This is a genomic window from Klebsiella sp. 2-CIP_Kleb., from assembly GCF_050378715.1.
GTDB classification, from domain to species: domain Bacteria; phylum Pseudomonadota; class Gammaproteobacteria; order Enterobacterales; family Enterobacteriaceae; genus Klebsiella; species Klebsiella quasipneumoniae.
Genome location: NZ_JBNRLG010000001.1, coordinates 334,849 through 391,931, shown reverse-complemented (window position 1 = coordinate 391,931; position 57,083 = coordinate 334,849). Strand labels below are relative to the sequence as shown.

Sequence of the window (57,083 nt, the reverse complement as noted above, 5' to 3'; positions counted from 1 at the left end):
CCAGATAAGCCAAACCGCTGAGGAAAAACGGCTCACGCCAGGCGGTCCAGTCCTGCGCCGGGTGGCGCATCAGCCAGAAGGCGACGATCGGCAGCAGGAGCAGGGCGCCGAGCAGCGAGCTGACGGCGACAAAGCCATTCGCCGGGATGCGGCGGTCCTTCAGACGTAACAGCGAACAATAGAGCGCCCAGCTCAGCGCCGAACCCATCGCCCACAAATCGCCGACGGAAAAGGTATGCAGCGAGGCGGCATGCAGCGGATCCCCCTGGAATAAGAGGATCATCACCCCAAGAGTGCTGAAGACCACCCCCAGCCAGTTGCGGGCCGATACCGGGTCGCGAAAATCAGCCGGTTAATCAGCAGCACCATGCTCGGCGTGGCGGACATATAGATGGCGGCGTTGAGGGCGGAGGTAGTTTGCAGACCGATATAGAGCGTGAGCGGGAAACTGACCTGACCGCACAGGGTGAGCACCAGCACCGCCGGGGCGTTTTCCTGCAGCAGGTGACGACTGTCGGCAATTTGCCGGCGGTAGAGCAGGCCCAGCAGCAGCGCCGTCAGCGCCCAGCGCGCTTCGGTCATCAGGATTGGATCCACGCCCTGAACCAGCACGTGACCGACAACGTAATTCCCCCCCCAGAACAGGGCGGCCAGCGTCAGTAACAGATAGGGCATAGTGATTCCTTGTGTCGTTTGTCACTGTACTGGATGGTAACGTTATTATTTTTATAATATCAATAATATTTTAGTGGTTTTTGTTTATTTGGTTTAAATTCTCTAAAAAAAACAGCGTGTTATCAATATGAATGAAATTTACGTTGCCGCATTGTGAGCGGTACTATACCGTATAGTCGCCATGCATTTCACAGGGATAAATTCATGCGTAATACCGACAATGGGGTCATTGGTCGTGACCAAACCGCGGTGATGGCCAGGCTGGCGCTGGATGAGTTAATTGACCAGCTTCTGCACAGTAACGCGCTGTCGCTGAAGTTGACGGCCAATCCGCAGGTCGCCGACAGAGCCTGGCATCTGACTGAGAATACCTGCATCCGCGCCTTCTCCGCTGACGACCCGCAGGCCAAAAAGCGCGCGCACCATGCGCTGTTCATCCTCTATCAGTCCTGGCTTGCCGACCCGCTCTCGCCGGCGGCTGCCAATCAGTTTCATCCGCTGCTCTCCGGGATCCGAAATTACATTGAGTCTGAGTGGCTGCGGGCGGAAAGCAAACGTTTCCACCGCCAGAGACCGGTGCTCAATGCCGGCAATATCGTCGACGAACTGCGCGCTCTATGCCAGCAGCACCCGGCGTCTCATCATCCGCTGTTCGATTTCCTTGCCAGCGAGGCCTCCGCCGCGCAGATCGACTATTTCTTCAAAAGCGACAGCGCGCTGAATCTGCTTTTCTTCGATCTGGTGGCGATGGGGCTGGTGGGCTCGTTGCCGGAAACCCGCGCCGAGATTGCGCAGAATCTGTGGGATGAGATAGGTCAGGGCAGCACTGAGATCACCCACGTCAATCTGTATAAGGATTTACTGAAGCGGCGGAATATCGCCTTACCGGACAATCATTTCGCCCATCTGTACGAGTGGCAGGGGCTGGCCGGGTATAACGCCTTTATGGTCGGCGGCGTAAATCGTCAGCATTACTACAAATCACTGGGGGTGATGGCGATGACCGAACTGCTCGACCCGCCGCAGTATGAAAAACTGGTGGCGGGCTGTCGGCGGATTGGGCTTTCCGATCGCGACGTGCATTACTATGCCGAACATATCACGGTCGATATCGGCCATGCGGACGGTTGGCTGAACAATGTGATTGTGCCGATTGGCAAAAAACATCCGGCGGCGATGGAGGAGGTCTACTTTGGCGCCGCGCTGCGCCTGCAAACCTGCAACGATTACTATGATGGCCTGCTGGCGGCGCTGCAGTCGCTGGACGGCAGCGCATCATCTCACAGCGTACCGCCTTCTGAGTAAATAAGCGCTTTGGCCGCGCTCCAGGCGGTCGTCCCCGGCGGGATCTCCCGGCATTCGGCGGATTCGGCCTGCTGGGCGGCGATGGCGCCATCGATGAGCATCACCATCATCATCGCGACCCGTTCGGCAGGCTCTGGTTTTAATACCAGAGTCAGGATATCGCGGAAAAACTGCCACAGGCGCGACTTGAACCGGGAGCACTGCTCCCGGATCGCCGGCGATGACGCGCCATATTCGAACAGCGCGCGGGTGAACATGCAGCCGTGGAACGTTTCGCAGGTCAACCAGCACTGATAGTAGTCGAACACGGCGAACAACTTCTCCCGCGCGGTGGCTTTATCCGCGGTGATCTGCGTGAGATCCTGCATAAACTCGCTCTCTTTTTGCCGGAGGATAGCCAGAATGAGCGCCTCTTTATCGGCATAGTAGCGGTAGAAGGTCATTTTGGAGATGCCGGCATGCTCAGCAATCCGCTCAATGCTGGGGGACTGATATCCTTCGCGATTAAACAGCGCGCTGGCGTGGCGGAGAATGTCCGCTTGTTTTGGCTTCATGCGTTTTCCTGTCGACTGGTTCGCTGTCACAACGGCCGGAGACACGGCCGTCCTGCGACAGCGGTGCATTATGCCGGATATTGCCGCCAGGCGGGGAAAAAGTAAATCAGCCGCACCTTAGCGGCGCCGGTGTGTCTGTATAAGGTTACAAGGATGAAGAAGAACATTGCCTTTTTTGACTTCGATGGCACGATCACCCACGAAGATACGTTTACCCCTTTTATTTATCAGTCCCTCAATGCGAAAGCCATTCGTCAGGGCAAATTGCGGCTGTTGCCGTATATTCTCGCCTGGAAAATGGGCTGGCTTTCCGCCTCTGCCATCCGGCAAAAAGTATTTCATTATGCTTTTGCCGGGAAATCGCAACCTGAGATCCTGCAGCGCGGGAACGATCATAGCCAGGTATTTATTCCCCATACACTGCGGGAGAACGCGATGCAGCGCATAGCCTGGCATCAGGCGCGAGGGGACACCGTGGTGGTGGTTTCAGCCTCGCTGGATGTCTATCTTCGACCGTGGTGCCAGCAGCATAATCTTGAGCTGCTGTGCAGCGAAGTGGAATTTCAAAACGGGGCAGCGACCGGAAAGTATCAGGGGGGAGACTGCAGCGGCCTGGCCAAAAAGGCGCGTATCCTGGCGAACTACTCCCTGGCCGATTACGAGGAGATCTTCGCCTACGGCGATACGCCGGAAGATTTCGCCATGCTGGCGCTGGCCACCACTCAAATCTATCGCTGGGATGAGGCTCCGCCATGAGCCTGGCAGCGCCAGGCTGCGCAGGTTAAGATGACGCGCTATTGCCCGGCTCACCAGGAAGAAGAGAAGAGATGTTGCTACCCCTGACCACGCCCCGGCTGCTGCTGCGCCGGTTCAGAACGGAAGATCTGCCGTCTTTCAGCCATTATCGCAACCTGCCGGAAGTGGCCCGCTTTCAGAGCTGGAGCCATTACGGGATGGCAGAGGCGACAGCCTTCTATGAACAACAGCGTTCGCTGGCCTTTGCTGAGGATGAAAGCTGGTTCCAGCTTGCCGTAGCGATCCAGGCCAACGGTGCGCTGGCGGGAGATGTGGGGATCCATTTTTTCGATCGGGGCAGACAGGCCGAGCTTGGGATGACCTTTTCCCCGGCATATCAGCATCAGGGGTATGCCCGGGAAGCCATGAGGGCGGTGATAGCCTTACTCTTTGAGCAGTTAGCCCATCACCGGCTAATAGCGGTGGTAGACACTCGCAATACCGGGGCGATCAAACTTCTGGAAGGGCTGGGCTTTCGTCGCGAGGCGCATTACCGGCAGAATATCTTTTTTAAAGGCGAGTGGGGCGATGAGTATCTGTACGCGCTGCTGCGCAGCGAATATCAGTGAAGTGACGGCATGGCCGTCACTTCTGTCCGGCCGGGCGATCAGCTATGTTGGCGGATAAAGCGCGCGCGCCACGGTTTTAGCACCCACAGCGCGAGGGCGGCGGTGATAAAATCCAGACCAATGGCGCAGCTGAAAACCACATGCCAGCCGTGGGTGTACTGATAGAGCAGCGCCGCCAGCGGGCCGCCGAAGATTGACCCGATGCCCTGCGAAATATACAGCCAGCCATAGTTGCTGGCGGCATGTTCGCTGCCAAAGGTATCAGTGAGCGTCGACGGGAAGAGCGAGAAGATCTCCCCCCAGCCAAAGAACACCACCCCGGAGAGCAGGACAAACAGCAGCGGATCTTCCCGGCACGCCAGCCAGAGCGTCATCGCCACTCCCTCCAGCGCAAAGGCGATAAACATGGTTTGCTCGCGGCCGAAGCGGTCGGAAATAAAACCAAACAGCGGCCGGGTTAAGCCGTTGGTGAAGCGGTCTATCGTTAACGCCAGCGGCAGCGCCGCCATGCCAAACACCACCGCCTGGCTAATGCCGAAGTCCTCGGCGAACACCGCCATCTGCGAGGTGACCATCAGCCCGGAAGTCGACATCATTGCCATCATGGCAAACATCAGCCAGAACAGCGGCTGGCGCAGCATTTCCCGGGAGGTAAACGATCTGCTGCTCTGCGCCACCGTCTGGCTGACGGGCAGGGAGACAGCAGGCGGCGGCAGCTTCAGCCCCTGACTGGCGAGGAAGCCGACGAGGGCGAAAAGGATCCCGAAAGTTGTCAGCGTGTGTTCAAGGCCGTTAGTGGTCAGCGACAGGGAGATGGGGAAAGTGGTTATGATCGCCCCCATCCCGTAGCCCGCCGCCACCGCGCCGGCGGCAAAACCCCGCTGCCTTGGGAACCATTTAACCATCAGGCCGACAACGCCGATATAGACGATCCCGGTCCCGAGGCCGCCCATGCAGCCATAAACCAGCCACAGCGTCGCCAGGCCCTTCACCTGCGCAGAAAGCACCCAGCTCATTCCGGCCATCACCGTGCCGATAGCGATCAGCCGCCGTGGGCCAAATTTTTCCACTAACCGCCCCTGAAAGGGCGAAAAGAAGGTCTGGAGGATGATCAGCAGCGAGAAGGTGACCTGCAGCTCGGGCAGACCGACGCCCAGCCTGGCGGCCAGGGGTTTCGTCAGCAACGTCCAGACATATTGCGGGCTGGAGATGGCGGCCATACAGATCAAGCCCAGCACCAGCTGGCGCCATTTGTCATATTTCGGGGTAACCAACGGTTCGCTGAGTGTCGTCATGTTGTTCTCCGTTTTCAGTTAACAGACTTCCGTGAAACGCATTCACCCTGGATGCCTCACGGAAAGGGGAAGGTGGCGACCGCAGAGTGACGACGTGTTGTGGCCATACGGCATACGATCTTGTCCACATCGCGGTATACAAGCGCACAGCATTAAACGTGCCACCTAAAATAATCATTTATATTCAAGATATTAATGTTATGAGGTGGGATCTGAAGGGATGCGGCATGGTGAGCAAGCGGCACTGAGGCGGTGCAAATGCGTGATTGCGGTGCGCGGGGAAACACGCCGATATGCGGGAAGGCATGCTTATCTTTCCTGCACCAAAGCCATGCAATGCCCCACTTTTACTCCCCATTTTTGGGAGGCGATGCGCCGGTTGGCGGTAAATCACCGATGAAACGGCTATTTGGCTCCTGGCATGGCGCTTGCAAGAACATCGGCAGAAAGCAGCGCAACAGACAATTCAGATCACACAATAGCTGGCTAGGGTTCCGGTTCACCGCGGTGAACGTCTGGTCCGAGAGCTGGCGACCTCGGCGAGGTTACACGGCGGGATAAAAGCCCGGGAGACAGCAGCACCGTTGGGTGTCGCGCTGCTCCGTTTCTCGTGCTAACCAGAGGTCCACCATGAAAACATCGCCGCTCCTCCGCTCACTCGTCCTGTCGCTGACGCTGCTGACCAGCGTCCCGTCCTTTGCCGCCGTCAAAAAAGAGTTCAACGTCTGCTGGACCATCTACGCCGGCTGGATGCCCTGGGGCGCCATCAGCAATGAAAAGATCATTGATAAATGGGCCAGCAAATACGGCATCAAAATCAATATCGTTCAGCTCAACGATTACATCGAATCCATCAACCAGTACACCGCCGGGCAGTTTGACGGCTGCACGATGACCAACATGGACGCGTTGACGATCCCGGCGGCGGGCGGTGTCGACAGTACGGCGCTGATCACCGGCAGCTACTCCGACGGTAACGACGGGGTGGTCCTCAAAGGGGCGGATAAAAAGCTCAGCGACCTGAAAGGAATGTCGGTGTATCTCCCGGAGCTGTCGGTATCCCACTATCTGCTGGTGCGCGGCCTGGAAAAAGCCGGGCTGCAGGAAAAAGACGTCAAGGTGGTGAATACCTCCGATGCCGATATCGTCTCGGCCTTCGGCACCAGCGGCGTGCGGGCGGCGGTGGCCTGGAATCCACAGCTGTCGGTTATCAAAAAGACCCCGCAAACCAGCGAAGTGTTTAGCTCCTCGCAGGTGCCCGGCGAGCTTATTGACATGATGGTGGTGAATACCCAGACCCTGAAAGATAACCCCGCGCTGGGCAAAGCCCTGACCGGCGCCTGGTTTGAAATGATGGCCAAAATGAAGGCCGGGGATAGCCAGGCGTTGAGCGCCATGGCCGCCGACGCCGGTACCGATCTTGCCGGCTATCAGGCGCAGCTGAAAACCACCCATCTGTTCTGGACGCCTGCCGACACCCTGGCGTTTATCTCCTCGCAGGATCTGGCGAAAACCATGCAGCGAGTGGCGCAGTTCTCGTTCGATAAAGGCCTGCTGGGTGAAGGGGCGCAGAGCGCGGACTTTATCGGCATGACCTTTCCGGGAAATGTCACCCTCGGCGATGCCGCCAACCGCAAACTGCGCTTTGACGACAGCTACCTGAAGCTGGCCGCCGCGGGCCAGCTCTAATGATTGCCGCCGGGAGACCACGCCATGCGCCACATTAACCGTTATCCCCAAAAGGGGATGCGCCTGACGCTGATGCTGCTGCCTTTTGTCGTGCTGATCGCCGCCTGGTTTATGGGATCGGCGGTGCGGCTGGAAGCCAATCCGCAGGACAAGTTGCTGCCAGGCCTGTCGCAGATGGTGGCAGCCATTGACCGGATGGCGTTCACCCCGGACAAACGCAGCGGCGAGTATCTGCTGTGGGCCGATACGCTGATCAGCCTGAGCCGTCTGCTGACGGGCCTGGCCGTCTCGTCGCTGATCGGCCTCGTCATCGGCATCGCCGCCGGCGTCTTCCCGATGTACCGCGCGGCGCTGTCGCCGCTGCTGACGGTGGTGTCAATGATCCCGCCGCTGGCGATCCTGCCGGTGCTGTTTATCGTCTTTGGCCTGGATGAGCTGTCGAAAGTGATGCTGATCGTCATCGGTATTACGCCGATGCTGGCGCGCGACCTGGAGCAGCGGGCGCAGGAGATCCCGGCGGAGCTGTTTATTAAGGCGCAGACCCTCGGCGCCAATAGCTGGACCCTGGTGCTGCGGGTGGTGCTTCCCCAGCTGCTGTCGCGGCTGATCACCTCCCTGCGCCTGCTGCTGGGCTCGGCATGGCTGTTCCTCATCTCCGCCGAGGCCATCTCCGCCACCGCCGGGCTGGGGTACCGCATTTTCCTGGTGCGGCGCTATATGGCGATGGACGTGATTATTCCCTATGTCATCTGGATCACTTTGCTGGCATGGCTGATGGATCTGGCGCTGCGCCAGCTGCACAAGGCCTGTTTCCCGTGGGCGGAAGGAGGTCGGGGATGAGTTTCATCGACATCAAAAACATCTGGCAGGAGTACGGCGACCACGTGGTGCTGGAGCGCATCAATCTGCAGGTGAAAGAGGGCGAGTTTTGCTCGATGGTCGGCGCGTCCGGCTGTGGTAAATCGACCTTTCTGCGCCTGCTGCTCGGTCAGGAAAAACCGACCCGTGGTGCCATCCTGCTCGACGGCCAGCCGCTGGCGGCGGAGCCGGACCGCAGTCGTGGTGTGGTCTTCCAGCGCTATTCGGTGTTTCCGCATCTCAACGTGCTGGATAACGTCGCCATCGGTCTGGAGCTGCCGGCGTCCCCGCTGCTGGGGCGCCTGTTTGGCGGCAGAAAGCGCGAGGCCCGGCAACAGGCCCAGCGGATGCTGGAGAAAGTGGGCCTGGGACACGCCCTGGATAAATACCCGGCGCAGCTCTCGGGCGGGATGCAGCAGCGGCTGGCCATTGCCCAGGCGTTCGTGATGCAGCCGCGGGTGCTGCTGCTGGACGAGCCCTTCGGCGCGCTGGATCCCGGCATTCGCAAGGATATGCATGCGCTGCTGCTCCAGCTGTGGAGCGAAACGCGCATGACGGTGTTTATGGTCACCCACGACCTGGCGGAAGGCTTCAACCTCGGCACGAGGCTGCTGGTGTTCGACAAAGTGCGCATCGACCCGCAGGCGCCCAACGCCTGGGGAGCGCGTATTACCTACGACATCCCGCTCAATGAAGCGCGGATGGCGCAGCTGGCCGCCGGTAGCGACACCAACGTTTACGCATTAAGGAGATAAATTGATGACTGAACTGCTTCACTCCACCCCCAGCCTGCGCGAAGAGCAGCTTCCCGGCGGGGCGCACACCTCGCTGATTTTGCGCAAAGGGCAGATCCTGCGCCTGACCGATATCGACGGCGGGGCGAACGTCAGCATGATGATGCTCAACCCCCATGAGAAAAGTGAGCGCCTGAACCTGCCGGATACCCTCAAGGGGCAGCATACCGCGCGTCTGACCGCCGGGCACTGTTTCTACTCCGATATGGGCCGGGTGCTCGCCGGGATCGTCGCCGACAGCTGCGGCTGGCACGATCCGTTCGGCGGGGTCCTTAACGCCGAAGAGACGCACGACAAATATGGCGCCGGACGCTACCAGGAATTACGCAATGGCTTCTACCGCAACGGCGTCGATAACCTGCTGGTGGAGATGGGGAAATGGGATCTCGGTCTGGAAGATCTGCTGATGGTGGTCAACTTCTTCAGCAAAGTCACCGTCGATGACGAGGGGCGCTTTCACTTTGTCTCCGGCAACAGCCGCGCCGGGGATTACGTGGAACTGTATGCCCCGATGGACGTCCTGCTGGTGCTCACCGCGCTGCCGCATCCCCAGGATCCGGCCACCGAGTATGCCCCCCGTCCGGTGCAGCTGAGCTGGTATCAGGCCGACGATGAAGACGCAGCCACCCAGGCGCTCCTGACCCGCGATGAGAACCAGCGCGCGTTCCGCAATACCCAACTTTTTGCCCTGTAAGGAGGCGTTTATGACCCTTATCACCAGTAACCGACGCCCGGAAGAGGCCGTCTATCGCCATGTGATCCCCGCTGGGGAGCCGTGGCTGTTTGAGGTAAAAAAAGGGCAAACCCTGCGCCTGCTCGATCTCGAAGGCAACCAGGCGATTGATACCCTGTTTTACAACGCCGACAACCCGCGCGAGCGCTACGATGCGCAGCGCACGCTGCGCCGCCAGGGTAACGCCTACCTGACCGCCGGCAGCGTGCTCTATTCCAATCTTGGTCATCCGCTGATGACCATCGTGGCCGATACCTGCGGGCGGCACGATACCCTCGGCGGCGCCTGCGCCCAGGAGAGCAACACCGTGCGCTACGCTCTCGACAAGCGCTATATGCACAGCTGCCGGGACAATTTTCTCTGCGCCTGTCTGCACGATGGCCGTCTGCATAAACGCGATATCGGCGCCAACATTAACTTCTTTATGAACGTGCCGGTGACGCCGGAGGGTGGTCTGACCTTCGAGGATGGCATCTCGGCGGCGGGAAAATACGTGGAACTGCGCGCGGAGTGTAACGCCATGGTGCTGATCTCCAACTGCCCGCAGCTCAACAATCCCTGCAACGGCTGGAACCCGACCCCCGCCGAGGTGCTGGTATGGAACTGACCCGCTGGCAGCGCTGGCGTTTGCTGGCCTTTCGGCTGTTCGCCGTTCGCGCCGACCGCCTGAACCACACGCCGACGCGCCACCTTTAAGCGCCGGCTCTCCCGGGGACGACCTCAGGGGAAGACGAATTATTGCGGGACGACCCGCTTCGCTGTGAGTTCCGCTTATGTTTGATACCTTACTGATTGCTAACCGCGGGGCGATTGCCTGCCGCATTCTGCGCACCCTGCGCGCCATGCAGGTGAAGGGCGTCGCCGTTTACGCCGAAGCCGACCTGAGCAGTCTGCACGTCCGCGAAGCGGATGAGGCGCTCAGCCTTGGCGAGGGGCCGGCAGCGCAAACCTATCTGATGGTAGAGAAGATCATTGCCGCCGCGCTGCAGAGCGGCGCCCGCGCTATCCATCCCGGTTACGGCTTTCTGTCGGAAAACGCCGCCTTCGCCGAAGCCTGTGAGGCGGCGGGACTGGCGTTTGTTGGCCCGACTCCGCAACAGCTGCGAACCTTCGGCCTGAAGCATACCGCCCGCGCCCTGGCGAAGGCGGAGGGCGTTCCGCTGCTGGAAGGCAGCGAACTGCTGGCCGACAGTGAGGAAGCCTGCCGGGCGGCTGAGGCGGTGGGCTACCCGGTGATGCTCAAGAGCACGGCGGGCGGCGGAGGGATTGGCATGCGCGTCTGCCGCGACGCCCGCGAACTGAGCGAGGCGTTTGCCACGGTACAGCGGTTGGGGCAAAACAACTTCAGCGACGCCGGGGTGTTTCTCGAAAAATATATCGAACGCGCCCGCCATCTGGAGGTGCAAATCTTCGGCGACGGGAAGGGGGAAGTTATCGCCCTCGGCGTGCGCGACTGCTCGCTGCAGCGACGTAACCAGAAAGTGATTGAAGAGACCCCGGCGCCAAATCTGCCGGACGGGATGGCGCAGGCGCTGTGTAGCGCGGCCATTGCCCTTGGAAAAGCAGTGAACTACCGCAGCGCCGGGACGGTGGAGTTTGTCTACGACAGCGCGGCGCAGCGTTTCTATTTCCTCGAGGTCAATACCCGACTGCAGGTGGAGCACGGCGTGACGGAGCAGGTGTGGGCCGTGGACCTGGTGCACTGGATGATCGCCCTGGCGGCAGGGGATTTACCGCCGCTGAGCGAGCTGGCCGCCGGGCTACAGCCCCGGGGCCATGCTATTCAGGCGCGAATTTACGCCGAAGATCCTGGCCGCCAGTTTCAGCCTTCTCCCGGACTGTTAACCGACGTCTGGTTTCCACCGGCGGACGGCGCCACCCTGCGCATCGATCGCTGGGTGGAGGCCGGGTGTGAGGTGCCGCCGTTTTTCGACCCGCTGTTGGCGAAAGCTATCGTCTGGCGCCCCAGCCGCGATGAGGCGATCGCCGGCCTGGCGCAGGCTCTGGCAGAGACCCGCCTGTACGGCGTCGAAACCAACCGCCAGTACCTGCAGCAGATCCTCAGCTTTGCGCCGTTTACTGCCGGAGAACCCTGGACTCGCTGTCTGGAGCAGTTGCGCTACCGGGCCGATACCGTGGAGGTTCTGAGCGCCGGCACCCAGACCAGCGTCCAGGACTACCCGGGACGTCTGGGGTACTGGGCGGTGGGTGTACCGCCCTCGGGACCGATGGATGACCGGGCGCTGCGCCTGGGCAACCGTCTGCTGGGCAATGCCGAGGGCGACGCTGCGCTGGAGATCACCCTTAGCGGACCCACCCTGAAATTTAATACCGCCGTACAGGCGGTGGTCTGCGGCGCGCCGCTGGCCGTAACGCTCGACGGCGTCGACCAGGAGATGGACTGCGTATTCACTATTCCGGCGGGTGCGACCCTCAGGCTGGGGGCGATAAGCGGGCCAGGGGTCAGAAGCTATCTCTGCCTGCGCGGCGGCATTCAGGTGCCGGATTATTTGGGCAGTAAAAGCACCTTTACCCTCGGTCAGTTTGGCGGCCACGGCGGACGGGCGCTGCGCGCCGGCGACGTGCTGCATCTTGCACCTCCGGCTGAGACCACGGAAAGCGCGGCGCTTCCTGCAGGGTTGCGCACCGAGCTTGCGGCAGTGCGAACGCTGCGGGTGATCTATGGTCCCCACGGCGCGCCGGAGTTCTTTGCCCCGGCGTATATGGCGACCTTTTTTGCCACCGACTGGGAGGTGCATTTTAACTCCAGCCGCACCGGCGTGCGCCTGATCGGGCCCAAGCCGGTCTGGGCCCGCGACAGCGGCGGCGAAGCCGGGCTGCATCCGTCGAATATTCATGACAACCCCTATGCCGTGGGGGCCGTGGATTTTACCGGCGATATGCCGGTGATCCTCGGGCCGGACGGCCCAAGCCTCGGGGGCTTCGTCTGCCCGGTGACGGTGATCGAAGCCGATCTCTGGCAACTGGGCCAGCTTAAGGCGGGGGATAAAGTGCGCTTTGTGGCGGTGGACGTCCCCACCGCCCGGCGACTGGCGGCAGGCCGTCGCGCGGAGCTGGCGACCCTGCAGGCGCAGGACGTTGCCTGGCAGCCTGTGCCGCTTACCTCGCCGGTGGTGATGACCTGCGGCGACGCTGACAAACGCCTGGTGGCGCGCCTCTCCGGCGATACCCATCTGCTGCTGGAGGCCGGTGAGGCGGAGCTGGATCTGGTGCTGCGCTTTCGCATCCATGCCCTGATGCAGGCCCTTGAGGAGCAAGCCCGGGAAGGGATCATTGATATCACGCCGGGGATCCGCTCCCTGCAGCTGCATTACCAGCCGGAAACGCTGGCGCTGGAGACCCTGCTGGCGTGGGTCCGCGAGGAGTGGGCCACGGTCTGCATGAGCGACGATCTGCAGGTGCCTACACGGGTGGTGCATCTCCCGCTCTCCTGGGACGATCCCGCCTGCCGCAAGGCGATCGACAAATATATGACCACCGTCCGCCCGGACGCCCCCTGGTGCCCAAGCAACCTCGAGTTTATTCGCCGGATAAACGATCTCCCGGATGAGCAGGCGGTGTGGCAAACGGTGTTTGACGCCAGCTATCTGGTGATGGGGCTCGGCGATGTCTATCTCGGCGCACCGGTGGCTACCCCCCTTGATCCGCGCCATCGGCTGGTCACCACCAAATACAACCCGGCGCGAACCTGGACGGCGGAAAACTCGGTGGGCATCGGCGGGGCGTATCTGTGCGTCTACGGCATGGAGGGCCCGGGCGGCTATCAGTTTGTCGGCCGCACCCTGCAGATGTGGAGTCGCTATCACGAGGTGGCTGATTTTGCTGGCAAGCCCTGGCTGCTGCGCTTTTTCGACCAGTTGCGTTTCTATCCGGTCTCGGCGGAGGAACTGCTGGAGATTCGCCGCGATTTCCCGCTCGGACGATACCCGCTGCGCATTGAGCACAGCACGCTACGGCTGGCGGAGTACCAGCAGTTTCTCGCTCGCGAGGCGCAGAGCATTAGCGCATTTCGCAACCATCAGCAGCGGGCGTTTAACGCCGAGCGCAAGCGCTGGATCGCCAGCGGCCAGGCCCATTTCGACAGTCAGGAGGGCGCGTCAGAAGAGGCGGGCGAGGCGCCGCTGCAGCCGGGGGAGCAGGGGGTGGAAAGCCCGGTATCCGGTAATCTGTGGCAGGTACAGACCGCGGCCGGCAGCCAGGTACGTGCCGGCGATGTGCTGGTGGTGCTTGAGTCGATGAAAATGGAGATCCCGCTGTTGGCGCCGTGCGATGGCAGGGTTCAGCAGGTCAATGTGCAGCCAGGCAGCGCGGTGCGTGCCGGGCAGCGGGTGGCAGTGATTATTGAGGAGAAGGCATGATGCAGCAGACGTTTGATTTACGCCTGACGACCCTGGCGGCGAACTATCGTAACGGCAACACCACCCCGCGCGCCCTGCTGGCGGCGATCCGCCAGCGGGCGGAAGCGCTGAATCCCGAGTTTAATCTGTTTATTCATCTCCTGAGCGAAGCGGAGCAGGCGCCGTTTCTGGCGGCGCTGGAAGGCCATTCGCCAGAAACGCTTCCGCTGTACGGCGTGCCGTTCGCGATCAAAGACAATATTGACCTTGCGGAGATCGTCACGACCGCTGCCTGCCCGGCGTTTGCATACCGGCCGACGCAAAGCGCGACCATTGTCGCGCAGCTGATTGCGCTGGGAGCCGTGCCGGTGGGCAAAACCAATCTCGACCAGTTTGCCACCGGCCTGAACGGAACCCGTTCGCCGTACGGACGTTGCCGCAATGCGTACCACCCGGCTTACCCCTCCGGTGGCTCCAGCGCCGGCTCCGCGCTGGCGGTAGCCCTGGGTGTCGCCAGCTTCGCGCTGGGGACCGACACCGCCGGCAGCGGTCGCGTTCCGGCCGGGCTGAATAACCTGGTGGGGCTGAAAGCGACGAAAGGGGTGATCTCCACCGCCGGGGTCGTCCCTGCCTGTCGCACGCTGGACTGTGTGACCTTTTTCAGCGCTACCGCCGACGAGGCCAGCCAACTGCTGGCGCTGGTTGCCCGGACCGATCCGCAGGATAGCTACAGCCGCCGCAATCCTCAGTGGAACAGCCGGCAGGCTTTTGGCAGGCCGTCCGCCGGGTTTCGCTTTGGCGTCCCGCGGGAGCTTAACTTCCTCGGTTGCCGCGCCAGCGAAGCGCTGTTCGCCCAGGCCGTGCAGCGGCTGACGGCGCTCGGCGGCGTGCCGGTAGCGATCGATTTCGCGCCATTTCTGGCCGCCGCCCGACTGCTGTATGACGGACCGTGGGTTGCTGAACGCTATGCGGTGGCCGGACCGCTGATTGAGCAGCAGCTGGATGCCGTGCTGCCGGTGATTCGCGACGTGCTGGCGAAAGCGCCTGCTATCGACGCGACGGCGACCTTTAAGGCGATGTATCAGCTGCAGGGGTATAAAGCGCAGTGCGATGCCATTCTCGAGACGCTGGACTGCGTGCTGACGCCAACCGTTCCGCGCCCGGTAACGCTCGACGAGCTGGCGGCGGAGCCGATCGCCCGCAACGCCGATCTGGGCTACTACACCAACTTTATGAACCTGCTGGACTATGCGGCGGTGAGTGTGCCGTGCGGGTTTATGCCTGACGGATTGCCCTCCGGCGTCACGCTGTTTGGCCGGGCGTTTACCGATCAGTATTTGCTGAGCCTGGCCGACGCCTTCCAGCGCGCGGAGCGGCTGCCGCTGGCAGGCGGCGCGCGGCTGGAGAGCCCGCCGCCTGCGCATTCCGCAGGCCATGACCGGATGGCACTGGCGGTATGCGGTGCGCATCTGGCCGGTCTGCCCTTAAACGGTCAATTGCTGGCGCGGGGCGGTCGGTTGCTGCAGGCGACCCACAGCGCGCCGCGCTATCGGTTGTATGTCCTTCCGGATGGCAAGCGCCCGGCGATGGTGCGTGACGAGCCAGAGGGGGACGCGATAGCCGTGGAAGTCTGGGAGATCCCCAGCGCCGAGGTGGGGTCGCTGCTGGCCGCCATCCCCGCGCCGCTGGGGCTGGGACAGATTGAGCTGGCCGACGGCCGCTGGGTGACAGGCTTTATTTGCGAAGCCGGAGGGCTGGGCGCGGCCACAGAGATCACCGCCTGGGGCGGCTGGCGTCAGTGGCTGGCCAGGTAAACGGAACATCCTCTGCGGTAGCGCCGCAGAGGGAACCCTCGCTTATAACGGGCTGTTCTCATCGAGCAGGGTGACGCTCCAGACGCGGGCGTGCGTGTCATCGATGCGATAGTAGCTTTTCACGCTTGCCGTACCGCCGATGGCGTAGCCCACCAGAGCGACAATGTTGAGCTGATGCCCTTGCTTATCGGTAAACGCATAATACTCATCCAGCACATAACCGCTGGCGCTGGCCGCTGATTCCAGACGATCGTCCCTGGCTTTCAGGTCCGGGGTATAGTCGGCGATGGTTTTCCCCACATAGTTTTTGGCGACGTCCTGCTTTTCGTCATCGCTGACGATAAACGCCGCGCTGGCAGGAAAGTGCTGAACCACCTCAGCCAGGGTTGGTTTCGGCGCGGCAGAGGGGAATAACGTATGATCGATGGTGTAGGCCTGTAGCCAGCAGGAGAATAACGCCGCTTCCGCCGCACGGCCATCCGGGTCGGAAAGCCCGGGCAGCGCATCGACGGTCTCTCCCGCTTTACGCAGCGCAATGAAATCGGCACAGGAAGAGACCCGTGCCTGATTCTGATCGCTCAACACCAGCGTCAGGGGAGACTGGTTAATCTCAAGCTCGCCCGCCGCCAGCACCGGCGTGCTCAACAATAACGTCACCGCCATACCGATAAAATATTTCATCACATAGCCTCCATGAATATCGTCGTATCCTGATCCGAGGTGACAGGGAAAGCAAGCGATGGATGACGTTTCTTCCGCACGTCCGGGCGATGGCTCCCGGACGCCTGGCGACGGCCGGGGAGGGTTACTGATGGTGTGGGGCTGAGTGGCAAACATGCCGCCAGTCAGCAGGATCGCGCCTTCTCCACGCGCGGCCATCCGCGGAGAGACCGCTTTGATGGCGGCATACCCGGGTATTTATCGACACGGTATGCCAACAGCTGGCGTCATCCCCGCTGTGGCAGGACGAGTTGAAGCGATAAGCAGGGGTTGCCGATGGCGCGGGGAAGCACAAGGCTTCGAAGTAGTACGGAACAATAAATTAATCTTCGGCCAGATAATGCCCCTGCTGACTTTCTTCGTGCAGTAAGAAGGTTCAAATCTCTCGAGTTAATAAAGAATAACAAATACTAAATTGATATTAACGTTTATCAAAAAAGCCATTAATATCGCCAGCATGGAGGAATTATGAATTTAATTGATAACGTTAAGAGTGAAGAGCTACAGAATATTCGTTTTGTTTTAACTGATATGGATGAAACGCTGACTTATAAAGGCAGGCTGCAGGCCAGAACCTATCAGAGTCTGGAAATGCTACAACATGCGGGCATTAAGGTGATTCCGGTAACGGCGGCCTCTGCCGGCTGGGCCGATCAGATGGCGAGAATGTGGCCTGTTGATGGAGTCATCGCTGAAAATGGAGGATTATTTCTTACCAGAAATACCATCGAACATGGCATTAACAGGTACTTCTGGCATGAAGACAAATATCTTCTCAATCGAGAAAAAATCAGCCACATCCTTCTCAAGATTCGCCAGAAATACCCCTGGGTTGAAGTGTCTGACGATCGGGATTTTCGCCTGACGAGTATTGCTTTCAAACTTCCCAAAAATCATGAGCAGACCAGACAGCTCATTGACGAATTAGCGGAAAATAATTGCTGCTATACCATTAATAATCTATGGGTACTGGGGTGGTTAGGGGAGTATGACAAACTCGTCATGAGCAGAAAGGTGTTAAAGCATTTTTACGCACTGGAAGAATCAGATGAACAGGCATCGGTTTTCTACAGTGGTGATTCGCTCAATGACGCCCCCATGTTCAGCTACTACAGCAAAACGTTGGGAATGAACACGATCAACGACATAGCGCAAGTTATACCATCATTGCCGCGCTGGATAAGTCAATTTCCAGGTGGTGAAGGGTTTGTTGATGGTGCGAACAGAATTTTAAATGCCAAAAGGGCAAGCATCAGTTAAGTTGCCTTCTCCGCTCTGGCAGATGGCAACCGGATCCATTGGTAGCAACAGGTCCGGTTGTTGTATGCGTTGGATAGAGAGCCTCATAGGGGACTTGCCGTTATCCAGGCGGAACGCCATCCACGTTGAATGGCTCATCATTCTTGTTGCAAAAATGTGAACGCTTCAGTAGCCTTGTCTCTCTTTCGGAGACAGGAAATGCTCGTCACGGATTCACTTCTTGCTTACACCCTCGCTGCCACACTGCTTACCCTGACGCCAGGTCTGGATACTGCTCTTATCCTGCGCACGGCGACCGCTGAAGGTGGACGCAAAGCCTTGCATGCCGCGTTAGGCATTGATCTCGGATGCTTTATCTGGGGCGCCGTGGTGGCCTTTGGGTTAGGGACGCTTCTGGCGGTTTCTGAACTGGCTTACACCTTGTTGAAATGGTGCGGCGCGGGCTACCTTTGTTGGCTGGGCATCCAATTGCTTCTGCACCCGCGCCAGCAATTTAACACCACCCTGGCAGAATCCACTACCACCAGTAACTGGTTTCTGCGTGGGATGCTGGGGAATGTGCTTAATCCCAAAATGGGCGTTTTCTACGTTTCGTTTTTACCTCAGTTTATCCCCGCCGGACATTCACCTGTCAGCTGGACCTTTCTGCTGGTCGCTATCCATGTATTAATTGGTACGCTGTGGTCGTTAACGCTGATTACCGCCACTCGCTATGCCGCGGGCATCCTGAAAAAACCGGCCGTGGTGAAATGGATGGACCGGACGACCGGCTGCCTGTTTCTGATATTCGCCGCGAAGCTGGCGATGAGCCGGCGGTAACCATGCAGGGGCTCGCGCCCCTGTGTCAGTTGCCTTCTCAGCGCATTGGTATCACTGGCTAACTTTTATAAAGCCATTTGGCCAGTCGTTATTTTTTGTCAGTTTATTGAGCAGAAGCATTAGCTCATAATCGTTGCGTAAGTTAAATTTACTCATGACCATATATTTATGCGCATAGACCGTTTTCTCACTGATCATAAGCTCATCGGCAATTTGCGTTACCGACATCCCCTCATATAAACAGATCATGATGCGGATTTGCTGCGGTGACAATTTGGTCGGCTGACAGTCAAAACATGACGCGGGTGACTGTCGATAATTTGTCTGCTGCAGCCGGTGCCAGGCCGTATGTACTGCTCTACGTAACTGTCTCACGGAATGCCGGCGAGAGATAAAGATAATATCCTGAAAGCAAGAGGGGAGCGCAGAGGCTCGCATATCATCATCAACAAAACCAATCACAATGCCTTTTTTTCGCTTCTGTAGTTCAGGGCAGCAAATAAAACATTCGCCTGGACATAATGCCAGCACAATGACGTCTGCTAGCTGAACGCTTTCTGACGTAAAGTTAAAATTGAAATCAACTGTAGTATTGTGTTGGGAAAAGAAATCACTAAAAAAAAAGGTCAGGCCACATTGGAAGAGGGTATCCGACTCTTTTATTACAATATTAACCATTTACCATACCGAAACATATTTATTAAGCGCTCCTGCATTCGGGTAATCATAGACGCAGCACATTATTTCACCCTGTTAGCTTCCTGAAGGGGATGATGACTAACGCGCCTATGACCCTCTATAGCCAGCGCCCCATCAGTTGTATTGCATTGTTAAAACGACGACGGCGCGAATGGAACCTGGTGTCGGCCTTCCCGCCACGGAGGTCACCATGGCTTTCATCGGTATCGTCGCCGTTCTGTCTTCAGCTATATTTTGCGTGATGCTGGATCCGCTGCCCATCAACAGACCCGTTGTGGCATCAGACATCGCAATGGCCACGCGGGTTGCCGTGCCGCTGTTTTGGTAATAATTCACGCCCGCTTCCGGGTCAGGCGTTCCGCTAAAACGGGTCGTCACGCTCAGCGTGCCCGGCGGACAGCGGGTAAACAGGAGATGAAAAGTAACCGGATCGGAAGAAGACCCGGGGGTGAACATGTTTGTTGCTTGGATATTGCCAAGATCAACATTCATATTTTCACTACCACCGTTAAAGACGCAGGGCGCAGCGATAATACGCCCGGTGACTTTGATATCTACATTGTCTGCGGACATTGCAGGTAATACCATTGCGCATGCCATCAGCAAGATTAGTTTATTCATCTTCATTTAACAGCCTTTATTGATAGGTAAGACTCAGCGTTGCGGACGCATTTGCGATGCCGGTGGTTACCGTTGTATTGGTCTGATAGTAGCGTGCGGTTAACGGGAACATCTCCTGGCCGCCATTGGTTCTCTTCAGAACAAGATTATTGCCAAGGATTAGAGGGGTATTGTTATAAACCAGCTGCACGCCAACCCCCTGTGCGACGCCTGCGCTTCCCTGACCGGTTAACGCCAGCACGGTATTATCACTGACGTCAGGATTCTGTGCGCCGGAGAGCATGACGTTAATATTGGCTCCGGCATCACAGTCCAGAATGAGATTCTGCGTTTTCTGCGCATTAGCGGGGGTTAATCCCACCGTAGAACCAAACTCAGTGACCAAAACGTCACCCAGTTCAAATACAATATTCGATGTTGTCACCGCACATGCCACCTGGGTAATAGATCCGGCCCCCGCATTCACGGGAATCTCAGGCGCTTGTTCTCCGCCGAGATATTGCATCGTAAAGGCGACAAACGATGCCAGTTGCCCCGTTACTGAGCCAGAGGTAATATCACCAATCTTCCAGAATTGTATAACTGGCTGATAATCGTGAATAACCAGTTCTCCAGGGTTTGATGACCAACTGGACATTGAAGCGTTACCGCGGTCAATATAATCGGTGCCGCTAAACGTCGACGCGCCTGCTTTGGAGTTCATGTAAAAGCCAAAAGAAATACCCACCCCAGGCACATTGGTTTGATAAACGCGCCGCGCGCCGTACGTCGCGACATAGGGTAAAATAGCGCTTTTCATTCCTGAGCTTGACCCTTCATTGCCGGTGGTGACGCAGGTATAAGCATGTGCTAAGGAACCATATATCTCATTGCTTATTGCTTGCCCAACGGGAACATCGCGCTGAACAATAATATTGCCATAATTCACGGTATAGGGAGAGCCGATGTAAGTATAATCACAACAGAAGCCCGTCAATGGAAACAACAAAGCCAGCATTAATAATGCAGATCGGAAAAGTCGCATATCTATGCACCTGATTTAAAAATTTGGTTCAACGTTAACGGCAAACAGCATTATCGATAATCACATCGTTATTCTGCTTCGTCATGTTTATCGCGTAATAGACCCTGCAGGTGTTTGCGGATTGATTTCCCCATTTCACGATCAGGTTTACCTGGGGATCGAGCCCCGTCAAATACACCTGTCCGCTATCACCAACGATAAAGCTGCTTGGTTCTGCTCCTTCAATGCTGGCCATTGCGCCAAACGGCACTAACTGGCCGTTTCGCTGGGTCAAGGTCATCAACATGCGAACACCGACGCTTGCCCGATAGTTCGCCCTGACAATCGCGCCACGCGTAGGGACCACGGTTTTGACCGTTTGTTCTAACTCAACGTTAGCCGGTAATGTTTCAGTGATTAATGACACATCATTTTTGCGATAAGGCATTAAGTTAGAGGCAACCGTATATCCGCGATAATCGGTTGTCGCTCCAGTCATATTCTGGATGCCTACGCCGGCAGCCCCGGGGGCGGCAATCAGCACGTTGGTTTCGCCCAATGGTTGAGAGAACGTCACGCCATTGGCATGCGCAACCACGCCTCCCTGAATCCCATAGTTCAGACGATCGGTATTTTTGTCATAGCTGTACCCGGCGGTGATTTCACCATAGGTGCCGCGATAATCACCATTCATGTTGCCGGTATAGGCCACGTCGTGAGTGCCGTAACCCTGTTGAATATTCCAGTTGAGCGCATTATTCGGCAGAGCAACACCATTTAACCCAGCGCTGTGTGTCGTACCGTTATTCTTGCTGGCATTCATGCCATAGTTTGCCCATGTCTGCGGCAACAGTTTTTCCAGTGGAATACTGATATTCAGCGCCAGCATCTGGTTTTTATCGTCGCTCTGGGGTGCGCTGTACGTTCCCGCGCCCCCATTCTTACTCAGAGTCCAGGTCAGGCCATAACTAATACTGTGCCAGTAGTTGTTATACCCAACGCTCCATGATTCCATCGCCTTACCTGAGTTCCAGTAATCTTCACGTGCGGCGTTCAGCATCAACGATCCCAGACGGTCTCCCAGCCCCTGGCTCAGCGTCAGCTCAGCACGGTTGCGGCGTCGGTCCTGAAGCGCATGACTGTCACCGTAAGAATCCAGGACCTCTTGCATGCCATAGTAGCCGCTGGTCGAATAGCGGTAGCCGGCAATCGCGAAGTTGGTGCCCGTTGCGGCAAAATTTTTACTGTATCGAGCCCGCCATGATTGCCCCCTGGTTTTCGGCATATTTTGCGGCGTGGACCAGCCCTGGGTGATGTCGCTGGAGATAGCGCCAAAGTCACCCATGTTTTTACCGACGCCCGCGGCGAGCGACTGGTACTTACTCGACTCCTGCAATCCGCCGTAAAACGTAAAGCCGTAGGGCAAGCCGAGAATAACGCTCATCTGAGCAAAGGGCGTTTTGTCCACGCTGCCGTTGTACGAACGATATTGGCCGCCCGTTAACGCATATTTTATTCGGCCTTCACGCTGTAATACGGGAAGGGAGGCAAATGGCACGCTAAAGTGCTGCTCGCTGCCATCAGCCTCTTTAATAGTGACATCAAGATCGCCGGCGCCTCCGGTAGGATACATGTCCGTGATTTCAAAAGCGCCCGGTGCCACAAAGCTCTGGTATATCTGATAGCCATTCTGGCGAATTATCACCTGGGCATTAGTCCGGGCGATCCCACGCACCACTGGGGCATAGCCCTTGAGGGAGTCGGGCAGCATGTCATCATCGGAAGCAAGTTGTCCTCCCCGGAAAGGCATACTGTCGAACACATCTGCCGGGGCAGAGCTGTCACCCAGCGTGAGCTGAGACTTTAACGGGATTATCGTACGTTGAGCATAGGTATAAACCGTCTTCCACGCATCATGACCCTGTGAATCTCGCGACCAGGTGGTGTAGTTTCTTAACCGCCAGGGGCCAATGTTCAGACCAGGACGCAGGTTGGCATACTGATTATCGCTGGTGCTGCTGTTGTTATTTTTGGCCCAGTTATTCGCCCCACTCAGACTGTAGTTGAGCAGGGCGGCGTTAATGCCTTGATCCCAGCGATCCGGTGGCACCGATCCGCGCGCTTGCGCTGAAAGTGCCGCTTGCGGAATGCTCAATACCAGACGTTGCATGGCAAACTGGAAATCCGTACTAGCCTTGGGAATCGCGGACAGGTTCGCACAGGATGTTTCACCCTTTAACGCGGGAAAAAGGCCCGTCTTGACTCCCCAGCTTTCTAATTGCTCAATGGATAAACAGGGGACTAATTTATCATCACCGCCAGGCTCTTTCAGCAACACAAACCTGATATCGCGGGTATCGACTAACCGATCGTCCAGGACGACATCGACATGATAATTCCCGGGGGCTTGCGCGCCAGATTCAAAACCAGAAAGATCGACTTTTTCTGTCCCTGGATTATCCAGTTCAACCAGTTCTGGGTTAAAAAAATCGCGACTATAGCTATTTTGTGTATTACCGAAGAGCGCGATGGTTATCAATAATGCCAACCGTGGAGACCGTGCTTTTATATAATCCATTGCCATCATCATAAATCCCACTCAGTGTCTTTGCGCCGGTCTACAGACTGGCTTTGTGTTCTGCCCCGGGACTGCCATAATCATTAATAATTTTGAATGTCACTGGCCCGCCCGTTACGCCGGAGGGTAAATCGAACATCGCGGTACTGCCGGGTAATACATAACTGACATCTGGTAATTTTTTACCTGATAGTGAAATCTCGTTAAAATTCATGACATGCTGAGTCGGATTGTTTACCTGTATCTTATTACCAACACGTTGCCAGCGTAGTTTATCGACCTGTTCTTCAGGGGAGGCGCCTTTCATCGCCGCCGGACGGTAGATAAGTTTAATTCTGGTTTTAATGGCAATTTGCAACGTATTGTCAACCTTAGCTGCGGAGGGGATGGCTTTTATATTAAGCCAAAACAAGCTCTCTTTATCCTGAGGTAAGGCTCCGGTGGCAACAATGCGCTCGACGTTTTGTTGGCCATTATTTAGTCGATATAGTGGTGGCGTAATGATAAAAGGCGCCTTTTCGCCACCCCCCCCCAGGTGTTTCGATCCACGACTGGATAAGGTAAGGGGTTTTATCAGGGTTATTTATGCCAATCGAGGCTTCTTTTTTATTACCATCAAAAATGACGCGCGTACCACCAATAACGACACCGGCCTGAGCAACGGATACGCCAATACTCAATATCGTGATGGTAAGCAAGATACTGCCAAGAACATTCATTTTAGACCTCTGAAATATGGGGCCGTATCGACCCCATCAGCATTTCTTGAAAGAAAATTAGTTATATACAATGGAGAAGTTAGCAACAGAGTTGGCCGTACCCGGCGTTACTGATGCCGTGGTGGAGATATATTGCGCATAGAATTTCAGCGTATTGTCCTGGGTACTGCTAAGTATGTAGTTATAGCTGTTCTCACCGTGCAAAGGCAGGTCGACTTTATCGGCGGTCATCAGGTTAATCGCCACCCCTGACGCCGCACTGGAGGTTGATGTATCAATAGCCAGCAGGTTAGGGTTGGTCAGATCGGGGGTGCCATCAAAGCGTACTTTGGTCGAAGTCACCGTGGTTGGGCAGTTTTTAAGTACGATATTAAAATCCTTTGCAGCCGCTTTTGTGCCACTGCTCGGAAATTCAGTTTTATAAAAGTTACCGAGATTGACCTGCTGGTTTTGCGATGCCACATCGACTTCACAGGCAGTATCCAGAATATTGCCGACGAAATTCACGGTGCCAGCGGCAGCAAAAGCGTGAGACATAGACAGCGCTGCAGTTGCGGTCAAGGCAACTAAAACAAGACTTTTTTTCATTACTTTGTTTCCTTATTAACTTTGTTTGCCATTTATATTCAGGCAATAGGGTGCCGATGAGCGTTACACTCTTTTTGTACCAGTGCCTTAATTTTCACTGTGCAGCATGGCAGCCATAAATAATTACGGTAAGACCATGAACTGTTCTGCTGACTGGCTAAAATTTATCTAATCATTTTCTTAAACTCAAATGTTTTGTGGGTCTATAAGTAGACTCCCACTTAACGAATAAGCAACATTTCTTCTTTTTTATCATGCTTATTAAGGTCCGGTCTATTTTTAGACTCAAAGATCATGGGACACAAAATCAATAACTTAGAATGCATCTTTTGAGCGGTCTACTTTTAGACCCCAGGCCAATATTTCGCGGCTTCTTAATTTTTAAGATAATTCTTCGGTCGATCAATAAAGCGATCACAGTTGAGGAATTGAGGCTGCATATGAACACGCGCTTAACCACCCCGGAAAACCAAGATAAATCAATTACCCTGGAATTAAAGCCATTCCGGCACATCGAGACTCTGATAAAACATGTGTTGCCAGCAGCAGAAAGAGTAGTGATCGGCAGAGGTGAGGTCGTGCATTATTATAAAGATGATATCCGGCAATGTTTTTTACTATTGCAAGGTAGCGTCGCGCTGCACCGTCGCGGCGATGGCATTGTATTAAATTCTGAATCATCACCGTTTATTCTGGGCGTGAGTAGTCAGTTTTCCTCAGAGCATCTTTATGTGAGAGCGCTGGAGACGTCAGAGATCGCCCGGGTGTCACTGGATTGTTTTAATCACATCGTGGCGCAACTGGATCTATGGGAGCATTTTTCGAAACTCCTGATTTACACGGCCTCCCGGGTGTATGAACATTGCGCACAAATCTCGCAGATGTCGGCTTATGACATCATCCGCTTTCAGCTGGTTGAGCTTATGCAAGAGCCGGATGCGATACGGCAACAAATTACGGCTGCAACCTATATTAAAAGCCGAACCTATCTTTCACGGAGCGGGATTATGCGGATTCTGGCAGAGCTGCGAACCGGGAAGTACATCACGATGGAACGGGGTATACTCCTTGATATCAACCATCTGCCTCGAAAATACTGACGATGAGGATACCCGCAACAGGAAGTCAGGCTATAATCAGACAGGTCAATCTTAAGGTTATCGGTTATGTCCTCTTCAGCAAAACCTCACAAAGGTTCACCCTACGCGCAAGAGCTGATTTCTCACTTACAGCCATATTGCACGCCACGTAAAACTGAAAGAGGGGAGCAACTGGATTTCAAGGTGAATGGCCAGGGGATGTGTTACCTGATCCTTGAGGGAACCGTAGCGGTTTATCGCCGAAACGATAATATGATGCTGTCCACTGCGCGCAGTCCCGCCGTGTTTGGTCTTGCCAATCTGACGGATATTTACTTCGATGATTACATTAAAACTATCAACTCCTGCGTGATTGGCGAGATCTCCACCGCTCGTGTTCATGACATTATTAAAGAAAAGTCGTTATGGGGGCTGCTCTCAAAGCAACTGATGTTTGTGTATGGCCGACTTTACAACAATGTGATGCCGCAGGGCGCACCGACGGCGTACGAGATGATCCGCCAGCAGTTGCTCAATTTAATTGAAGAAGATGAGAGTTATCGCGCCGCAGTCACAGCGGAACTCTACATCCGCGAGAAAACCCATCTTTCTCGCAGCGGCGTCATGCGCATACTTGCAGATTTAAAAACGGGTGGTTTTATCGAAATGGAAGAGGGAAGACTCATTAAAATCCATAAGCTTCCCGCCAGGTACTAAATTCAGACCCCGTCAGACAAAAAAACGCCCCTCATCTCCATTTAGCGACCACACCAGGGTCAATGATAATTTTTAATGCCCAGGGCAGGGCGCGCCATGTTCTACCCAGTGGTGTGCCGATCGGGCGGGATCGTCCGCTTAGCTAGTTTTTTTTGCAAAATGATGATAATAATTGGGGATCCTGATGCGGAAATTGCACATAGCGCCAGCAACGTGTCCATATTCTGGAACGCCATGCGATGGTCAGGTAACAGAAAAGCGGACAGGAAAAATGCGGCAGTCGTCATCAGATACATCATGGACGTCTGTAATGAAGAGAATCCCGCTCGTTGGTTGTTATCAGGAAACTGAATCGTAACCGCCGAAGATGAAACCAGACGACTGTAAGCTGCCCCGAGAAATAACGTCATAAACAGCGCCGGATGCGGATAGCCCAGGAAGGGTATCAGCAAGCTCAGAATAAAAACGAGGGTTGACCCGGTCGCCAAACTCAAGGCAGAAAAACGAGAGGTTAATGCCCCTGTCATTCTTGTAGACAGATACCCCGCCAGTCCCCCGCCGAAGAACAGCCAGGGCAGCAGGCCTTCAGAAGCCCCCAACAGCTGCGTCATTAACGGCGCCAGAACAGGAATGATCAGCATTGGACTAAACTGTACCAGCGCATTACCGGAAGCAAACAGTAAAGTATCAACATCGAGGGGCAGCGCGTAAGACGTGTCGAAAGTGACGGGGTCCTGAGGGATGGCAGTGACGATGAATGGCAATGCCAACAAACAGAGCGTGCTGATTAACCACAACGCGACATGCCAACCGTAATGAGTACACAAAAATAATATAGCGGGCATCCCCACAACGCTTACCAGCGAAAATGACGCAATCACCGTCGCCAACATTTTTCCGCGCAAGTCAGCCGGCGTGTGGTTTATCAAAATACCGATCCCCACACCCATTGTCGTCCCTCCAACCAGCCCTGCGAAGAATCGCAAGGTAAGAAGAAGAGGAAAACGGGTTATGAATGTTGTCAACAGTGTCGCTATGGCTAGCAGCACCATATTAGCGATAAGAAAACGCTTCTTATTGCAACGGTCAACCCAGTAAAAGGCGATAATTCCCGACAGGACGGCTCCAGAGGTGTACATACCGGATACATAGCCTGAGAAGGAGACGGGAACAGCGAAATCCGCGGCCATAAATGTAAAAACAGGACTGAATATCATATATTCCAGCGCGTTAGTAAACTGCATAAAAGCGATGACCAGCGCTATCCGTATCAGCGCCTTTTGATTAAATGTTGTGGTGACCCGTGGCATAGCAAGCGACCTGTTGATGAAAGATAACCTAGCTTAACTACTATCAAACTTATCGATTAGATGGTAAAAATGGCACTCATTATTATCATATGTGGGATAGTTGATGCGGCCAGTTCTTGATTTTAATGCGCTGAAAGTCTTCATCGCTGTAGTTGAAAGAGACAGTTTTGTTGGGGCTTCGAAAGCCCTTGAAATGCCGGCATCAAATGTGAGCCGTTGCATTGCTCAGCTAGAAGACAAACTGAATCTTCAGCTTATTGAACGCAGTACCCGACATATGAAACTCACTCAGGCGGGGCATCTACTCTATACCCGGGCGAAGCCATTACTGGAAGCGCTTGAGCAAACTGAAACCGAATTAACGTTGCGGCAAATGCAATTCAAGGGGCCACTACGTATCTGTATTCCCAATGAAATCGGTCCTGCACTGCTGGGCGCTATTGTTGCCGATTTCGCCTGTCAGCATCCGGACCTGGAGATAAGTTGCGTCACCAATTTGTCTGGTTATGAATCCCTGCGCGATGATCTGGATCTCGCTGTCATTGTGAGTCGTGGTCAGATGGATGACAGTGACTACATAGCCCGTCATCTGGTGACCATCCCTTGCACCATCGTTGCGGCCCCCTCCGTTATCCAGCGTTATGGCACGCCTTCTCGTATACAGCAATTTGAAGAATTGCCCTGTATTACAACGGTAAATGCGCTTAAAGGCGCTCCCTGGCAGTTTGTGAATAAAAAGGGCGGATTCGAGACGATTAAAGTTAACGGTCGTTATCGGGTCAACAGCGGGGAGATGGCAGGGCGAGCGGCCATCTCAGGCGTCGGTTATGCCATCCTGTCGAAACAAGCCTGCCAGCCCTATATTGACGATGGCCGGTTAATCGAAATTGAATTTGAACAATCGGCGGCCCCCTTGCAATTGTTCGCCCTGTATTCCGATCGGCGTTATTTGCCGGCAAAAACAAGAGGGCTTATTGATTTCATGTATCAGAGATTGAGTCATGAATAAGAGGCCATCATCAGCGCACCTGGATGCGCTGTCCCGTTCAGCCGGCGCTCTTGCCGCTCATCACCTCGACTCAAGCACCATTGAATCACTCCTCGCCGATCGCCAAAAAGCGTCTGTTAAGGAGGCTGTCAGCTTATCTTTTTAGCCATTGCCCTGGCGATGGCCGGGGCGCTTTCTAGGGCAAGCTCAGGCCTTCAAGTCCAGAACGACATGGCTGAATGTTTGATAAGTTTTTTCATCGGGGGCAGGCGGAATTTTGGCGACTTTCAGCGCGGACATCACCTGCGCGCAGAATGGCCGATCGCCGTTCTCGACCGCCGGATCCTGCACCGTCCCGTCACGCTGCAGGGTAAAGCGCACCGAGCATTTTTGCCCTTGCCAGGAGCCCGGCTGGTCTATGTTAGCGAAGATAGCCGCCTGGATCCGCGCCAGATAGCGTGAGGCATTGGCCTGCGGTGACGTGTCTGCACGCGTTTGATAATCGCGAAGTATCTTATCCACTTCTGCCGATATTTGAGCGTCTTCGGCGCTGTCCGGCGCAGAAGCATGACCCGAACAGGCGGAAAGGAGTAAAGAGAGGGTGCAAACGAGCACAGCGTTGATTTTCACGGACATGGTAAGCCTCCTTGCTGGTGGTGAAACATTTCGTGTACGAGGCGGTTATCCTCTGTTATTCCGCGAGATTATTCAAACGCTGAATGCATCATGCTCGTTTTAAGTGACACTGTCACACATTTTTGGCTTTCGTCGCGGACGGTTAGGCCATCCAGTCGCGGATCAGGTCACCGTATAGCCGTTCTGCCTCCGCCAGTCGGCTGAGCAGGCAGTACTCGTCGGTTTGATGCGCCATCGACGGCTCGCCGGGGCCGAGAATAATACAGGGCGGATCGCCCAATGCAGGCAGCAGCAGCGAGGCGTCGGTAAAGTAGGGCACCACGCGCGGCGTAATCGGCTCAGCGTGCAGCGGCTGACAGCGTTGGTAAACCTGCTTAATCCATGCATGATCCTCCCGGCTCAGGACCGCAGGCAGGTCGACCAGCGTGGTGACCGTAACGCTTTCGCCCAGCAGCGTCGTCAAGCGCTCCCGGATAGCGGCGTGCTGTAAATTGGGCGCGCTGCGGATATCGACATCAAAACGCGTGCGGTCCGGTACGGAATTAATATTGAGTCCGCCTTCTATGCGTCCGACGTTGAGGGTGGGTTGCTTCATTAGCGGATGCGGCGCGCCTGGCGAAAAATGCTGAATCTTACCCAACGCATCCGCCGCAAGATAGATAGCATTGATCCCCAGCTCCGGCATCGCGCCGTGGGCGGTTTTCCCCCGCGTTTCGCAGCGCAGCCAGAGCGCGCCTTTATGGCCGATAACCGGATAGTTGGCGGTGGGTTCACCGACGATCAGCGCGCCCACCTCCGGCAACGTTGCGGAGGCGATCAGCGCCCGCGCGCCGTCGCAGCCGGTCTCTTCTCCGCCGGTTATCAGCAATACCGCGCCGCGTCCGGCGAGGATCGCTTCCCGCTGATGAACGCAGGCGACGGCAAACGCCGCTATCGCCGCTTTCATATCGCTGGATCCGCGGCCATAAAGACGCCCGTCTTCCATCTGCGAGCCAAAAGGATCGTACTGCCAGCGGGCATTTCCCAGCGGGACGGTATCCAGATGTCCGGTAAAGGCCAGCGGTTTACCGCTCTTCGCCCCGGGAAGGCTGGCGATAAGATTGCAGCGTCCCTCGCCGAACGACGACAGCGAAACCTCAAAACCGCTATCGTCAAGCCAGTCGGCGAAGAACCGCATGCAGTCAGCTTCGCTGCCCGGCGGGTTAATGGTGTTAAAGCCCAGCAGCTGCCGGGCGAGCTCAAGGGTCGTGGTCATCAGCGGCGTTCCGTCAGCCAGTCGAGGCAGTTAATCCATAGCTGGCGATAGCCGGGCCATTTGGCAAACTCTTCCGGCAGCCAGTGCGCCGACATGTCGCTGGTCCACACCAGCGAACGACCCTGCTGATATTCGCGAACAGCCAACAGCGGATGACCGGTACCGGCCACGCTCGCCAGCAGTTTGCCTTCCGGGTGCATTTCAACTTCGTTATAGCCCAGCAGCCACGGCCATTCGCCCGGAATATCGTTAAACAGGGGGTGAGACTCCGTCACTTCGGCATAGCAGCCTTCCGGGGTTTCAATGCGGTCGTCCCAGGCCAGGCAGCGTACCGGCAGCACTTTCTCCACCGCGGTATTACGGTAGCGTGCGCCGCCGTTGATCCCCTGGAAGCTGTAATAGCCGCCGATCATCATCAGCGCCCCCCCGCCGGCCACGTAATCATGCAGGAGCGTTAAACGGTTGGCGGTTCGGCGGCTCTTCAGCCAGGTGTCCGGATGCAGCAGCAGCGTATTGGCGCCAATGTCCGAGAGAATAATCGCATCCCACTCCTGCAGCGCTTCCAGCGTCAGCGGAAAGTCGGTCGCCGCCGCGTGGGCGGGCATATAGGTAATGGCATAGGGACTGTCGGCGAGCGCGGCCAGAAAGTCCGTTGCGCCGGTGTGCCAGGTGGCGGTGGCAAACTGGTCGAAGCCTTTAACGTGCGTTGACGTGCTGGTCCAGGACTCACCGACCAGTAAGATTTTTTTCTGCATGATGACGTTTCCTTTTATCCGCCAAAGACCCGCTGGGGGTTTCCAATCATTAAGGTTTCAAGTTGTTCGCCGCTGACGCCGTGGCGCCGCAGACGCGGAACAAAATGCTTGAGTATGTAGCCATAACCGTGGCCGCCGTAGCGGGTGAGCATGGTTTTCAGGAAGACGTCCTGCGACAGCAGAATGTGCTGGATGTAGCCGTCGTCAATCAGCTCGCGGATCGCGCGGGCGTTCTCCTCGTCGGAGGGCGACTGCGCCGACTCGTCGGCGTAGTAATAGCTCATGCCGATCATGTCGTATTCGAGAAACGCCCCGCGCTGTGCCAGTTCGCGCTGGTAGCGCTTATCGGCAAAGCTGGGATTCATATGGCACAGCACGGTATGGCGTAAATCGGCGCCTTCCTGCTCGAGAATATCCAGCACACGATGGCCCAGCCGCTCCCAGCCGGGCAGATGGACCTCGATCGGCACGCCGGTCGCGGCGCTGGCCCGACCCGCAGCGCGCAGGGATTTCTCCTCATCCGGCGTAAAGCGGCTGGAGATACCGATTTCGCCGATGAGCCCGGCGAGCACCTCCGGTTTCTCCTCCGCGCCGCCAAGATCGTAAATCAGCCGTTCGGTCAGCTGTTCGACGCTGCTGATTTTTACCCACTCAGGGTGCGAAGCTTCCAGATAGAGCCCGGTACCCATAATGATGTTCAGACCGGTCAGACGCGCGATGCGCGCCAGCGCTTTCGGATCGCGGCCAATGCCGATATTGGTCGGGTCGACCACCGTTTCTCCGCCAAGGGCTCGATATTTAGTCAGCTCGTCAATCGCAACGTCGACATCAAACAGCTGACAGTTATCGCGGCTCATCAGCGGGTTAAGCGACAGTTCGCCAAGGTTTTCCATTTTCACCGGCATTTCGGCAAGATGGCGATCGCTGCAGCAGCAGGGTGGCACCCATTTGCCGGAGGCATCCAGCAGAATATGCTCATGCATCAGAGTAACGCCCATTTCGTTAATCGGTAGTGGGCCAAGCACAGTCATTACATAACCGCTGCTGACGCCAACCGGCAGCGGGGAGGGATGGCGAAAAATTGATCCTTTCATCAGCTATCCTTTTGCCGCGGAGCGCGTCGGGTTGAGAATGCGGGTGTTCAGCCAGATAGCCAGCAGGATAATGGTGCCGGTGGCTATCTGGGTGTAAAACGGCGAAATATGCGACAGGATCAGCCCGTTCTGAATGACCGCAATCGACAGCGCGCCCAGCAGCGTGCCAATAATAGTCCCGAAGCCGCCAAACAGACTGGTGCTGCCTAGCACAACGGCAGCAATGACCTGCAGTTCAAAGCCTTCGCCCTGGTTGGAAGAGCCGCTGCCGAGGCGTGCGGTAATGATCATCCCCGCCAGCGCGGCGGCCATTCCGCTGATGATATAGACCTTCATGGTCACCGCTTTGGTGTTAATGCCGCTGCGCCGCGCGCCTTCGGCGTTGGCGCCGATAGCGGTCACGTAGCGGCCAAAGCGCATATGGTTGAGAACGATATGCCCGATCGCCAGAATCAGAATGCCGAGCAGCGCGGGCATGGGGATACCGACTACCCACGCGCGTCCGATAAAGGTAAACAGGCTGTCAGCCGGAACCGGAATCGAATAACCCTGAGTGATCAGCAGCGCGATGCCGCGAACCACAGCCAGAGTGGCGAGGGTGACGATAAACGCCGGAATCCCTTCATAGGCAATAAAGAAGCCGTTGATGGCGCCAACGACGCCGCCGAGCAGCAGGCCGCCGAGCAGTACCACCGGCCACGGCAGCCCCCAGCTATTCAGGGCGATAGCGGAGAGCGCGCCGACCAGCGCCAGGGTAGAGCCCACCGACAGGTCTATGCCGCCGGTGGTAATCACCATGGTCATTGCCGTCGCGACGATCAGCAGCGGGGCGCTCTGACGGATAATGTTCAGCCAGTTGGTGCCGGTGAGAAAGTTGCTGGTGATCAGCGAAAACACCACGCAGCAGAAGACGAAAAAGAGGGCGATACTGACCACGCCCGAGTGGTTATGCAGCAGGCGGCGCGGCAGCGAATGCTGGATCATGCGGGAGCTGCTTAAGTTCATGATACTCATCCTGTTACCTCAATGTGCAGCCGCAGAGCGGGCGGTGAACTTTTCGCCCACAATCAGGTTAACGATATCGTTCAGGCTGGTGTCGGACACCCGTCTGTCGGCGACATTAGTGCCTTCATACATCACCATGATCCGGTCGCAGACCAGGAACAGGTCCTGCAGGCGGTGGGTAATCAGGATCACGCTCACCCCGCGAGCGGAAACGCGGCGAATGAGTTCCAGAACCGCTTCGACCTCCGCGACGGCCAGCGCGGCGGTGGGCTCATCCATAATCAGCACTTTCGGGTCAAAGGCCGCCGCGCGGGCGATGGCTATAGCCTGGCGCTGGCCGCCGGAGAGATTTCGCACCAGCAGCCGGGTATCCGGAATAGATATCCCCAGCCCTTTAAGCATCTCTCTGGCATCGGCGTGCATTTTGGCTTCGTCGAGAAAGGGGATACCGAGGACCGATTTCATCGGCTCACGGCCCATAAACAGATTGCCCGCGACGTCGACCGTGTCGCAGAGCGACAGATCCTGGTAGACCATCTCGATATGGCAGCGGCGCGAATCGGCCGGGTTCGTAAACTGCTGCTGTTCACCGTCGATACGAATCGTGCCGCTGGAGGGGATCACTGCGCCAGAGAGCACTTTGGTGAGGGTGGATTTCCCCGCACCGTTATCGCCCACTAAGCCCAGCACTTCGCCCGGGGCCAGCTCAAGGTTGACTCCGCGCAATGAGCGTATCGACCCGTAGGTCTTGGTGATATTGATCATCTCTACCCTTGGCGGGGTAGTTTGTGGCTGCTGCATCTGATAACTCCCATCGCTGTGGCCGGGAAAATGTTCGCCATCCTGCGGGAGGGACTCTATCCGACACGGTTTACAATCTAGTAAACCGGTTTACCTGCGGAATAGAGCACTCGCCAGGGCAGTCAGGACAAACGCTATGTAAGATATTTGTTCGCCAGTAAGAACGTTGCAGCATCCGTGCCAGGGCAGGAACCACACAGCAGCCCTGTAACTTAACCTTATGTATTCAATACACTTAATTGAATAAAATCCGGTAAACCGGTTTACTGATTATAGTGAATAAATTGTTAATTGATCGTTTTTTGCGCCAAAAGCGGGCGCTTTTGCGCCATTTTGGAACGGGCTTAACAGATCTTGATCGAGTCGCGGCCAATCCATTCAACCGGCAGGCGGGTTTCCGCAGGGATATCCGGATCGTCGTTTAGCAGGCGCATCATGATGTTCACCGCGGTACGGCCCAGTTCGCGGGCGGGCTGACGGATAGTGGAGATCCGCGGCTGGGTAAAATCGGCGTAGTTGGCGTCATCGAAGCCGACTAACGAAAGCGCCTCCGGCGCCTGGAGCCCGCTGGCGCGCAAGCCATCGAGCAGGCCGAGCACCAGATAGTCGCTGGCCGCGAAGACGGCGGTGGGGCGAACCGGTTGGCTGAACAGGTGCCGCAGCGCCTGCTGGCCAAACTCGCGCTGGTAGTCGCCATACATCACCCATTCGGGCGGCCAGCTCAGGCCCGCTTGCTCCATCGCGGTGCAAAAGCCCTGATAGCGCTCACGGACGCTCATCAGCTTGTCCGGGCCACCGACGAAAGCGATATGGCGATGCCCGGCGGCGATCAGTTTTTCGGTGGCGATCCGCCCGCCCTGGACGTTATCGGCAAACACTTTCGGTACCTTACTGCCGGGAATATCTTCATCCAGCAGGACAATGCGTTCGTGACGCTGGACTTCCTTGCGCAGCAGGCCATTATCGGGGCGGTTGGTGGTGAACAGCAGACCGTCGACCTGGCAGGTATCCAGCCAGCGAATGAACTGGCACTCTTTTTCCGGGTTGTTGCGGGTGATACACAGCACCAGGCTGTAGCCGCTGGCAGAAGCAGCCTCTTCGGCAGCGTCGGCCAGTTCGGCAAAGAAGGGGTTGGTAATATCGGGAAGCACCAGGCCAAGCGTTTCGCTGCCGCCTTTGCTAAGACGACGTGCCAGGCTATTGCCGCGATAGTCCAGTTCGCGAATGGCGGTTTCGATGCGGTCGATGGTGTCCTGCGGCAGCACAATACTGTTGTTCATATAGCGCGACAGGGTCGCCTTCGACAGCCCCGCCAGCTTTGCCACATCGGATAACAATACGCGTTTTATACTCATTTCCTGCGCCATTTCTGCCAGAATCGGCTATCTGTAACATAGTTAAGCGCGGTGGATACAGCAATTTCTCTGCGAACAATCACCAAAAATAAATGCTTGACAAATTTTAATCAGCAGAGAATTGTATAGGCAGTTTACCGCATCATCCGGGAAGTCATTCCCAACCCCGTTTAAGTTATTCCAGTCGCGCACCGACACGGACCGGTTGCCGGGATGACATTAAGCAGGTATCCGCCGAACGGTCGATGATTGTTCTGGCGATATAGACGATATTTGCCCGCCAAAAAAATAATCCTTCTGCGTTCGCATGCGGCGCGGAACTCTGCTGGCTATCAACTATTCCCGACGAGGATACTGATGATGTTATTTCACACCGGAAAACTGCGTTTCCTTGCTGTCGCCACGACCATGCTGGCATCAATGAGTTTTATTTCTGCTGCCAGCGCTGCCGGTCCGACTTATGCGCTGGTACAAATCAACCAACAGGCGCTGTTCTTTAATCTGATGAATAAAGGCGCACAGGATGCGGCCAAAGCCAGTGGCAAGGATTTAGTTATTTTTAACTCTAACGATAATCCCGTGGCGCAAAACGACGCGATAGAAAACTATATTCAGCAAGGCGTTAAAGGCATTCTGGTTGCTGCTATCGACGTTAACGGGATCATGCCAGCGGTTAAAGAAGCCGCCGCCGCAAACATTCCGGTGATTGCGATTGATGCCGTATTACCGGCCGGGCCACAGGCAGCTCAGGTCGGCGTTGATAATATTGAAGGCGGCAGAATTATTGGTCAATACTTCGTAGACTACGTGCAGAAAGAGATGGGCGGCCAGGCGCGACTGGGTATTGTCGGTGCGCTGAATTCGGCCATTCAGAACCAGCGGCAGAAAGGGTTCGAAGAGACGCTGAAAAGCAATCCGAAGATTACTATCGCTAACGTGGTCGACGGGCAGAATGTGCAGGATAAAGCGATGACCGCGGCGGAAAACCTGATCACCGGTAATCCGGATCTGACAGCGATTTATGCCACCGGCGAACCCGCGCTGCTCGGCGCTATCGCCGCCGTGGAAAACCAGGGGCGGCAGAAGGATATTAAAGTCTTTGGCTGGGATCTGACGGCGAAGGCGATTTCCGGTATTGACGGCGGCTACGTCACCGCCGTACTGCAGCAGGACCCGGAAAAGATGGGCGCAGAAGCCCTGAATGCGCTGAACAGCATCACGTCGGGTAAAACCGTGCCGAAAACCATTCTGGTTCCGGCGACGGTGGTAACCAAAGCGAACGTCGATTCATACCGTCCGCTGTTTAAGTAGGTCAGCGCGCGCCGTCCGGGGTTAACAGGGCGGCGAGCTCACGGCTGCCGGGAAACGCGCTGAGCGTCCCCCGGCGGCTAACGGTAATGGCGGCAGCGCGACTAGCGTGCGCCAGCGCCAGCGCATCCGGCGCGACGCCGCGCAGCAGGGCGGAGGCCAACATGACGGCGAGGAACGTATCGCCTGCGCCGGTCGAATCAATCGCCTCGGCTGGCACGGCGGGACAAAACTGGCGCTGTCCCGCCTGAACCAGCCAGGCGCCTGCGGCGCCCTGGGTAATCACTAAGGTTTTCACCCCGTATGGCTGGAGCAGCTCGGCCTCGGATTCATTGACCACCGCGATGTCGATGAGCGGCCACAGATGGCAAAAGTCTGGATTGACAGGTGAGGGGTTGAATACCGTTGTCATGCCGCGGCTTCTGGCGTACTGGAACAGCGCCCGCGTTTTATCTAGGGAGAAATTACCCTGCTGTAGCAGAATATCGCCGGCAACGGCGTCCGCCATATGCGGAATAATATCCTCAAGGCGGAATGCGTCGGCAGTCGCCGTAGTGGTAATGATGGCGTTGTCGCCATCAGCGCTATTTAAAATAATCGAGGTATCGCTATGTTGATTGAAATGGCCGTCGGGTAGTAGCGTCAGTGGTTCATTTTTTATCTGCTGGCGGATCCACGCGCCGTTGCTGTCATTTCCCGTGGCGGCAATTAAACGCGTCTCTATTCCGCAGCGGGATAATATAATCGCCTGGTTCGCGCCTTTACCGCCGATATCCTGCGAAACTTTAACGCCGTGAATGGAGGCTCCTTTTTTCGGTATATCCGGAATGGACCAGGTTTCATCTACGGTAATATTACCAGTAACGTAAACACGCATAGTGTTCCCTTAACAGGATGGATAAGATGGTTGCTATCTCAGCAGAAAAGACGAATGCAATACAAGCTATTTTTTCACGAAACAAAGCTGTTATTGGCGTTATTCATTGCGACCCATTTCCGGGCTCGCCAAAATATCGAGGAAAATCAGTCTCGGATATTGTTGAACGTGCGCTTCGCGATGCTGAAAATTATATTTCAGGCGGTGTTCATGGTCTGATTATTGAAAACCATGGCGATATTCCTTTCTCTAAACCTGAGGACATCGGTCATGAAACCTCAGCGCTGATGGCGGTCATTACCGAGAAAGTTCGTGAGCGTTTTGCTGTGCCGCTGGGCATTAACGTTCTGGCTAACGCGGCGATCCCGGCAATGGCGATCGCCCTGGCGGGAGGCGCCGATTTTGTCCGCGTAAACCAGTGGGCCAACGCCTATATCGCCAACGAAGGATTTATAGAAGGGGCGGCCGCTAAGGCGCTGCGCTACCGCAGTATGCTGCGCGCTGAACATATTCGCGTTTTTGCCGATAGCCACGTTAAGCACGGTAGCCATGCCATTGTCGCTGATCGTTCGATTCAGGAGCTGACGCGCGATGTCGATTTCTTCGAGGCTGACGCGGTGATCGCCACCGGCCAGCGTACGGGCGATAGCGCCACGATGGCGGAAATTGACGAGATCCGCGCGGCGACGGAACTACCGCTCCTGGTGGGCTCCGGGGTGACACCGGCTAACGTGAATCAGATCCTCGGGCGGACTCAGGGGGTCATTGTGGCCAGTACAATGAAGGTCGATGGCGTCTGGTGGAACGATGTTGAGCTGGCCCGGGTGAAGCATTTTATGTCGGTCGCGCAGGCCGCTTTGGAGGAAGCTTAATGGAAGCGTTTAGCGAACGCCTGCTGCGCGAACATCAACCGGCGTGGCAGGCGATGCAGCAGCACCCGTTTGTGACTGATATCGAACAGGATCGTCTGCCGACAGCCGTATTCAACCGCTATCTGGTGTTTGAGGGCAACTTTGTCGCGACGGCAATCGCGATTTTTGCCCTCGGGGTCAGCAAAGCGCCGGGTATTCAACAGCAGCGCTGGCTGATTGGCGTGCTGAATGCCCTGGTTGATATACAGATCGCGTGGTTTGAACAGGTGTTGTCTGCGCGGCAGATCGATCCCGCTGAGTACCCGGATGATTTGCCAGGGGTACGGCGCTTTCGCGACGGTATGCTGCGGACCGCCCGCGAGGGCAGCTATGAACAGATCGTGACCCTAATGTTCGGTGCGGAGTGGATGTACTCTTGCTGGTGCCGACGGGCGAGTGAACATCATCAGAGCGATGCTGATTTACGACGCTGGGTGGAAATGCACGCGGAGGACGAATTTTATCAGCAGGCGCTCTGGCTAAAGAACGAACTCGACCGTTGCGCCATGGCGCTGAGTGAAAAAGAAACGCAGGCGCTGTCGGCGCTTTACGGTGAGGTACTGCAGTGGGAAATTGATTTCCATCACGCGGCGTACGAGGAGTAGCCGCGAGGTGAATCACAGGGGGCGCCGGAAGCGGCGCCTTCTGAGCGCTGCTCTCATTAGCGGGCCGATCTAATGGGTATCCTTTGTCTCTCCTGTCCAACACCGGCAGGAAATCCTCAGAGAGTACTGCAGAAGTTTTCTTTTCAAACGCGCATTTTAATAAGTAGAAAGATCAAAAGGGAGAAGATCTCCCTTAAAAGTTATTCAATCATTAAAGAGAGTAAACCGGGAAGGGCATGACTGAGTCTGGTAAACCACATCTGAATAACCAGCTAACCAAAGCCCTTTTTGCGCTATAGAAGGGTTTTTATTAGTAATGCAATTATCAATTAATGATAACAAAACCTGATGTGTTTCTTCATCTAGTTCATTTGTAATGTAATTTATAAAGTATAATCCATCATATTCTTTGCAAAGAATATTAGGCATCACCTTTGAAGGATAAAGGAAGTCAATTAAGTCTTCGGATATTACAATCCTTGGATAAATAGCCTTTTCACTTTCAACTTTATAGGCTTCAATTAACGCAGGGCTAAAAATAAAGCCTGACTTACTGTAATGTTTATTTAATGCAATACCTCCACGACACAAAAAACCATTTTTCAAAAGCAAAATTTGATATAATGAGACAGCCTTAGCAAACTCCTCAAATGAATCTTTCGAAAACGCTTTGCTAATAACAATTGAATCTGAAAACTGTACTAAATCAATATTAAAATCCTTAAAGATATCTTCACAGCTTATATGGCATTCATATAAATTCTTAAGAAGACCTTTGTCAAACTGATTCAATTTTTCTTCTTCAACTATGTTTTTAAAGCCCAGAATGTCTATGAAAGCAACATAATGTGAAGAGACGTCCATGATTATTTCCTCCTTTCAAATTCAAAAATAGAATCCGCTGCTTTTTTAAAAAGCCCCCGATAGGTGTTAATCCTTTCTAAAGCTCCTGACCAGTTATTACCTCTCCACGGCTCCCCACTTTTAGTAATCAAAGCTGTATCTTGTTGTTGGATGTTAAATACGGCTTTACCAACTTCCTGCATTAGTGGAGCTAACTGATTGAAATCAGGGATTTCAATGATGATTGTATGCTCTTTAGACTTATCATCTAATTGAGGCAGATACTTTTCATCACCGATTAACGGTTTTATTTTTTCATCAATTTCAACAGGTATACGATCCATCCACATCTGATAGCCAGGTTTAGCAACTCCAGAATATTTTTTGAATGCTTGCACTATACACCCCAAAAATGAAGGATTACCTTCCCGAATTGGAAATCCTAATTCCTTATATGCTTCTATTGCTTGTTGATGGTCTCTAGTCCATCTATCTATAATATGACTAAGGGTAGAAATAGCCTGAACATTAAACCGGTCGGGAGCAACGGGTATAAAAAATCCATCACATGCCAAGAAAAATGCTCTAGTTAGTGCTCCAGAACTAGGACCCACATCAATAAATACATAATCATAAGTATTCTTGGTTGCGAGCCTTTCCAAGAAATCACCTATAGCTACGTATGTTCTCATGAGGTTTGTACGGTTACTCATTCTTTGTACATGAGCTTCAGCTAAGTCATCTTCTATCGAGGACAGATCAACTGACCCCCTAATTAAATCAAGATGTTCAGCAACCTGACATACTTCAACTTTCTCTAAATCAATAAAAGCAGAATCCCCTTTTATTCTTTGGTTAAGAACTTCAAGGATGTTACTTCCTGGTAAATCTTTGATTAAGTTCTCTTTCTCTGATTGCTCATCAAGTTGCTTAATCACCGTTGCCATAGCAATCTCAGTTAAATTACACTGGGGATCAGCATCAACCATTAAAACTTTCTTACCAGTGCCTGAGATATAATTGCAAAGATTAAAAGTTGTTGTCGTTTTTGAGACGCCACCCTTATGGTTATAAAGAGTTATTATTTTCATGTTAACTACCTCTAGGTTTGATTTGCTTTTTAATATATCATTCCCAATACAAATTAGACATGAATTTAAAAACTTTTTTTAAATTTGTATCATGGATCAAAAGAAAGGGGGAAAATACTACTACGACCTTAAACTTCGTGCAGATTGGTAATGTATTCTTCCTTCTGAAAAACGCGTTCACTGGATTTATTGCCTGCTGAAACTGAATTTTCTCGCCGCAAGGAAAAGCAGTGTCTGCTGGTACGTACTCCGGCGCCACTGGTGACGCCTAAGGCACTTAACCAGAGCTGGTCGGTTCAAGAGCCTTTCCTGGGCGCTTGTTGTCAACGATTACGCCCTGGTCCAGCTCTCTCAGCCGGTCATAGGTTATGAAGGGCAGGGAAGTGCCGTTAGTCCGGAGCTCGATAGAACCGTCCGAATACTGCCAGACATCAATGCATTCCCCCTGGAAACGTCTGTTTTGTTCATTATCCTTAAACAGATAGAGATTTTTATCATACTGTAATGTCAGGTTTTTTGAGACCTTATGTTGTTCACGTTAGGTGAATGTTGCTACCAGATTTTCATCACTCTCGAGCGGACGATGAACGTCGAAATCATGGCGTGGCGGCTTCGCAAGCCATGGCCCTTGGATGAACTGGTATTGGCACAGATACCGGTGATGTTCAATTCGCTCATGGCACGGCCAAACCAGGCTGGCCACGCCGCCGGTTAACAAGTGAAAGTGGCCCTGTTCATGGTAGCGCTCCAGTAGCCGTTGGTAGTGTCTGTCAGATTTCTCCAGGCGGCTGGCCGCGAGACGCGTAGTGAGACGCCGGTCGATAATATCCTGAATGATTCTGAGTCTTTTAACATCGTTCATTGAGAAAAATTCCGTTCCGTATGCCGTCATTAATCTCATCCTTTGAAAGCAGCGATCGCTATAGTTAGACTGTAGCGCGGACATGTCTTATTGCCAGAGACGGGCATCTCCATTAACCTACCACAACATTAGTTCGCATAATGTATATTATGTTAAATAGAATATCGGGACGCGTAACCCAACCATAGTTACAACTCTACCCCATGAAATTCATAGGCTCCATCTTGTCCTCCACCGGCTGCTTACTCGTTTGTATATGACTCGCGCTGTTTTCACTCACGGTACTCTGATGCCGACCGTGCACCACGTGTCCAACAACTTCCCGCGGACCAGCGATGGCGTTTTTCATAAACTCCTCCGGCACGCATATGGCGCTCTCGATCGTCGTTGGGTTCATTAGGCGAACGCCCGACGGCGACACGCTGACCGCACCCGGCTTCCCGGCGCGGTTAACATCAGGTCTCGCTTCTGGTTGCCTATCTGCCAGACAATGCCGACTCACTCAATTTTAACCGTTCCCGGCAAACCGCGCGCCGCACTTTCTCCGCCCTAAAATGTCCAGGTAACTGCTGCTGCCAGTGCCGTCTCGTTACGTCGTAACACGATCGGGCTTTGATTGGCATGCTCCCCAAGCCAGGTATAGTCAGCGCTCAGAACCGTGCCCCAGTGGGCATCAAACTGGTGACTCCAGATCAGACTGTTGTCTATGCCATAAAATCCCCCCGGTGCTGAATAGCGGCTATAACCTGAACGCCGGCTCTGCTCCGGATTCACGCCATACCAGGTATTCAGGTAACGCATGTCGCCAAACAGGGCCGCCGTTTGAAAGGCGATCGTGTCCTGATCGGTTTGAACGGGAATCAACGTGAAGGATGCCTGGTAACTTACCCCCTGACCGTCCGTTAAAGGCAGCGTCGCTTTACCTTCAACACTGAGCCACGAAAGCGCCTGCCAGCCAACGGCAAGGGCCGTGTTCAGTGAGACGTCAATGTCTCCCATCCCTTTCAGATTATTTGCCCCTGCCCGCCAGCTGGCGTTTTTATCCGTCCTTCCCAGATCGTATCCCAGCGTATGTTCGAAGTACCAGCCGCTGGCGTTCTGCAGGTCATACCCTACCCCTTTCTGTGTATCAATAAAGAAAGCGCCGTTACGACCCTGAAGCACCGGAACCACCTGCCATACCTGCTTGTCTGAACCTGAGTATCGCGGAGCGTAGCGCCCCCCAAGCCCGATAGTGAAAGAGCCGTCATCATTTGCCTGTACACAGGATGTGATGGCCGTCAAAAGCGGTACGGTCATATACAGGGCTTTTTTTAGCGCTATCATACTGTTCTCCTCACGGATGCTGGTTTCTCCTGAGGCAGGAGCTGCCACAAAATGTTGGCGCAGTATGCTTTGGCAAAATCAATGAATCGTCGGGATAGTGTTAAGAAACGGTCAAGGTGAATGGATGTTGTCCAGAAGAGTGCTGATTATTGAAGATGACGCCGATGCGGCTGGCGTGCTCGAAGCCTATTTACGCCGTGAAAATTACGATGTCGTCATTACCGGAGATGGGCTGTCCGGGCTGGATATGGCGCACCGGTGGAAACCCGATCTGATCCTGCTGGATGTGATGCTTCCGGGGCTTAACGGCACCGAAGTCCTGGCTGGCCTGCGTCGCAAAAATGATGTTCCGGTGATCATGGTCACCGCCATGGGCGATACTCCCGATCGTATTGGCGCCTTGCGCTATGGCGCCGATGATTATATTGTTAAACCTTACCATCCGGGAGAAGTTGTTGCTCGGGTACAGGCGGTACTGCGCCGTAGCAATAAAAAAGAAACAAAGGAAGAGATCCTTCGCTGGCAATCACTTGAAGTGGATGTCACGGCCATCGTGGCGAGTATTGTCGACGGGAACAACACACCGCGGACGTTAGACCTCACCCCAACCGAATTTTCACTACTGACCACGCTTATGCGCTCTCCTTCACGACCTTTTTCCCGCCAGCATTTACTGGAGCACTGTTTGCCGGAAAGTGAAGCCCTGGAGCGCGTGGTGGATACCCATATTTATAACCTGCGTAAAAAACTCGAGGCGGCGGGTATTTCCGGCGTGCTGGTTAACGTTCGCGGCGTAGGCTACCGGTTCAGACAACCATGACAAAAAATCGCTACTCCTCCCTGTGGCGCTGGATTTGCGCACGTATATTAGCGCTGGCCATCGGAAGCGTAATTGTCATTGCGACCTGTATGTGGCTACGTTATGCGGTGCAGAATTACTGGAACCTGGGCAGAATGCCGGTATCGGTCCGGCAAGAGTTTCTTGCGCTCAGCCAGAACCCGCAGGCCAACCCGGCGCGCTTCCATCAAATCGTCGATACCTGGTGGGGGTTGAGTTATTCAACCCCATCCATCGCCTCGGCGGACTGGGTCACCGTGGCGTTACTGGTCCTGGTCATGATCCCTTTTATTGTGGTGATGGGATTGAGATATGCCAGGCCACTGGCGCTGCAGTTCAGCCGGCTGCGTGATGCGGCAAAGGACGTCGCCGAAGGACAATTTGGCCGCCAGGCAGAGCTCATCAGGAATGCGCCGGCTGAAATGGTCAGCTTTGCGAGTGACTTTAATACCATGACGGTAAAACTGGCCCGCTATGAAAAAGAGTTACGTACCTCTCATGTGGCCATGGCGCATGAGCTTCGCTCCCCCCTGACTGCCGCTATTGGACGTTTACAGGGCATGCTGGATGGCGTGTTTGATGCCAGCCCGGAGCAACTGGCCATGGTAATGAAACAGCTTCAGCACCTGAATCGCCTGACCGATGAACTTCATCTGCTCTCGCTGTCTGATGCCGGGAATCTGGTCCTGGAAAACGAACCCTTTTATCTGGATGAGCTGCTTAAGGAACGGGCGACATGGATCATGCCCCAGGCTGATGCACATCGTTTTACCATCAGACTTCATCATTCTCAGGCGTGTCCCTTCAAAGGCGATACGTTCCGTATGGGCCAGGTTTTTACTATCCTTATGGAAAATGCCCTCCGTTACGGGCGTGATGGCGGCCATCTTGATGTCACGCTGCACTACGCCAATGGGCAATATTACCTCGAATTTCGCGATGACGGCCCGGGGGTATCCTCCCAGTTCCTGCCGGAAATGTTCAACCGTTTTAGCCGGGAGGAGCAGTCGCGTGCCCGCCACTCCGGAGGCAGCGGTCTCGGTTTATCCATCGCTAGCGCGATCTGTCAGGCTCATGGAGGCAGTATCAGCGCGTCGTTACCTGAAACCGGCGGACTCGCAGTCACAATTTTGTTACCCTCAACGTCGTCTAAGATGGAAAATAGCCGCTCTTGATAATACCTTGACAAAACGTCGAATCTTTCTCGACTAAGCGCGCATTTAATAACGCCATAACCTTTATGGAGCGGCGTTATGTCAGATGAATTTTTACTCTCCCTCCGCCACAGTCTGCACCATTTGTACGACGTGGCGCGCACCCTTTCCTGGCTGCACTTTCTTCCCCTGACCATTCTTTCGGTGGTGATTTTTCTGTTGCCCGGATGCGGGGACAACCATGGTAATAAGACTGTTCCTGTTCGAACGGTACGCTACGTTGTCGTTGGCTCAGCGCAAACCCTTCCCGCGCTGGAAAGAACCGGAGAGATCCATGCGCACGATGAAACGATTCTTAGCTTTCGCACCGGCGGCCGGATAGTGACGCGTAGCGTCGATATTGGCGACCGGGTGAATGCAGGGCAACTGCTGGCCACGCTTGAAAATACAACCAGTCAGAATCAGCTCGATGGCGCACAGGCTGACTATGAAGGAGCCAAAGCCGCTGCTCAGGTTGCTGCACTTAACGTCAGCCGAATGCAAAAGCTTATGCCAACTGGCGCGATTGCCCGCACGCAGCTCGATAACGCCCGCGCGGACTGGCTTGTCGCCCGCGCGCGTTTAAAAAACAGCGAGTCCGCGTTACGTAATGCCCGGGAAAATCTTGGCTGGACGCGTCTGATTGCGCCGCAAAGCGGCATGATCACCGAAGTAAGCGCCTCTGCGGGTCAGGTTGTCAGTGGGGGGCAGTCGGTGTTGACGCTGGCGACCGGCGAAGCCCGCGATGTGGTGTTTGATATCGCGAAACCCGATGCGATCCCGCCACAGGAACAGGCTGGCTTGCGAGTGTCCCTCCTCAGCGACCCGTCGGTGCAAGCGTCCGCCGCGCTAAGAGATATCAGCCCGCAGGCCGATCCTCAGACCCGCACATGGCGCGTCAGGGCTACTCTGCAAAACCCGCCGCTGGCAATGGCGTTGGGCGCCAGCGTCACCGTCACGTTACCCGCAACCGGCCCGCATGGATACGCCCTTCCCGCTTCAGCGCTGAGCCGCGTCGGCGACAAACCGGCAGTTTATGTAATTAATCCGCAGTCGCAGGCACAGCTTCGCGTGGTGGTGCCAGCATACTATACCGCCACCTCGGTCATTATCTCCGGCGGCCTTGAACCAGGCGACCGGGTAATTACCGCCGGCGTGAGTAAATTACGCTCCGGCGAGCCGGTGATTGCCGGGGAGTGCGAATCATGAAACCAGTATTGAATGAGAAAGTTAACCTCTCCGCCTGGGCGCTAAATAATCAACAGATGGTCAGTTTTTTCATGCTACTGATCATTGCTATGGGCGCGTTCTGTTATGAGAAGCTGCCACGTAATGAAGATCCGGCGTTTACGATTAAAACGGCTGTCGTTTCCGCGCAATGGCCCGGGGCATCCGTAACGGATACCACCCGACTGCTGACCGATACGCTGGAAAAAAAGCTGCAGGAAACCCCCTGGCTTGATTATCTCGAAAGTGAATCCCGTGCCGGGAGAACCGTTATTTATGTCAATCTTCGTGACGATACCCCGCCGGAAAAGGTGCCGGATATCTGGTATCAGGTACGTAAGAAAATGCAGGACATTGCCCCGTCGTTGCCAGAAGGCGTTCAGGGCCCCGCCGTCGACGACGAGTTTGATGACACGTTCGGTACGATTTATGGCTTTATACCTGAGGGCTATACCCTACGGGAGGTCCGGGACCAAGTTGAGACCATTCGCCGGGAACTCATGTCGTTACCGGATATCGGAAAAACCACTCTGCTGGGTGAGCAGCAGGAACAGATAGTCCTCTCTTTTTCTCCAGCGCGTCTGGCAGGTATGGGGCTGAACATCCAGCAGGTAGCGGATGCCCTCAGAGCACAAAATGCGGTTGTCCCGGCAGGTATAATCCGCACCGGACAGGAAAATATGGCGATAAAGGTCAGCGGGGAGCTGACATCTGAAGCGAGCTTACGTGCCGTCACGCTGCATATTAACGATCGTTACCTTCCTCTGACGGATATTGCCACCGTTAGCCGGGAAAACGGCGAGCCTCCCCAACCGGTTTATCGGGTCAACGGCAAACCCGCCATCGGGCTGGCTATCTCGATGGCGCCGACGGGTAATATGCTGCGTTTCGGCGCCGCGCTGAATGCAAAAATGCATGCCATCAGCGTCACGCTGCCGCACGGTATTGAGATGGTCAAGGTTGCCGATCAATCAGCGGTGGTCAGCGACGCCGTAAGCGGGTTTATCCGGGTGCTTATCGAAGCCGTGGCGATCGTCCTGGCCGTTTCGTTTGTCTCACTGGGTTTACGAGCTGGACTGGTCGTGGCTGCGGCCATCCCCCTGGTTCTGGCCATGACCTTTACGGGAATGATGCTGGCAGGAATAGGTCTGCAGCGTATTTCTCTCGGCGCATTGATTATCGCGCTGGGCCTGCTGGTCGATGACGCCATGATCACCGTGGAAACCATGGTCTCTGGTCTGGAAGCCGGGGATTCCCGCCGGCAGGCGGCTACCCGGGCTTTTAAAACGACCGCATTTCCGATGCTGACGGGCACCCTTGTGATGATTGCCGGGTTTATTCCCGTGGGATTTGCTGCGTCCAGCGCCGGTGAATATTGCTTTTCCCTGTTTGCCGTGGTGCTCATCGCCCTGCTGTGCTCATGGGTTGTCGCGATCCTGTTTTCACCGTTAACCGGCACGTGGCTGTTATCTGACAACATCAGACAGAAGGCGAAAGGTCCTGGATGGATGGCCCGCGGATACCAGTGGCTACTGCGCAAGGCGTTGCGTCACCGCTTCGCCACCGTGTGTATTGCCCTCATTGTGCTTGGTCTGTCCGTATACGGAACAACCTTTATGCAGGGGGAGTTTTTCCCCGCCTCCGACAGGCCAGAATTGCTGGTAAGCCTGACGCTACCGGCAAATGCCTCGCAGTCGGAGGCGCAAAATAGGGTTGAAAAGCTGGAGAAGGCCCTGGCAGGCAACCGCAACGTTGAGCGCTTTTCGACATACGTTGGGTCGGGAGCGATCCGTTTTTACCTGCCTATGGATGTGCTTCTGGCAAATGAAAATATCGCCCAGATGGTGGTGGTGGCTAAAGATCTTAAAGCGCGGGATCGTCTTCATCGACAGTTAAACAGGATACTGGCTACGCGCTTTAGCGACATCATCACGCGCGTATCGCCCCTGGAACTTGGGCCCCCGGTCGGGTGGCCAGTCAAATACCGGGTGAGTGGGCCTGACTATCTGAAGGTCAGGTCGATCGCGAATCGCCTGAGTGATGTCATTGGTCGGTCTCCCTCTTCCCGCGAGGTTAATCAGACGGCAGGCGAGCCGGAGAGAGTCATGACCCTCAAGGTCAATCAGACCGCCGCCCGGGCTGCGGGTGTGTCGTCAGAAAGTCTGGCCCGGATGCTCAATACCGTCTGGTCCGGCAGTATAGTCACGTCGGTTCGCGAAAATGACCGCCTTGTTGATGTAGTGCTCCGGGCCAGGGACAATGAGCGTCTTAACCTCGCCACCTTCTCTTCGCTGACTATTCAGGGGAATGACGGTAAACAAATCCCCCTCAGCGCCTTTGCCACACCAGCCTGGGGCGTGGATGATCCGGTGATCTGGCGTCGACAGCGTTTGCCTTTCATCACCGTGCAAACTGACCTCGCACCGGGACTTCGCGCCGAAGCAGTATCCGCAGCGTTGCGACCAGCGGTAGACAGGTTGCGCGCGGAACTGCCTGAAGGCTACAGCATTGAAGAAGGAGGCGCGGTTGCTGAATCGGAAAAAGGTAATAGTTCGGTCTATGCGGTTCTGCCGGTGACAATGGTCATCATGCTCTTGCTGTTGATGCTCCAGTTGCGCAACTATTCCCGTATGGCGTTGGCTATACTGATGGCCCCGTTTGGTTTACCGGGTATCGTACTGGCTATGTTACCTGGCGGAACACCGATGGGATTTGTCGCTCTGCTTGGCGTGATTGCGCTCGCTGGCATGATCATTCGTAACGCCGTCATACTAATTAGCGAGGTTGACAGCAATCTTGCTCAGGGGATGGCAAGCGATGCCGCCATTATTGCGGCCGCAGAGCATCGTGCGCGCCCCATCTGCCTGACTGCCTGTGCCGCCATTCTGGGGATGATCCCCATCTCCCATCAGGTATTCTGGGGACCGATGGCCTATGCGATTATTGGGGGGCTACTGATTGCCACGCTGGTTACACTGACCGTTTTACCTGCATCGTTAAGCCTGTTGTTACACCTGAGAATGACGTCCTCAGGCGAGACTTGTGAAAAATGAGTGGCGTGCCGTCGTATCCTCGTCTCAGGGGGTTGCCAGGTTATTCGCTGCAAGTCAAAGAACTTGCTCACCTGCTGCTGCAACGCCTGGGTAACAGGAAACCTAATAAAAAGTAAATCTCCCTGACCATGTTTATTTATACTCAGAAAACATGTCATTAAGAAAGGAAGCTACGCATTGAAATGGCTAACCTGGTTAAAACGTATCGTGTTGTCCCTGCTGCTGTTGATCGTTGGCGCTCTGGGACTACGCCTTTATGACATTCAGCGCGGGCCCGATCTGCAGCTCTGGCATACCTGGGTTCCGCATGAGATGGACGCGGATGAAATCGACAATGCTGACTGGAACGATTACATCAAAAAAGAGAATGCGCTCTTCAGTGAGGTAAAACGCCAGGTTACCGATAAGCTGGACGCTGAGCAGCAAACCGAACTGAATCGTTACTACAGCCGCAGCCCCATCTATCCGGACTCGTTTCCCACCAACTGGAATCGGTCATACATCATGATGCCGGATGGTAAACCGCAAGGTGCTGTGGTGTTGCTGCATGGTCTGACAGATACCCCCTACAGCCTGCGGCATATCGCCGAAAATTACCGCCAACAGGGTTATGTCGCCATCGGTATCAGATTACCGGGCCATGGGACGGTTCCCGCCGGGCTGACCGACGTGGACTGGCAGGACTGGCTGGCCGCCACGCGCCTGGCGGTGAGAGAAGCGAAACGACTGACGGGTAAAGATGCGCCCCTGCATATCGTCGGATTTTCCAACGGCGGCGCGCTGGCAATGAAGTATTCGCTGGACGCGCTGGATAATGCCGAACTGGCAAAACCCCAGCGGGTGATCCTGATTTCTCCGATGATCGGCATTACTAGCTTCGCGCGTTTTTCCGGCCTCGCGGGCTGGCCCGCGTTTCTCCCCGCCTTCTCGAAAGCCGCATGGTTAAACATCATGCCCGAATTTAATCCGTTTAAATATAACTCCTTCCCGACGAACGCCGCCCGGCAGTCCTTCCTGCTGACCAAAGCGCTGCAAAAGCAGATAGTGGCTGACGCGAGGAATCAGAAACTTAACAGCTTACCGCCGGTATTGACCTTTCAGTCCGTCATGGATTCAACGGTCAGTACGCGGGCGATCGTGACGGCGCTGTATAACCGCTTGCCGGATAATGGCAGTGAAATTGTCCTGTTCGATTTAAATCATGCGGTCAGGTTTAATTCATTATTACGCCGGACGTCTTACACCGCGCTGGCGCGGTTGCTGCCCGCAGCGCCGCGAGCTTATCAAACCACGATCATCACTAACGCCAATTCCGCCAGTACAGAGATGGAGATCCGAACAACACCTGCCGGGAAAACAGACACTACGGTGGAGAAGCTACAGGGACTGCATTATTTACCGGACGTGTATTCGCTTTCTCATGTCGCGCTTCCCTTCCCCTTGAGCGATTCGCTGTACGGACGCTATCCCCATCCGCTGAATCAATACGGGATCAGCCTCGGCACGTTTGCAGCTCGCGGCGAGCGTTCTGTGCTGGTAGTGGGCCTGGACTCGCTGATGCGCCAGTCTTCCAATCCGTTTTTTCCCTATATGATCAAGCGCATTGACGAAGGGATCGACACTCGCCCGGCTCTCTCCGGGAAATAACTCTTCTCTGGATAAGTGGCCACCACGGCCACTTTTTCCTGAGGATGCGGTACTACGCTTTCGCCGACGTCGACAGCCACTGATATATCGAGGACAAATCCTGCCCGGCATATCCTGCGTCCGCCGCCTGCTGCCACAGTTCGGCGATGTTATCCAGCCCCGGCATGGTGTGCGGCTCGGCCAGGGAAAGCGCCAGCCGGGCATCTTTCAGCGCATGCGCCAGCTGCATCTGCGGCACGAATTGCTCATTGGCGATGGCGTCCAGTTTGACTTTGACATACGGTGCGGCCAGCGGGCCGCCTTCCAGGGCGCTCCACAGCTGGTCGGGAGTAAAGCCCAACGTTTTCGCCAGCTGAGCGCTTTCCGCGATGCCCTGCATCATCGAAATCAGCCAGGCATTGAGGACCAGCTTCATTTTCTGGCTGTTGCCCGCCTCACCAAACCACTGCGTCCCACGTGAGATAGCGGCAAATATCTGCTCCGCCGCGCCACATTTTTCACGCTCCCCGCTGGCGAGCACCAGGATCTGCGCCTTCTCCGCCGGGGCTTTGGTCCCTGAAACCGGAGCATCGACGAAGGTCATCGCCGGCTGAAGCTCCCGCAGCAAGGCGATAGCCTGCTGGGTCTCCGGCAGGCCAATGGTGCCCATCTGGCAATAGATCGCCTGCGGCTGACAGGCAGGCGCAATTTGCGCCAGTACCTCCAGGGTAGCCTGACCGTCGGCGAGCATACTGATGATCACCTCAGCATCGGCCACCGCCTGCTGCGGCGTGGCGTGCAGAGATAATCCCTGCGCCTGTAAATCCTCGCCGCGCGCTGGCGAACGGTTCCAGCCCGCGACGGTAAAGCCCTTCTTCAGCAGATTGCTGGCAAAAGCGTGTCCCATGGCGCCGAGTCCCAGCACCGCGACCTTTGGTAATGTACTCATCTTGTCTGTCCTGATTCGCGTATTAATAAATGGCGGACGTCTACTATCGCATCTCTGGCACGGAAGTCAGTAGCAATAACCGCCATAAAAAGTGACACTGTCACTACGTGAGAGCCATGTTTATAGCGGCTCAGGGCTGGCGGAGCCACTCCAGCAAGCGGCGCATTGCTGGCGACAGGCGGTCGTCATCCTGATAGCACAGGCACAGCCGACGCAGCGCCCAGCGATCCTGCAATGTGATAACGGTGAACCGGTAGCGCAGCTGGTAGCGTTCGGCAATAACGCGCGGCAGGATCGCCCCGCCGGCGCCGTGAGCCACCATCTCGCAAAGCCCTTCAAAATGGCTCATCCTGATGCGGACGTTCAGCGCCTGGCCGAGCCCGGCGGCCTGCTCTTCAATATGCTGCTGCAGCGCGCTGGTCTGATAGAGCGCGACCAGCGGCTCATGGATAATCGTCGCAAAAGCCACTTCGGCGGTTTCACGCAAGGCATGGGCCGGCGGCACGATCAGCACCAGGGGATCCTCCGCGACGGGCTCCAGACGCAACGGCCCGGGATCGACCGCATCGGACACCACCCCGGCCTGCGCTAAGCCCGCCAGAATGCTGCTGACAATATCCGCGCTGGTGCGCTCTTCGGTGTCGATCTGTATCCCGGGATGCGCAGCCATCCACGCGGCGAGTTTGCCCGGCAGAAAAGCCGACATCGCCGAGGTATTGGCAAACAGGCGCAGCGTTCCCTGCTGACCACGGGCGAAGGCGTGCATCGCCTGGCGCAGACGCCGCTGCTGCTCTAACAACGGACGAGCATGGCGCGCCAGCACCTCCCCGGCCTCGGTCGTTGTCACTCCCCGGGCATGACGGTGCAGCAGCGGCACACCGACCTCCGCCTCCATTTTGCGCAGCCTTTCGCTGGCGGAGGCCAGTGCCAGATGGGCCGCCGCCGCTCCGCCGGTAATGCTGCCGGTATCCACGATGGCGATAAACAGCCGCAGATCGGCGAGATCCAGTCGCATGACGCCCTCCTTCCCTTCGGTTTTACCGTAGCCTTTGGGCAACATACCGCATTGTCCCCCCCGCGACCAGCTGTTTCAATGCCCTTCTCTGAGCCGATAGGTGAGCCATGATGTTTGATCTCCACACTCTCTGTTTACTGCTGATTTTTATCGCCGCCGGCCTGGTCAAAGGGGTGACCGGTATGGGGCTGCCCACCGTGGCGATGGGCCTGCTTGGCCTGCTGATGCCGCCACCGGCCGCGGCGGCCCTGCTGGTGCTCCCCTCGCTGTTGACCAATCTCTGGCAGCTGCTGGCCGGCCCCGCGCTGGCGCAGATTGCGCGTCGCCTCTGGTTAATGATGACCGGGATGATTATCGGCACGCTGGCGGGATCGTCACTGCTCATCCATCTTAACCCGCGGTGGTCGGCGCTAGCGCTGGGCGCCGTGCTGATAGCTTATGCCGGATACGCGCTCCGTGGTCCGGCGGTGCAGGTTTCTGCACGCATGGAAAAGCGCCTGTCGCCGCTGATGGGCGGACTGACCGGAGTGATCACCGGGGCGACCGGGGTATTTGTTATTCCGGCGGTGCCCTGGCTGCAGGCGCTGGGCTTTCGTCGCGACGAGCTGGTCCAGGCCCTGGGATTGTCGTTCACCCTGTCCACTCTGGCGATGGCGGCCGGCCTCTCTCTGCACGCTGGCTGGCGCGCAGATTCGCTGCTGCTGTCGGCGCTGGCGCTGGCGCCCGCGCTGCTCGGCATGTGGCTGGGACAGCGGATCCGCTCGCGTCTAAGCCCGCAGCGCTTTCGTCAGGGCTTTCTGTTGTTCCTGCTGGCGCTGGGGCTGGAGCTTGTCCTCCGGGGGTTGCTGGCGGAATCATCCTAGCGGCGGGTAATGTGCTTCACATTGTATTTACTGGTGTTCTGGTAGATCTCTGAGAAATCAACGATCGCCCGGTTCTGGGCGTAGCTGACAGACTGCACCCGTAGCAGGAGGCTGTTAGGCGCCACCTGCAGCAGCTCCGCCTGCTCGCGGGTCGCCAGCACCGGGGTATAGCTGCGGTGGCTCTCAATAATGGTGATATGGCACTCTTTTTTGAAATAGTTGAACTTAGACTGCTCAAGGTTACCCACGCTGAGCCACGGAAAAGCGGCGTAGGGAATGTAGCTGTTCTCCACCAGGATCGGGACCTCATCAATCAGCCGCAGCCGCCTGACGTAGTAGACTTTTTCTCCCGGCTGGATCTTTAACTGCTGGGCAATGGCCGGCGGGGCGTCAAGCAAGGTGAACTCAATAACCTTATTGCGGTAGTTGGTGACCCCCACCACCTGCATCTGGTAGTTAAATCCCTCCAGCTCTCCGCCATGATAGTTACTTTTACGCACAATGCAGGTTCCGCTGCCGTGCCGCCGGGCGATCAGCTTTTCCTCCTCGAGTAGCGCCAGCGCTTTGCGCAGCGTCATCACCGAGACCTGCAGCTCCGCAGCCAGCGCTTTTTCGCTGGGCAGCATATCGCCGACGGCATAGTCGTCGCTGTTGATGCGGGCCTTCAGTTCTGTGGCAATCTTTTTATAAATCACTTTTAGATGTCTCACCGAGAGGAATGACGCCAAATGCAGCTGCATTTAATGCATTGTATTTATTCATAAAAATTAATTTTCACGCGCCATAAGCAGCGTTAACTCATCTATAAAAATGGCTATATTTATATATCTCTCCTGCAACAATATATATGACTTTCGTCACAGATGGCCTTTTTCCTGCTCGGGATCCCGGTGGTCTGCTCCTAGTCTGATAAGCCTATTGATCAGGTGATGACAGCGGGCGATGAAGACGAGAGGACAACCATGATTGGCGTGAAAAAGCTTCAGGACTTTTCCAAGGCGATGATCGGGCCGGTGCTGTATCTGCCGGCTATCGGCCTGTTGATCGCCCTGTTCAGCATGACCACCAACCGGCTGTGGGTGGATGAAAGCAGCGGAATCTATCTGTTGGGGAAATTCGTCTCCAGCATGCTCTGGGCGCTGATGAACAATCTCGGGTTTCTGTTCTGCCTCGGACTGGCCAGCGGTCTGGCGAAAACCCGCAAAGCCGAAGCCGCTTTCGTGGCGGCCATGACCTGGCTGGTCTATCTGGCGGCGAACAACAGCTGGCTGACCCTGACCCATCGTCTGGCGACCGGAGCCACCAACGCGCAACTATATGGCAGCGGACAAACCTATATCTTCGGTTTTCAGGTCATCGATATGGGCGTGTTCCTCGGTATTATCCTTGGCTGCGCCGTCGCCTTTGTTCACAATCGCGTGGTTGGCATTGAGTTTCGCGGCGCGCTGTCGATCTACGGCAACAGCAAGCTGGTGCTGATCGTGATGCTGCCGCTGGTGGGCCTGTTTGCTATCGCCACCGTCTATCTCTGGCCGGTGGTGGAGCTGGGTATCTCGGCGCTGACCGGCTTTATGAAATCCTTTGGCGCCATCGGGGTCTTCCTGTACGGCTTTCTCAACCGGTTCCTGATCCCCACCGGGCTGCATCATTTGATCTGGTCGCCGTTCGTCTTTACCTCTATCGGCGGTCAGTTGCTGATTGATGGCCAGACCGTCATTGGCGCCAAGCCTATTTTTCTCGCCGAAATCGCCCGTCATCCCGTTGACGCGCTCAGTGATTCCGCCCGGTTTTTGACCTATGGGATGGTGAAGATTTTCGGCACCGCCGGTATGGCGCTCGCTTTCTATCGCACGGCGAAACCGGAGAATAAACAGCGGCTCAAAGTCACGCTGATCCCCTTAATTGTCACCTCCGTGCTGGTGGGGATCACCGAACCTTTTGAGTTTCTCTTCATCTTCACCGCCCCGCTGCTGTGGCTTATCTACTCCCTGCTGGACGGTTTTTTCCAGATGCTGGCCTGGCTATTTCACGTGCGGGTCTGCGCCACCAACGGTCTTATCGATTTTGTCGTCTATAACCTGCCCGCCGGCGCTAGCGTGACGCGCTGGCCGGTGTTTGTCGCCCTCGGGCTGCTGGAGACCGCCACCATGTACCTGGTCGGCACCTTCTGTATTACCCGCCTGCGAATGCTTACCCCGGGGCGCGAAGCCGCTGCCGATGCGGTGCGTTCCCCACAGACGGATCCGGCAAATGACGAGTCTGACAAAGGCGCGATGGTGATTGCGGGGTTGGGCGGCAAAGAAAATGTTTGTGCGGTGGAAAACTGTTTTACCCGCCTGCGGGTCGATGTGCGCGACCCCGCACTCATCCGGCAGACGCTGTTAAAAGAGAGCGGCGGGAGCAGCGTGCTGATTAAAGGCAATCATGTTCAGGTGATCTACGGCCTGGGGGTTAACAAAATTCGAACGGCGGTCAACGCCAGTCTGGGTGTAACTGAATAACGAGGTGGTAAATGAAAGATAACTTTGTGGTCACGATTGCCGGTGGCGGTAGTACCTATACGCCGGGGATTGTCATGATGCTGCTGGAAAATATGGCGCGCTTTCCCCTGCGGGAGATCCGTCTGTACGATAACCATCACGAGCGTCAGAAGACCATCGGCGACGCCTGCGCCATTCTGGTGGAGGAACGCTTTCCGCAGGTAAAATTCAGCTATACCACCGATCCGCAGGCGGCCTTCACCGACGTGGATTTTGTGATGGCGCATATTCGCGTTGGCCTGTATGAGATGCGGGAAAAGGATGAAAAGATCCCGCTGAAATATGGCGTGCCGGGTCAGGAAACCTGTGGGCCGGGGGGGATCGCCTACGGTATGCGCTCGATTGCCGGCGTGCTGGAGCTGGTCGATTATATGCAGCAGTACGCCCCGGGGGCGTGGATGCTCAACTACTCCAACCCGGCGGCCATCGTCGCGGAAGCGACCCGTCGCCTGCGGCCCGACGCGCGCATCATCAACATCTGCGATATGCCGGTGGCCATCGAGGGGCTGTTTGCC

49 protein-coding genes, 4 pseudogenes and 1 riboswitch (2 of these 54 only partly in view) are annotated in these 57,083 nt (G+C 55.6%); of the genes and pseudogenes, 27 read left to right on the top strand and 26 right to left on the bottom strand.

What is annotated here, in order from left to right; translation table 11 throughout:
• A pseudogene (locus ACQUTP_RS01935) lies at positions 1–675 on the bottom strand (DMT family transporter) (it extends 239 nt beyond the left edge of the window).
• A gap of 204 nt (positions 676–879) precedes the next feature.
• Between ACQUTP_RS01935 and ACQUTP_RS01930 the strand changes: the two are divergent.
• Positions 880–1,980 (top strand): iron-containing redox enzyme family protein, encoded by a 1,101-nt coding sequence (locus tag ACQUTP_RS01930; protein ID WP_049115384.1) that lies wholly within the window; start codon positions 880–882, stop codon positions 1,978–1,980.
• On the opposite strand, the gene ACQUTP_RS01925 is transcribed toward ACQUTP_RS01930, so the two are convergent.
• Positions 1,956–2,534: a TetR/AcrR family transcriptional regulator gene (locus ACQUTP_RS01925; protein WP_004205853.1), complete on the bottom strand. Its 579-nt coding sequence runs from the start codon at positions 2,532–2,534 to the stop codon at positions 1,956–1,958. The genes ACQUTP_RS01930 and ACQUTP_RS01925 overlap by 25 nt on opposite strands.
• A gap of 153 nt (positions 2,535–2,687) precedes the next feature.
• Here ACQUTP_RS01925 and ACQUTP_RS01920 point away from each other — a divergent pair, with 153 nt between their 5' ends.
• Entirely contained in the window at positions 2,688–3,290 is a 603-nt protein-coding gene (locus ACQUTP_RS01920; protein ID WP_049093194.1) for an HAD-IB family hydrolase, read from the top strand.
• 71 nt (positions 3,291–3,361) lie between these two features.
• Entirely contained in the window at positions 3,362–3,898 is a 537-nt protein-coding gene (locus tag ACQUTP_RS01915; RefSeq protein WP_057215306.1) for a GNAT family N-acetyltransferase, read from the top strand.
• A gap of 38 nt (positions 3,899–3,936) precedes the next feature.
• Here ACQUTP_RS01915 and oxlT read toward each other — a convergent pair whose 3' ends face one another.
• Entirely contained in the window at positions 3,937–5,193 is a 1,257-nt protein-coding gene (oxlT, locus tag ACQUTP_RS01910; RefSeq protein WP_049115388.1) for an oxalate/formate MFS antiporter, read from the bottom strand.
• A 475-nt stretch (positions 5,194–5,668) separates the two neighbouring features.
• A riboswitch (guanidine-I (ykkC/yxkD leader) is annotated at positions 5,669–5,767 on the top strand.
• A gap of 56 nt (positions 5,768–5,823) precedes the next feature.
• Between oxlT and ACQUTP_RS01905 the strand changes: the two genes are divergently transcribed.
• From ACQUTP_RS01905 to atzF, 7 genes are all read left to right on the top strand, one after another.
• Positions 5,824–6,882, top strand: a complete 1,059-nt coding sequence (locus tag ACQUTP_RS01905; RefSeq protein WP_049093189.1) for a putative urea ABC transporter substrate-binding protein — start codon at positions 5,824–5,826, stop codon at positions 6,880–6,882.
• A 24-nt stretch (positions 6,883–6,906) separates the two neighbouring features.
• Entirely contained in the window at positions 6,907–7,722 is an 816-nt protein-coding gene (locus ACQUTP_RS01900; RefSeq protein WP_043519578.1) for an ABC transporter permease, read from the top strand.
• Positions 7,719–8,495 carry an ABC transporter ATP-binding protein gene (locus ACQUTP_RS01895; protein WP_004205863.1) on the top strand — a complete coding sequence of 259 codons (777 nt, stop codon included), beginning with the start codon at positions 7,719–7,721 and terminating at the stop codon, positions 8,493–8,495. Before ACQUTP_RS01900 ends, ACQUTP_RS01895 begins: the two co-directional genes overlap by 4 nt.
• A gap of 4 nt (positions 8,496–8,499) precedes the next feature.
• Positions 8,500–9,228 carry an urea amidolyase associated protein UAAP1 gene (locus ACQUTP_RS01890; protein ID WP_043519577.1) on the top strand — a complete coding sequence of 243 codons (729 nt, stop codon included), beginning with the start codon at positions 8,500–8,502 and terminating at the stop codon, positions 9,226–9,228.
• Positions 9,229–9,238: 10 nt separating this feature from the next.
• A complete protein-coding gene (locus ACQUTP_RS01885; protein WP_017900291.1) occupies positions 9,239–9,874 on the top strand; it encodes an urea amidolyase associated protein UAAP2 in 636 nt (211 codons plus the stop codon).
• Positions 9,875–10,040: 166 nt separating this feature from the next.
• Entirely contained in the window at positions 10,041–13,646 is a 3,606-nt protein-coding gene (uca, locus tag ACQUTP_RS01880) for an urea carboxylase (protein WP_135712050.1), read from the top strand.
• The gene (gene atzF / locus ACQUTP_RS01875; RefSeq protein ID WP_285755992.1) at positions 13,643–15,439 is read left to right on the top strand and encodes an allophanate hydrolase; all 1,797 of its coding nucleotides are present in this window, start codon (positions 13,643–13,645) and stop codon (positions 15,437–15,439) included. The genes uca and atzF overlap by 4 nt, the downstream gene beginning before the upstream one ends.
• Positions 15,440–15,481: 42 nt before the next feature.
• On the opposite strand, the gene ACQUTP_RS01870 is transcribed toward atzF, so the two are convergent.
• Positions 15,482–16,120 (bottom strand): hypothetical protein, encoded by a 639-nt coding sequence (locus ACQUTP_RS01870; protein WP_012968198.1) that lies wholly within the window; start codon positions 16,118–16,120, stop codon positions 15,482–15,484.
• 507 nt (positions 16,121–16,627) lie between these two features.
• On the opposite strand from ACQUTP_RS01870, the gene ACQUTP_RS01865 reads away from it, so the two are divergent.
• On the top strand, positions 16,628–17,419 hold the full coding sequence (locus ACQUTP_RS01865; protein WP_428902335.1) for an HAD-IIB family hydrolase: 792 nt from the start codon (positions 16,628–16,630) through the stop codon (positions 17,417–17,419).
• A gap of 198 nt (positions 17,420–17,617) precedes the next feature.
• Positions 17,618–18,238 (top strand): LysE family translocator, encoded by a 621-nt coding sequence (locus ACQUTP_RS01860; RefSeq protein WP_049004084.1) that lies wholly within the window; start codon positions 17,618–17,620, stop codon positions 18,236–18,238.
• 51 nt (positions 18,239–18,289) lie between these two features.
• Here the strand turns inward: ACQUTP_RS01860 and ACQUTP_RS01855 are convergent, their stop codons facing one another.
• The 6 genes and pseudogenes from ACQUTP_RS01855 to ACQUTP_RS01830 form a co-directional block, all read right to left on the bottom strand.
• Entirely contained in the window at positions 18,290–18,916 is a 627-nt protein-coding gene (locus ACQUTP_RS01855; RefSeq protein ID WP_032456064.1) for a helix-turn-helix transcriptional regulator, read from the bottom strand.
• A 135-nt stretch (positions 18,917–19,051) separates the two neighbouring features.
• Positions 19,052–19,564: a fimbrial protein gene (locus ACQUTP_RS01850; RefSeq protein ID WP_032456063.1), complete on the bottom strand. Its 513-nt coding sequence runs from the start codon at positions 19,562–19,564 to the stop codon at positions 19,052–19,054.
• Positions 19,565–19,574: 10 nt separating this feature from the next.
• Complete coding sequence (locus ACQUTP_RS01845) at positions 19,575–20,582, bottom strand: fimbrial protein (protein ID WP_080846707.1); 1,008 nt, start codon at positions 20,580–20,582, stop codon at positions 19,575–19,577.
• 34 nt (positions 20,583–20,616) lie between these two features.
• Complete coding sequence (locus tag ACQUTP_RS01840) at positions 20,617–23,151, bottom strand: fimbria/pilus outer membrane usher protein (protein ID WP_080841461.1); 2,535 nt, start codon at positions 23,149–23,151, stop codon at positions 20,617–20,619.
• Between the two features lie 28 nt (positions 23,152–23,179).
• Positions 23,180–23,858, bottom strand: a pseudogene (locus ACQUTP_RS01835) (fimbrial biogenesis chaperone).
• 57 nt (positions 23,859–23,915) lie between these two features.
• Positions 23,916–24,446 (bottom strand): fimbrial protein, encoded by a 531-nt coding sequence (locus tag ACQUTP_RS01830; RefSeq protein ID WP_064183388.1) that lies wholly within the window; start codon positions 24,444–24,446, stop codon positions 23,916–23,918.
• A gap of 440 nt (positions 24,447–24,886) precedes the next feature.
• Between ACQUTP_RS01830 and ACQUTP_RS01825 the strand changes: the two genes are divergently transcribed.
• Together ACQUTP_RS01825 and ACQUTP_RS01820 are read left to right on the top strand one after the other, a co-directional pair.
• A complete protein-coding gene (locus ACQUTP_RS01825) occupies positions 24,887–25,546 on the top strand; it encodes a winged helix-turn-helix transcriptional regulator (RefSeq protein WP_049092266.1) in 660 nt (219 codons plus the stop codon).
• A 66-nt stretch (positions 25,547–25,612) separates the two neighbouring features.
• Positions 25,613–26,242 carry a helix-turn-helix domain-containing protein gene (locus ACQUTP_RS01820; protein ID WP_049092259.1) on the top strand — a complete coding sequence of 210 codons (630 nt, stop codon included), beginning with the start codon at positions 25,613–25,615 and terminating at the stop codon, positions 26,240–26,242.
• 101 nt (positions 26,243–26,343) lie between these two features.
• On the opposite strand, the gene ACQUTP_RS01815 is transcribed toward ACQUTP_RS01820, so the two are convergent.
• Positions 26,344–27,552, bottom strand: a complete 1,209-nt coding sequence (locus tag ACQUTP_RS01815) for an MFS transporter (protein ID WP_428902334.1) — start codon at positions 27,550–27,552, stop codon at positions 26,344–26,346.
• A 103-nt stretch (positions 27,553–27,655) separates the two neighbouring features.
• Here ACQUTP_RS01815 and ACQUTP_RS01810 point away from each other — a divergent pair, with 103 nt between their 5' ends.
• The gene (locus ACQUTP_RS01810; RefSeq protein WP_049092257.1) at positions 27,656–28,561 is read left to right on the top strand and encodes a LysR family transcriptional regulator; all 906 of its coding nucleotides are present in this window, start codon (positions 27,656–27,658) and stop codon (positions 28,559–28,561) included.
• A 186-nt stretch (positions 28,562–28,747) separates the two neighbouring features.
• On the opposite strand, the gene ACQUTP_RS01805 is transcribed toward ACQUTP_RS01810, so the two are convergent.
• The 7 genes from ACQUTP_RS01805 to ACQUTP_RS01775 all read right to left on the bottom strand — a co-directional run bounded on the left by ACQUTP_RS01805 (position 28,748) and on the right by ACQUTP_RS01775 (position 35,453).
• Positions 28,748–29,176 (bottom strand): cell envelope integrity TolA C-terminal domain-containing protein, encoded by a 429-nt coding sequence (locus ACQUTP_RS01805; RefSeq protein ID WP_428902333.1) that lies wholly within the window; start codon positions 29,174–29,176, stop codon positions 28,748–28,750.
• A gap of 142 nt (positions 29,177–29,318) precedes the next feature.
• Positions 29,319–30,431: a M20 family metallopeptidase gene (locus tag ACQUTP_RS01800; protein WP_080846705.1), complete on the bottom strand. Its 1,113-nt coding sequence runs from the start codon at positions 30,429–30,431 to the stop codon at positions 29,319–29,321.
• Complete coding sequence (locus ACQUTP_RS01795) at positions 30,431–31,186, bottom strand: glutamine amidotransferase (RefSeq protein ID WP_080846704.1); 756 nt, start codon at positions 31,184–31,186, stop codon at positions 30,431–30,433. The genes ACQUTP_RS01800 and ACQUTP_RS01795 overlap by 1 nt, the downstream gene beginning before the upstream one ends.
• A 14-nt stretch (positions 31,187–31,200) precedes the next feature.
• On the bottom strand, positions 31,201–32,280 hold the full coding sequence (locus ACQUTP_RS01790) for a phosphotriesterase family protein (protein WP_080846703.1): 1,080 nt from the start codon (positions 32,278–32,280) through the stop codon (positions 31,201–31,203).
• A 3-nt stretch (positions 32,281–32,283) separates the two neighbouring features.
• A complete protein-coding gene (locus tag ACQUTP_RS01785) occupies positions 32,284–33,285 on the bottom strand; it encodes an ABC transporter permease (protein ID WP_177344341.1) in 1,002 nt (333 codons plus the stop codon).
• A gap of 18 nt (positions 33,286–33,303) precedes the next feature.
• Positions 33,304–34,050 carry an ATP-binding cassette domain-containing protein gene (locus tag ACQUTP_RS01780; RefSeq protein ID WP_072199055.1) on the bottom strand — a complete coding sequence of 249 codons (747 nt, stop codon included), beginning with the start codon at positions 34,048–34,050 and terminating at the stop codon, positions 33,304–33,306.
• Positions 34,051–34,430: 380 nt separating this feature from the next.
• Positions 34,431–35,453 carry a LacI family DNA-binding transcriptional regulator gene (locus ACQUTP_RS01775; protein WP_040188243.1) on the bottom strand — a complete coding sequence of 341 codons (1,023 nt, stop codon included), beginning with the start codon at positions 35,451–35,453 and terminating at the stop codon, positions 34,431–34,433.
• 345 nt (positions 35,454–35,798) lie between these two features.
• Here ACQUTP_RS01775 and ACQUTP_RS01770 point away from each other — a divergent pair, with 345 nt between their 5' ends.
• Positions 35,799–36,752, top strand: coding sequence for an ABC transporter substrate-binding protein (locus tag ACQUTP_RS01770; protein WP_004176159.1), 954 nt, complete (start codon positions 35,799–35,801; stop codon positions 36,750–36,752).
• A gap of 1 nt (position 36,753) precedes the next feature.
• Here ACQUTP_RS01770 and ACQUTP_RS01765 read toward each other — a convergent pair whose 3' ends face one another.
• The gene (locus ACQUTP_RS01765) at positions 36,754–37,626 is read right to left on the bottom strand and encodes a PfkB family carbohydrate kinase (protein WP_080846700.1); all 873 of its coding nucleotides are present in this window, start codon (positions 37,624–37,626) and stop codon (positions 36,754–36,756) included.
• Positions 37,627–37,652: 26 nt separating this feature from the next.
• Here ACQUTP_RS01765 and ACQUTP_RS01760 point away from each other — a divergent pair, with 26 nt between their 5' ends.
• Both ACQUTP_RS01760 and ACQUTP_RS01755 read left to right on the top strand, forming a co-directional pair.
• A complete protein-coding gene (locus ACQUTP_RS01760) occupies positions 37,653–38,498 on the top strand; it encodes a BtpA/SgcQ family protein (protein WP_080846698.1) in 846 nt (281 codons plus the stop codon).
• Positions 38,498–39,142: a TenA family protein gene (locus ACQUTP_RS01755; RefSeq protein ID WP_080846697.1), complete on the top strand. Its 645-nt coding sequence runs from the start codon at positions 38,498–38,500 to the stop codon at positions 39,140–39,142. Before ACQUTP_RS01760 ends, ACQUTP_RS01755 begins: the two co-directional genes overlap by 1 nt.
• A gap of 204 nt (positions 39,143–39,346) precedes the next feature.
• Here the strand turns inward: ACQUTP_RS01755 and ACQUTP_RS01750 are convergent, their stop codons facing one another.
• Together ACQUTP_RS01750 and ACQUTP_RS01745 are read right to left on the bottom strand one after the other, a co-directional pair.
• Positions 39,347–40,006: a hypothetical protein gene (locus tag ACQUTP_RS01750; protein ID WP_032456051.1), complete on the bottom strand. Its 660-nt coding sequence runs from the start codon at positions 40,004–40,006 to the stop codon at positions 39,347–39,349.
• Between the two features lie 2 nt (positions 40,007–40,008).
• Complete coding sequence (locus ACQUTP_RS01745) at positions 40,009–41,076, bottom strand: ParA family protein (RefSeq protein WP_100098424.1); 1,068 nt, start codon at positions 41,074–41,076, stop codon at positions 40,009–40,011.
• Between the two features lie 163 nt (positions 41,077–41,239).
• Between ACQUTP_RS01745 and ACQUTP_RS01740 the strand changes: the two are divergent.
• Positions 41,240–41,373: pseudogene (locus tag ACQUTP_RS01740) on the top strand (IS3 family transposase); the annotation flags it as partial.
• Here ACQUTP_RS01740 and ACQUTP_RS01735 read toward each other — a convergent pair.
• Positions 41,372–41,689: pseudogene (locus ACQUTP_RS01735) on the bottom strand (ISNCY family transposase); the annotation flags it as partial. The pseudogenes ACQUTP_RS01740 and ACQUTP_RS01735 overlap by 2 nt on opposite strands.
• 798 nt (positions 41,690–42,487) lie before the next feature.
• Positions 42,488–43,264 carry a MipA/OmpV family protein gene (locus ACQUTP_RS01730; RefSeq protein ID WP_135731120.1) on the bottom strand — a complete coding sequence of 259 codons (777 nt, stop codon included), beginning with the start codon at positions 43,262–43,264 and terminating at the stop codon, positions 42,488–42,490.
• 124 nt (positions 43,265–43,388) lie between these two features.
• Between ACQUTP_RS01730 and ACQUTP_RS01725 the strand changes: the two genes are divergently transcribed.
• From ACQUTP_RS01725 to ACQUTP_RS01705, 5 genes are all read left to right on the top strand, one after another.
• Positions 43,389–44,084 carry a response regulator gene (locus ACQUTP_RS01725; protein WP_004205879.1) on the top strand — a complete coding sequence of 232 codons (696 nt, stop codon included), beginning with the start codon at positions 43,389–43,391 and terminating at the stop codon, positions 44,082–44,084.
• Positions 44,081–45,277, top strand: a complete 1,197-nt coding sequence (locus tag ACQUTP_RS01720; protein ID WP_032456048.1) for a sensor histidine kinase — start codon at positions 44,081–44,083, stop codon at positions 45,275–45,277. Before ACQUTP_RS01725 ends, ACQUTP_RS01720 begins: the two co-directional genes overlap by 4 nt.
• A gap of 78 nt (positions 45,278–45,355) precedes the next feature.
• Positions 45,356–46,504, top strand: coding sequence for an efflux RND transporter periplasmic adaptor subunit (locus tag ACQUTP_RS01715; protein ID WP_285756006.1), 1,149 nt, complete (start codon positions 45,356–45,358; stop codon positions 46,502–46,504).
• Complete coding sequence (locus ACQUTP_RS01710) at positions 46,501–49,575, top strand: efflux RND transporter permease subunit (RefSeq protein WP_211774150.1); 3,075 nt, start codon at positions 46,501–46,503, stop codon at positions 49,573–49,575. The genes ACQUTP_RS01715 and ACQUTP_RS01710 overlap by 4 nt, the downstream gene beginning before the upstream one ends.
• Positions 49,576–49,752: 177 nt before the next feature.
• Positions 49,753–51,222 carry an alpha/beta hydrolase gene (locus ACQUTP_RS01705; RefSeq protein WP_285756012.1) on the top strand — a complete coding sequence of 490 codons (1,470 nt, stop codon included), beginning with the start codon at positions 49,753–49,755 and terminating at the stop codon, positions 51,220–51,222.
• Positions 51,223–51,274: 52 nt separating this feature from the next.
• Here ACQUTP_RS01705 and ACQUTP_RS01700 read toward each other — a convergent pair whose 3' ends face one another.
• Both ACQUTP_RS01700 and ACQUTP_RS01695 read right to left on the bottom strand, forming a co-directional pair.
• A complete protein-coding gene (locus ACQUTP_RS01700; protein WP_017900395.1) occupies positions 51,275–52,150 on the bottom strand; it encodes an NAD(P)-dependent oxidoreductase in 876 nt (291 codons plus the stop codon).
• 130 nt (positions 52,151–52,280) lie between these two features.
• Positions 52,281–53,165, bottom strand: coding sequence for a LysR family transcriptional regulator (locus ACQUTP_RS01695; RefSeq protein ID WP_108432962.1), 885 nt, complete (start codon positions 53,163–53,165; stop codon positions 52,281–52,283).
• Positions 53,166–53,275: 110 nt separating this feature from the next.
• Here ACQUTP_RS01695 and ACQUTP_RS01690 point away from each other — a divergent pair, with 110 nt between their 5' ends.
• Positions 53,276–54,028, top strand: a complete 753-nt coding sequence (locus tag ACQUTP_RS01690; RefSeq protein WP_025999256.1) for a sulfite exporter TauE/SafE family protein — start codon at positions 53,276–53,278, stop codon at positions 54,026–54,028.
• Here ACQUTP_RS01690 and ACQUTP_RS01685 read toward each other — a convergent pair.
• Positions 54,025–54,723, bottom strand: a complete 699-nt coding sequence (locus tag ACQUTP_RS01685; RefSeq protein WP_004205898.1) for a GntR family transcriptional regulator — start codon at positions 54,721–54,723, stop codon at positions 54,025–54,027. The genes ACQUTP_RS01690 and ACQUTP_RS01685 overlap by 4 nt on opposite strands.
• Positions 54,724–54,990: 267 nt before the next feature.
• Between ACQUTP_RS01685 and ACQUTP_RS01680 the strand changes: the two genes are divergently transcribed.
• Positions 54,991–56,529 (top strand): PTS transporter subunit EIIC, encoded by a 1,539-nt coding sequence (locus tag ACQUTP_RS01680; protein ID WP_285756015.1) that lies wholly within the window; start codon positions 54,991–54,993, stop codon positions 56,527–56,529.
• 11 nt (positions 56,530–56,540) lie between these two features.
• Positions 56,541–57,083, top strand: partial view of a 6-phospho-alpha-glucosidase gene (locus ACQUTP_RS01675; protein WP_285756017.1) — the 5' end (the start) only. 786 nt of this gene lie beyond the right edge of the window; the window shows 543 of its 1,329 coding nt (coding positions 1–543); its start codon is at positions 56,541–56,543; its stop codon lies off the right edge, out of view.

What these genes read in the sequence shown, in the direction of transcription:
- ACQUTP_RS01850 (WP_032456063.1), bottom strand. Translation starts at nt 19,564, where the DNA reads ATGAAGATGAATAAACTAATCTTGCTGATGGCATGCGCAATGGTATTA.
- ACQUTP_RS01905 (WP_049093189.1), top strand. Translation starts at nt 5,824, where the DNA reads ATGAAAACATCGCCGCTCCTCCGCTCACTCGTCCTGTCGCTGACGCTG.
- ACQUTP_RS01825 (WP_049092266.1), top strand. Translation starts at nt 24,887, where the DNA reads ATGAACACGCGCTTAACCACCCCGGAAAACCAAGATAAATCAATTACC.
- ACQUTP_RS01700 (WP_017900395.1), bottom strand. Translation starts at nt 52,150, where the DNA reads ATGAGTACATTACCAAAGGTCGCGGTGCTGGGACTCGGCGCCATGGGA.
- ACQUTP_RS01920 (WP_049093194.1), top strand. Translation starts at nt 2,688, where the DNA reads ATGAAGAAGAACATTGCCTTTTTTGACTTCGATGGCACGATCACCCAC.
- ACQUTP_RS01765 (WP_080846700.1), bottom strand. Translation starts at nt 37,626, where the DNA reads ATGCGTGTTTACGTTACTGGTAATATTACCGTAGATGAAACCTGGTCC.
- ACQUTP_RS01750 (WP_032456051.1), bottom strand. Translation starts at nt 40,006, where the DNA reads ATGGACGTCTCTTCACATTATGTTGCTTTCATAGACATTCTGGGCTTT.
- ACQUTP_RS01760 (WP_080846698.1), top strand. Translation starts at nt 37,653, where the DNA reads ATGGTTGCTATCTCAGCAGAAAAGACGAATGCAATACAAGCTATTTTT.
- atzF (WP_285755992.1), top strand. Translation starts at nt 13,643, where the DNA reads ATGATGCAGCAGACGTTTGATTTACGCCTGACGACCCTGGCGGCGAAC.
- ACQUTP_RS01730 (WP_135731120.1), bottom strand. Translation starts at nt 43,264, where the DNA reads ATGATAGCGCTAAAAAAAGCCCTGTATATGACCGTACCGCTTTTGACG.
- ACQUTP_RS01805 (WP_428902333.1), bottom strand. Translation starts at nt 29,176, where the DNA reads ATGTCCGTGAAAATCAACGCTGTGCTCGTTTGCACCCTCTCTTTACTC.
- ACQUTP_RS01745 (WP_100098424.1), bottom strand. Translation starts at nt 41,076, where the DNA reads ATGAAAATAATAACTCTTTATAACCATAAGGGTGGCGTCTCAAAAACG.
- ACQUTP_RS01810 (WP_049092257.1), top strand. Translation starts at nt 27,656, where the DNA reads ATGCGGCCAGTTCTTGATTTTAATGCGCTGAAAGTCTTCATCGCTGTA.
- ACQUTP_RS01790 (WP_080846703.1), bottom strand. Translation starts at nt 32,280, where the DNA reads ATGAAAGGATCAATTTTTCGCCATCCCTCCCCGCTGCCGGTTGGCGTC.
- ACQUTP_RS01820 (WP_049092259.1), top strand. Translation starts at nt 25,613, where the DNA reads ATGTCCTCTTCAGCAAAACCTCACAAAGGTTCACCCTACGCGCAAGAG.
- ACQUTP_RS01770 (WP_004176159.1), top strand. Translation starts at nt 35,799, where the DNA reads ATGATGTTATTTCACACCGGAAAACTGCGTTTCCTTGCTGTCGCCACG.
- oxlT (WP_049115388.1), bottom strand. Translation starts at nt 5,193, where the DNA reads ATGACGACACTCAGCGAACCGTTGGTTACCCCGAAATATGACAAATGG.
- ACQUTP_RS01925 (WP_004205853.1), bottom strand. Translation starts at nt 2,534, where the DNA reads ATGAAGCCAAAACAAGCGGACATTCTCCGCCACGCCAGCGCGCTGTTT.
- ACQUTP_RS01785 (WP_177344341.1), bottom strand. Translation starts at nt 33,285, where the DNA reads ATGAACTTAAGCAGCTCCCGCATGATCCAGCATTCGCTGCCGCGCCGC.
- ACQUTP_RS01830 (WP_064183388.1), bottom strand. Translation starts at nt 24,446, where the DNA reads ATGAAAAAAAGTCTTGTTTTAGTTGCCTTGACCGCAACTGCAGCGCTG.
- ACQUTP_RS01915 (WP_057215306.1), top strand. Translation starts at nt 3,362, where the DNA reads ATGTTGCTACCCCTGACCACGCCCCGGCTGCTGCTGCGCCGGTTCAGA.
- ACQUTP_RS01870 (WP_012968198.1), bottom strand. Translation starts at nt 16,120, where the DNA reads ATGAAATATTTTATCGGTATGGCGGTGACGTTATTGTTGAGCACGCCG.
- ACQUTP_RS01900 (WP_043519578.1), top strand. Translation starts at nt 6,907, where the DNA reads ATGCGCCACATTAACCGTTATCCCCAAAAGGGGATGCGCCTGACGCTG.
- ACQUTP_RS01845 (WP_080846707.1), bottom strand. Translation starts at nt 20,582, where the DNA reads ATGCGACTTTTCCGATCTGCATTATTAATGCTGGCTTTGTTGTTTCCA.
- uca (WP_135712050.1), top strand. Translation starts at nt 10,041, where the DNA reads ATGTTTGATACCTTACTGATTGCTAACCGCGGGGCGATTGCCTGCCGC.
- ACQUTP_RS01720 (WP_032456048.1), top strand. Translation starts at nt 44,081, where the DNA reads ATGACAAAAAATCGCTACTCCTCCCTGTGGCGCTGGATTTGCGCACGT.
- ACQUTP_RS01755 (WP_080846697.1), top strand. Translation starts at nt 38,498, where the DNA reads ATGGAAGCGTTTAGCGAACGCCTGCTGCGCGAACATCAACCGGCGTGG.
- ACQUTP_RS01890 (WP_043519577.1), top strand. Translation starts at nt 8,500, where the DNA reads ATGACTGAACTGCTTCACTCCACCCCCAGCCTGCGCGAAGAGCAGCTT.
- ACQUTP_RS01795 (WP_080846704.1), bottom strand. Translation starts at nt 31,186, where the DNA reads ATGCAGAAAAAAATCTTACTGGTCGGTGAGTCCTGGACCAGCACGTCA.
- ACQUTP_RS01695 (WP_108432962.1), bottom strand. Translation starts at nt 53,165, where the DNA reads ATGCGACTGGATCTCGCCGATCTGCGGCTGTTTATCGCCATCGTGGAT.
- ACQUTP_RS01840 (WP_080841461.1), bottom strand. Translation starts at nt 23,151, where the DNA reads ATGATGATGGCAATGGATTATATAAAAGCACGGTCTCCACGGTTGGCA.
- ACQUTP_RS01815 (WP_428902334.1), bottom strand. Translation starts at nt 27,552, where the DNA reads ATGCCACGGGTCACCACAACATTTAATCAAAAGGCGCTGATACGGATA.
- ACQUTP_RS01885 (WP_017900291.1), top strand. Translation starts at nt 9,239, where the DNA reads ATGACCCTTATCACCAGTAACCGACGCCCGGAAGAGGCCGTCTATCGC.
- ACQUTP_RS01930 (WP_049115384.1), top strand. Translation starts at nt 880, where the DNA reads ATGCGTAATACCGACAATGGGGTCATTGGTCGTGACCAAACCGCGGTG.
- ACQUTP_RS01710 (WP_211774150.1), top strand. Translation starts at nt 46,501, where the DNA reads ATGAAACCAGTATTGAATGAGAAAGTTAACCTCTCCGCCTGGGCGCTA.
- ACQUTP_RS01895 (WP_004205863.1), top strand. Translation starts at nt 7,719, where the DNA reads ATGAGTTTCATCGACATCAAAAACATCTGGCAGGAGTACGGCGACCAC.
- ACQUTP_RS01860 (WP_049004084.1), top strand. Translation starts at nt 17,618, where the DNA reads ATGCTCGTCACGGATTCACTTCTTGCTTACACCCTCGCTGCCACACTG.
- ACQUTP_RS01680 (WP_285756015.1), top strand. Translation starts at nt 54,991, where the DNA reads ATGATTGGCGTGAAAAAGCTTCAGGACTTTTCCAAGGCGATGATCGGG.
- ACQUTP_RS01855 (WP_032456064.1), bottom strand. Translation starts at nt 18,916, where the DNA reads ATGGTTAATATTGTAATAAAAGAGTCGGATACCCTCTTCCAATGTGGC.
- ACQUTP_RS01865 (WP_428902335.1), top strand. Translation starts at nt 16,628, where the DNA reads ATGAATTTAATTGATAACGTTAAGAGTGAAGAGCTACAGAATATTCGT.
- ACQUTP_RS01690 (WP_025999256.1), top strand. Translation starts at nt 53,276, where the DNA reads ATGTTTGATCTCCACACTCTCTGTTTACTGCTGATTTTTATCGCCGCC.
- ACQUTP_RS01725 (WP_004205879.1), top strand. Translation starts at nt 43,389, where the DNA reads ATGTTGTCCAGAAGAGTGCTGATTATTGAAGATGACGCCGATGCGGCT.
- ACQUTP_RS01775 (WP_040188243.1), bottom strand. Translation starts at nt 35,453, where the DNA reads ATGGCGCAGGAAATGAGTATAAAACGCGTATTGTTATCCGATGTGGCA.
- ACQUTP_RS01800 (WP_080846705.1), bottom strand. Translation starts at nt 30,431, where the DNA reads ATGACCACGACCCTTGAGCTCGCCCGGCAGCTGCTGGGCTTTAACACC.
- ACQUTP_RS01780 (WP_072199055.1), bottom strand. Translation starts at nt 34,050, where the DNA reads ATGATCAATATCACCAAGACCTACGGGTCGATACGCTCATTGCGCGGA.
- ACQUTP_RS01715 (WP_285756006.1), top strand. Translation starts at nt 45,356, where the DNA reads ATGTCAGATGAATTTTTACTCTCCCTCCGCCACAGTCTGCACCATTTG.